The 57,671-nt window shown below is 72.3% G+C and carries 49 protein-coding genes and 2 tRNA genes (2 of these 51 running past the window's edge); 17 read left to right on the forward strand and 34 right to left on the reverse strand.

Annotated features, from left to right (window positions below):
* Positions 1-838, forward strand: the 3' portion of a protein-coding gene (locus C7S10_RS10950; protein ID WP_243395315.1) for an alpha/beta hydrolase family protein. Its footprint begins 239 nt before the window's first position; the window shows 838 of its 1,077 coding nt (coding positions 240-1,077); its start codon lies off the left edge, out of view; it ends in the stop codon at positions 836-838.
* Between the two features lie 116 nt (positions 839-954).
* On the opposite strand, the gene C7S10_RS10955 is transcribed toward C7S10_RS10950, so the two are convergent.
* Both C7S10_RS10955 and C7S10_RS10960 read right to left on the reverse strand, forming a co-directional pair.
* Positions 955-1,749, reverse strand: a complete 795-nt coding sequence (locus C7S10_RS10955; protein WP_108344481.1) for an aminoglycoside phosphotransferase family protein — start codon at positions 1,747-1,749, stop codon at positions 955-957.
* Positions 1,750-1,828: 79 nt separating this feature from the next.
* A complete protein-coding gene (locus tag C7S10_RS10960) occupies positions 1,829-3,790 on the reverse strand; it encodes a TIGR03960 family B12-binding radical SAM protein (RefSeq protein WP_108344482.1) in 1,962 nt (653 codons plus the stop codon).
* Positions 3,791-3,919: 129 nt separating this feature from the next.
* Between C7S10_RS10960 and C7S10_RS10965 the strand changes: the two genes are divergently transcribed.
* From C7S10_RS10965 to C7S10_RS10985, 5 genes are all read left to right on the forward strand, one after another.
* Entirely contained in the window at positions 3,920-4,573 is a 654-nt protein-coding gene (locus C7S10_RS10965) for a DUF2975 domain-containing protein (protein ID WP_165807117.1), read from the forward strand.
* Positions 4,573-4,794, forward strand: a complete 222-nt coding sequence (locus C7S10_RS10970) for a helix-turn-helix domain-containing protein (protein ID WP_108344484.1) — start codon at positions 4,573-4,575, stop codon at positions 4,792-4,794. Before C7S10_RS10965 ends, C7S10_RS10970 begins: the two co-directional genes overlap by 1 nt.
* A 75-nt stretch (positions 4,795-4,869) precedes the next feature.
* A complete protein-coding gene (locus tag C7S10_RS10975; protein WP_108344485.1) occupies positions 4,870-5,877 on the forward strand; it encodes an endonuclease/exonuclease/phosphatase family protein in 1,008 nt (335 codons plus the stop codon).
* A gap of 40 nt (positions 5,878-5,917) precedes the next feature.
* Positions 5,918-7,870, forward strand: coding sequence for a sensor histidine kinase (locus C7S10_RS10980; protein WP_108344486.1), 1,953 nt, complete (start codon positions 5,918-5,920; stop codon positions 7,868-7,870).
* Positions 7,871-7,980: 110 nt separating this feature from the next.
* Complete coding sequence (locus tag C7S10_RS10985) at positions 7,981-8,994, forward strand: IS481 family transposase (protein WP_108344487.1); 1,014 nt, start codon at positions 7,981-7,983, stop codon at positions 8,992-8,994.
* Positions 8,995-9,309: 315 nt separating this feature from the next.
* On the opposite strand, the gene rodA is transcribed toward C7S10_RS10985, so the two are convergent.
* The 12 genes from rodA to C7S10_RS11045 form a co-directional block, all read right to left on the reverse strand.
* Positions 9,310-10,497 carry a rod shape-determining protein RodA gene (rodA, locus tag C7S10_RS10990; RefSeq protein WP_243395316.1) on the reverse strand — a complete coding sequence of 396 codons (1,188 nt, stop codon included), beginning with the start codon at positions 10,495-10,497 and terminating at the stop codon, positions 9,310-9,312.
* Positions 10,494-12,617: a penicillin-binding protein 2 gene (mrdA, locus tag C7S10_RS10995; protein ID WP_108344488.1), complete on the reverse strand. Its 2,124-nt coding sequence runs from the start codon at positions 12,615-12,617 to the stop codon at positions 10,494-10,496. Before mrdA ends, rodA begins: the two co-directional genes overlap by 4 nt.
* Positions 12,617-13,126 (reverse strand): rod shape-determining protein MreD, encoded by a 510-nt coding sequence (gene mreD / locus C7S10_RS11000; RefSeq protein WP_108344489.1) that lies wholly within the window; start codon positions 13,124-13,126, stop codon positions 12,617-12,619. The genes mrdA and mreD overlap by 1 nt, the downstream gene beginning before the upstream one ends.
* 49 nt (positions 13,127-13,175) lie before the next feature.
* Positions 13,176-14,123, reverse strand: a complete 948-nt coding sequence (gene mreC / locus C7S10_RS11005; RefSeq protein ID WP_108344490.1) for a rod shape-determining protein MreC — start codon at positions 14,121-14,123, stop codon at positions 13,176-13,178.
* On the reverse strand, positions 14,123-15,166 hold the full coding sequence (locus C7S10_RS11010; protein WP_108344491.1) for a rod shape-determining protein: 1,044 nt from the start codon (positions 15,164-15,166) through the stop codon (positions 14,123-14,125). Before C7S10_RS11010 ends, mreC begins: the two co-directional genes overlap by 1 nt.
* Before the next feature lie 121 nt (positions 15,167-15,287).
* Positions 15,288-15,851 (reverse strand): NUDIX domain-containing protein, encoded by a 564-nt coding sequence (locus tag C7S10_RS11015; protein ID WP_108344492.1) that lies wholly within the window; start codon positions 15,849-15,851, stop codon positions 15,288-15,290.
* Positions 15,852-15,877: 26 nt separating this feature from the next.
* Complete coding sequence (locus C7S10_RS11020; RefSeq protein WP_108344493.1) at positions 15,878-16,852, reverse strand: hypothetical protein; 975 nt, start codon at positions 16,850-16,852, stop codon at positions 15,878-15,880.
* Positions 16,849-17,271: a nucleoside-diphosphate kinase gene (gene ndk / locus C7S10_RS11025; protein ID WP_108344494.1), complete on the reverse strand. Its 423-nt coding sequence runs from the start codon at positions 17,269-17,271 to the stop codon at positions 16,849-16,851. The genes C7S10_RS11020 and ndk overlap by 4 nt, the downstream gene beginning before the upstream one ends.
* 42 nt (positions 17,272-17,313) lie before the next feature.
* Positions 17,314-17,718 carry a DUF4233 domain-containing protein gene (locus C7S10_RS11030; RefSeq protein ID WP_243395317.1) on the reverse strand — a complete coding sequence of 135 codons (405 nt, stop codon included), beginning with the start codon at positions 17,716-17,718 and terminating at the stop codon, positions 17,314-17,316.
* A complete protein-coding gene (gene folC, locus C7S10_RS11035) occupies positions 17,715-19,079 on the reverse strand; it encodes a bifunctional tetrahydrofolate synthase/dihydrofolate synthase (protein WP_108344495.1) in 1,365 nt (454 codons plus the stop codon). Before folC ends, C7S10_RS11030 begins: the two co-directional genes overlap by 4 nt.
* Positions 19,080-19,101: 22 nt before the next feature.
* A complete protein-coding gene (locus tag C7S10_RS11040; RefSeq protein WP_133176491.1) occupies positions 19,102-20,130 on the reverse strand; it encodes a hypothetical protein in 1,029 nt (342 codons plus the stop codon).
* Between the two features lie 40 nt (positions 20,131-20,170).
* The gene (locus C7S10_RS11045; RefSeq protein WP_108344497.1) at positions 20,171-21,073 is read right to left on the reverse strand and encodes a GNAT family N-acetyltransferase; all 903 of its coding nucleotides are present in this window, start codon (positions 21,071-21,073) and stop codon (positions 20,171-20,173) included.
* Positions 21,074-21,149: 76 nt separating this feature from the next.
* Between C7S10_RS11045 and valS the strand changes: the two genes are divergently transcribed.
* Positions 21,150-23,771, forward strand: a complete 2,622-nt coding sequence (gene valS, locus C7S10_RS11050) for a valine--tRNA ligase (RefSeq protein ID WP_108344498.1) — start codon at positions 21,150-21,152, stop codon at positions 23,769-23,771.
* A gap of 56 nt (positions 23,772-23,827) precedes the next feature.
* On the opposite strand, the gene C7S10_RS22205 is transcribed toward valS, so the two are convergent.
* The 5 genes from C7S10_RS22205 to C7S10_RS11075 all read right to left on the reverse strand — a co-directional run bounded on the left by C7S10_RS22205 (position 23,828) and on the right by C7S10_RS11075 (position 28,778).
* Positions 23,828-24,706 carry a hypothetical protein gene (locus tag C7S10_RS22205; RefSeq protein ID WP_165807118.1) on the reverse strand — a complete coding sequence of 293 codons (879 nt, stop codon included), beginning with the start codon at positions 24,704-24,706 and terminating at the stop codon, positions 23,828-23,830.
* Positions 24,707-24,851: 145 nt separating this feature from the next.
* Complete coding sequence (clpX, locus tag C7S10_RS11060) at positions 24,852-26,135, reverse strand: ATP-dependent Clp protease ATP-binding subunit ClpX (RefSeq protein ID WP_108344499.1); 1,284 nt, start codon at positions 26,133-26,135, stop codon at positions 24,852-24,854.
* Positions 26,136-26,266: 131 nt separating this feature from the next.
* The gene (locus C7S10_RS11065) at positions 26,267-26,878 is read right to left on the reverse strand and encodes an ATP-dependent Clp protease proteolytic subunit (RefSeq protein ID WP_108344500.1); all 612 of its coding nucleotides are present in this window, start codon (positions 26,876-26,878) and stop codon (positions 26,267-26,269) included.
* A gap of 3 nt (positions 26,879-26,881) precedes the next feature.
* Positions 26,882-27,487 carry an ATP-dependent Clp protease proteolytic subunit gene (locus tag C7S10_RS11070; RefSeq protein ID WP_108344501.1) on the reverse strand — a complete coding sequence of 202 codons (606 nt, stop codon included), beginning with the start codon at positions 27,485-27,487 and terminating at the stop codon, positions 26,882-26,884.
* Positions 27,488-27,623: 136 nt separating this feature from the next.
* A complete protein-coding gene (locus C7S10_RS11075; protein WP_108344502.1) occupies positions 27,624-28,778 on the reverse strand; it encodes an esterase/lipase family protein in 1,155 nt (384 codons plus the stop codon).
* 75 nt (positions 28,779-28,853) lie between these two features.
* On the opposite strand from C7S10_RS11075, the gene C7S10_RS11080 reads away from it, so the two are divergent.
* Complete coding sequence (locus C7S10_RS11080) at positions 28,854-29,636, forward strand: alpha/beta hydrolase (protein ID WP_108344503.1); 783 nt, start codon at positions 28,854-28,856, stop codon at positions 29,634-29,636.
* A gap of 33 nt (positions 29,637-29,669) precedes the next feature.
* On the opposite strand, the gene C7S10_RS11085 is transcribed toward C7S10_RS11080, so the two are convergent.
* From C7S10_RS11085 to C7S10_RS11100, 4 genes are read right to left on the reverse strand one after another with little or no spacing between them, the layout of a single operon-like run.
* Entirely contained in the window at positions 29,670-30,500 is an 831-nt protein-coding gene (locus C7S10_RS11085; RefSeq protein ID WP_108344679.1) for a carbon-nitrogen hydrolase family protein, read from the reverse strand.
* A 44-nt stretch (positions 30,501-30,544) separates the two neighbouring features.
* Positions 30,545-31,327 (reverse strand): VOC family protein, encoded by a 783-nt coding sequence (locus C7S10_RS11090; protein ID WP_108344504.1) that lies wholly within the window; start codon positions 31,325-31,327, stop codon positions 30,545-30,547.
* Positions 31,327-31,845, reverse strand: coding sequence for an SRPBCC domain-containing protein (locus C7S10_RS11095; protein WP_108344505.1), 519 nt, complete (start codon positions 31,843-31,845; stop codon positions 31,327-31,329). Before C7S10_RS11095 ends, C7S10_RS11090 begins: the two co-directional genes overlap by 1 nt.
* A complete protein-coding gene (locus tag C7S10_RS11100; protein ID WP_108344506.1) occupies positions 31,842-32,159 on the reverse strand; it encodes an ArsR/SmtB family transcription factor in 318 nt (105 codons plus the stop codon). Before C7S10_RS11100 ends, C7S10_RS11095 begins: the two co-directional genes overlap by 4 nt.
* 90 nt (positions 32,160-32,249) lie before the next feature.
* Here C7S10_RS11100 and C7S10_RS11105 point away from each other — a divergent pair, with 90 nt between their 5' ends.
* The 9 genes from C7S10_RS11105 to C7S10_RS11145 all read left to right on the forward strand — a co-directional run bounded on the left by C7S10_RS11105 (position 32,250) and on the right by C7S10_RS11145 (position 47,362).
* On the forward strand, positions 32,250-33,095 hold the full coding sequence (locus tag C7S10_RS11105) for a hypothetical protein (protein ID WP_108344507.1): 846 nt from the start codon (positions 32,250-32,252) through the stop codon (positions 33,093-33,095).
* Between the two features lie 69 nt (positions 33,096-33,164).
* Entirely contained in the window at positions 33,165-33,440 is a 276-nt protein-coding gene (locus tag C7S10_RS11110) for a hypothetical protein (protein WP_108344508.1), read from the forward strand.
* Between the two features lie 200 nt (positions 33,441-33,640).
* The gene (locus C7S10_RS11115) at positions 33,641-35,410 is read left to right on the forward strand and encodes a peptidoglycan-binding domain-containing protein (protein WP_133176492.1); all 1,770 of its coding nucleotides are present in this window, start codon (positions 33,641-33,643) and stop codon (positions 35,408-35,410) included.
* Positions 35,411-35,463: 53 nt separating this feature from the next.
* Positions 35,464-35,727 carry a hypothetical protein gene (locus C7S10_RS11120; protein ID WP_133176493.1) on the forward strand — a complete coding sequence of 88 codons (264 nt, stop codon included), beginning with the start codon at positions 35,464-35,466 and terminating at the stop codon, positions 35,725-35,727.
* Positions 35,728-35,796: 69 nt separating this feature from the next.
* Entirely contained in the window at positions 35,797-40,098 is a 4,302-nt protein-coding gene (locus tag C7S10_RS11125) for an FtsK/SpoIIIE domain-containing protein (protein WP_108344511.1), read from the forward strand.
* Entirely contained in the window at positions 40,095-42,695 is a 2,601-nt protein-coding gene (locus C7S10_RS22550; RefSeq protein WP_114327799.1) for a hypothetical protein, read from the forward strand. The genes C7S10_RS11125 and C7S10_RS22550 overlap by 4 nt, the downstream gene beginning before the upstream one ends.
* Before the next feature lie 44 nt (positions 42,696-42,739).
* Positions 42,740-43,729 (forward strand): AAA family ATPase, encoded by a 990-nt coding sequence (locus tag C7S10_RS11135; RefSeq protein ID WP_108344512.1) that lies wholly within the window; start codon positions 42,740-42,742, stop codon positions 43,727-43,729.
* A 322-nt stretch (positions 43,730-44,051) separates the two neighbouring features.
* Positions 44,052-45,209 (forward strand): DUF58 domain-containing protein, encoded by a 1,158-nt coding sequence (locus C7S10_RS11140; RefSeq protein WP_108344513.1) that lies wholly within the window; start codon positions 44,052-44,054, stop codon positions 45,207-45,209.
* Complete coding sequence (locus C7S10_RS11145; protein WP_133176494.1) at positions 45,206-47,362, forward strand: transglutaminase TgpA family protein; 2,157 nt, start codon at positions 45,206-45,208, stop codon at positions 47,360-47,362. The genes C7S10_RS11140 and C7S10_RS11145 overlap by 4 nt, the downstream gene beginning before the upstream one ends.
* A 16-nt stretch (positions 47,363-47,378) precedes the next feature.
* Here the strand turns inward: C7S10_RS11145 and C7S10_RS11150 are convergent, their stop codons facing one another.
* The 11 genes from C7S10_RS11150 to C7S10_RS11200 form a co-directional block, all read right to left on the reverse strand.
* Positions 47,379-49,082, reverse strand: coding sequence for a serine/threonine-protein kinase (locus tag C7S10_RS11150; protein WP_165807119.1), 1,704 nt, complete (start codon positions 49,080-49,082; stop codon positions 47,379-47,381).
* A 92-nt stretch (positions 49,083-49,174) separates the two neighbouring features.
* Positions 49,175-50,560, reverse strand: a complete 1,386-nt coding sequence (gene tig, locus C7S10_RS11155) for a trigger factor (RefSeq protein WP_108344516.1) — start codon at positions 50,558-50,560, stop codon at positions 49,175-49,177.
* A gap of 71 nt (positions 50,561-50,631) precedes the next feature.
* Positions 50,632-50,704, reverse strand: a tRNA-Pro gene (locus C7S10_RS11160).
* Between the two features lie 45 nt (positions 50,705-50,749).
* Positions 50,750-50,823: transfer RNA gene (locus tag C7S10_RS11165), tRNA-Gly, on the reverse strand.
* Positions 50,824-50,964: 141 nt separating this feature from the next.
* Positions 50,965-52,065: a PP2C family protein-serine/threonine phosphatase gene (locus C7S10_RS11170; RefSeq protein ID WP_108344517.1), complete on the reverse strand. Its 1,101-nt coding sequence runs from the start codon at positions 52,063-52,065 to the stop codon at positions 50,965-50,967.
* A complete protein-coding gene (locus C7S10_RS11175) occupies positions 52,062-52,937 on the reverse strand; it encodes an Fpg/Nei family DNA glycosylase (protein WP_108344518.1) in 876 nt (291 codons plus the stop codon). The genes C7S10_RS11170 and C7S10_RS11175 overlap by 4 nt, the downstream gene beginning before the upstream one ends.
* Positions 52,930-53,487 (reverse strand): ribose-5-phosphate isomerase, encoded by a 558-nt coding sequence (locus C7S10_RS11180; RefSeq protein ID WP_108344519.1) that lies wholly within the window; start codon positions 53,485-53,487, stop codon positions 52,930-52,932. Before C7S10_RS11180 ends, C7S10_RS11175 begins: the two co-directional genes overlap by 8 nt.
* Positions 53,488-53,554: 67 nt before the next feature.
* On the reverse strand, positions 53,555-54,463 hold the full coding sequence (locus C7S10_RS11185) for an alpha/beta hydrolase (RefSeq protein WP_243395318.1): 909 nt from the start codon (positions 54,461-54,463) through the stop codon (positions 53,555-53,557).
* Positions 54,460-54,936 carry a GNAT family N-acetyltransferase gene (locus C7S10_RS11190; RefSeq protein ID WP_165807120.1) on the reverse strand — a complete coding sequence of 159 codons (477 nt, stop codon included), beginning with the start codon at positions 54,934-54,936 and terminating at the stop codon, positions 54,460-54,462. The genes C7S10_RS11185 and C7S10_RS11190 overlap by 4 nt, the downstream gene beginning before the upstream one ends.
* Complete coding sequence (gene metG / locus C7S10_RS11195; RefSeq protein WP_108344522.1) at positions 54,929-56,728, reverse strand: methionine--tRNA ligase; 1,800 nt, start codon at positions 56,726-56,728, stop codon at positions 54,929-54,931. Before metG ends, C7S10_RS11190 begins: the two co-directional genes overlap by 8 nt.
* 57 nt (positions 56,729-56,785) lie before the next feature.
* Positions 56,786-57,671: the final stretch of a M3 family metallopeptidase gene (locus tag C7S10_RS11200; RefSeq protein ID WP_108344523.1), read on the reverse strand. 1,037 nt of this gene lie beyond the right edge of the window; the window shows 886 of its 1,923 coding nt (coding positions 1,038-1,923); the start codon falls outside the window, past its right edge; it ends in the stop codon at positions 56,786-56,788.

Raw genomic sequence — 57,671 nt, forward strand, 5'->3', positions numbered from 1 at the left:
CGCGGGCTCGAGGCTGCGGCTCGGAGCGGTGCGCGAGCAGACAGCGGCGTACACCTCCTACGACGTCACCTACCGCTCGACCACCGGCCGTCGCTCATTCACGATCAGCGGCGTCCTCAACGTGCCGACCGGCAAGGGCCCGTTCCCGGCTGTGGTGCTGGCCCACGGCTACATCGACCCGGCGATCTACGTGCGCGGGCAGGGCATGACGCGCGAGCGGGGGGTGTTCGCGAGCCGGGGGTACGTCGCCCTGCACGTCGACTACCGCGGGCACGCCGAGTCGACCGACGACCCGCGCTCCGACCGCGACCTGCGCCTCGGCTACTCCGCCGACGTGATCGCAGCGGTGAAGGCCCTGCGCGCCTCCGACGACGTGCCGGTCGACGACGACCGGATCGCCCTGATGGGCCGCTCGATGGGCGGCGGCGTGGTGATGAAGGCGCTCATCGCCGAGCCCGGGCTCGTGCAGGCGGCCTCGCTGTGGGCGTCGGTGTCGTCGCTGGAGGGCGAGAACTTCGACCAGTTCATCCGGGCCGACGGCGACGCGCGACGGACGGCGATCGTGCAGGCTCACGGCCTGCCGGAGGACCGGCCCGCGTTCTGGCGGGCGGCGTCGGCGCGTCCCTACCTCTCGGAGATCACCGAGCCGGTGCTGATCGTCCATGGCCGGGTCGACGACACCTGTCCCCCGCGCTGGGCGCGCGCCACGCAGGCGGCCATGCAGCGCGCGGGGGTGGACTCGACGCTCGAGTGGTACGACGACGGGCACGCGTTCGGTCCGGCCTTCACCGCCGCGATGGACCGCACGATCCGCTACTTCGACACCCGGCTGGCCTGAGGCTCGCCGGACGTCATGAGAAGTGGTTGTCCGAACCGCCACTTCTCATGACGTCCGCTCAGGGTCGGTACGTCGCCACGACGACGCTTGCAGCCGAGCGTGTCGACACCGACGACTCAGTCGAGGAGCTCCAGCAGGTGGCGTGCCTGGTCCTCGGTCGAGCCCGGCGGGTTGCGGCTGAAGCCGCCGTGGCCGGGGAGCAGCTTCATCAGCCAGAAGCAGGCGAGCAGGCGGCGGTGGTCCAGTAGGCGCGCCTGCTGCGCGTCGTCGAGGTCGAACGCGGCCACCAGTGCCGGCACGTCGAGGGCGCGGGTCAGCCGCGACGACGCGTGCTCGACCACGTCCGCGAGCTCGTAGGTGAGCTCGGACGCGCCGTACTCCTCCCAGTCGATCAGCCGGCACACCTGGCCGTCCCACAGCACGTTGTCGAGGTTGCCGTCCCCGATCGCCACGACCCGGTGGGTCGGCGGGTCGAAGCTCGCCCCCGCCAGCCATGCGACCGCGCTCGCGCGGGCCCGCTCGACGAGGGCGGGGTCGAGGCAGGCGGTGAGGTCGTGGTCCGCCGCCAGCAGCCCGGCCAGGTCGGTGCGCATCGACCACGGCGGGTCGGCGCGGTCGGGCAGGTCGTCCGGCACGGGTACGGCGAACAGTCGCCGCAGCGCGGTCACCATCGCGTCCTGCTGCGCGGTGTCCAGGTCGGCACCCAGGGGCGTCCCCGGGACCCGGGACATGACCACGACGGGGCGACCGTCCTGCGTCCTCCGCTCGATCGGGGTCGGCGCCAGTCCCGGTGCGTGGCGCGCGAGCAGCTCGAGCCCCGCCCACTCCCGCTCCGCCTCGCCCTTGCCCCACGAGACGTAGCGCTTCGACACGATGTCGCCCTCGATCGTCACGTCGTGGGTGTGCACCATGCGCGCCACGCTAGCGGCGGCCCTCGCCGTCACGGTTTCCCCGCGTCTGCGGGGAGACTCGAGGCTGCGGACCGACCGATCAGACGACGGCGAGCGGCAGCAGCTGGCGGCCGGTGGGACCGATCTGGATCTCGGTGTTCATCTCGGGGCAGACGCCGCAGTCGTAGCAGGGGGTCCAGCGGCAGTCCTCGATCTCGACGTCGGAGGAGCCGTCAGCGACCGCGAGGGCGTCCTCCCAGTCACCCCACAGCCAGTCCTTGTCGAGGCCCGAGTCGAGGTGGTCCCACGGGAGCACCTCGTCGTAGTCGCGCTCGCGGGTGGTGTACCACCCGACGTCGATGCCGGTGCCGGCCAGCGCCGTCTCGGCGGATGTCATCCAGCGGTCGTAGGAGAAGTGCTCGCTCCAGCCGTCGAAGCGTCCGCCGTCGCGCCACACCTGCTCGATGATCGCGCCGACGCGGCGGTCACCGCGCGAGAGCAGTCCCTCGACGATGCCGGGCTTGCCGTCGTGGTAGCGGAAGCCGATGGCGCGGCCGTAGCGCTTGTCCTCGCGGACCACGTCGCGCAGCTTCTTCAGGCGGTCGTCGGTGGTCTCGTGGTCGAGCTGCGCGGCCCACTGGAAGGGCGTGTGCGGCTTGGGCACGAAGCCGCCGATGGAGACGGTGCAGCGGATGTCGTTGTGGCCCGTGACCTCGCGCCCCTTGGCGATCACGCGCTTGGCGAGGTCGGCGACCTGGAGCACGTCCTCGTCGGTCTCGGTGGGCAGCCCGACCATGAAGTAGAGCTTCACTTGCCGCCAGCCATGGCTGTACGCCGCGGCGACGGTGTTGATGAGGTCGTCCTCGGTCACCATCTTGTTGATGACCTTGCGCATGCGCTCGCTGCCGCCCTCGGGAGCGAAGGTGAGGCCCGAGCGGCGACCGTTGCGGGAGAACTCGTTGGCCAGGCTGATGTTGAAGGCGTCGACGCGGGTCGAGGGCAGCGACAGCGAGACGTTGGAGCCCTCGTAGCGGTCGGCCAGGCCCTTGGCGACCTCGCCGATCTCGGTGTGGTCGGCGCTGGAGAGCGACAGCAGGCCGACCTCCTCGAAGCCGGACTTGCGGATGCCGTTCTCGACCATGTTGCCGATGGTCTCGATCGAGCGTTCGCGCACGGGACGGGTGATCATCCCGGCCTGGCAGAAGCGGCAGCCCCGCGTGCAGCCGCGGAAGATCTCGACGGAGAACCGCTCGTGCACGGTCTCGGCGAGGGGCACGAGCGGCTTGGCGGGGTAGGGCCAGGCGTCGAGGTCCATCAGGGTGTGCTTGGAGACGCGGAACGGGATGCCCGGACGGTTGGGCACGACGGCCTCGATGGTGCCGTCGGCGGCGTACGTCACGTCGTAGAACTTCGGGACGTAGACCCCGCCGCTCACGGCGAGGCGGCGGAGCAGCTCGTCGCGTCCGCTCGGCTCCCCCTCGGCCTTCCACTCCCGGATCACCTCGGAGATCGCCAGCACGACCTCCTCACCATCGCCGAGCACGGCGGCGTCGATGAAGTCGGCGATCGGCTCCGGGTTGAACGCGGCGTGGCCGCCGGCGAGCACGATCGGGTCCTCGTCGGTGCGGTCGGCGGCGTGCAGCGGGATGCCGGCGAGGTCGAGCGCGTTGAGCATGTTGGTGTAGCCGAGCTCGGTGGAGAAGCTCAGGCCGAAGACGTCGAAGACGCGGACCGGGCGGTGCTGGTCGACGGTGAACTGCGGGATCCCGTCGGCGCGCATGACGGCCTCCATGTCGGGCCACACGGCGTAGGTGCGCTCGGCGACGATCCAGTCGCGCTCGTTGAGGACCTCGTAGAGGATCTGGACGCCCTGGTTGGGCAGGCCGACCTCGTAGGCGTCGGGATACATCAGGGCCCAGCGCACGGTCGTCTCGCCGCCGCAGTCCCACTCCTTGAGGGTGGAGTTGAGCTCGCCACCGACGTACTGGATCGGCTTCTGCACGGACGGGAGCCGGGACTCCAGCAGCGGGAAGACCGATGCCGGGGAGACAGCGACGGACACGCGAAACACCTCGAGGACTCAGCGGGGAAGGAGCAACCGCCAAGGGTACGCCGGATGTGGTCGACGTGCGCAGTCGCCGACCTCTTGACTTATCGTTTTTCGTTGTTATCGTTCATCGTGATGTTATCGATGAACGACAAACCAGAGGAGCACGAGATGGCCGGGAAGTCGCTGTTCACGTTCGACCGGTGGGACTACCTCGGCACGCGCGTCGTGCTCGGTGCCGTCGCCCTCGCGTCCGTCTCGTTCGGGGTGGTGGTGCCGCTCGTCCAGATGCTGCAGGGCGACGCGCTGACCTGGCAGCTCCAGACCGGCAAGACCGACGCCCTCGCCACCGACCAGCTGGGCGTCAAACCCGGAGCGGAGCTGACCTGGCCGGGCACCGCCGACGTGCGGATCGAGGACGCCGGGGTCGGCACCTGGCTGGCGAGCATCGCCCCGGGCGCACTCCTGGCGACCGCCACGGTGGTCGTGGTGGTCGCGCTCCTGCGGCTACTGTCCAGCATCCAGTCCAGGGAACCGTTCGCGCCCGCGGCCGTGCGTTCGCTGCGGGTCGTCGGCGCCACCCTGCTGCTCGGTGCGGTGGCCGTCACCGTCGCTGCCTCGCTGGCCAACCAGGCCGTGCTCCGGGCGGCGGTCGAGCTCCGCGGCGAGCCGTCCACCTTCACCCTCGCGCTCGGACCGGTCGTGGTCATCGCAGGGGCGGGCCTGGTGTGTGCGGCGCTGGCTGAGGCGTTCAACCACGGCATCGCCCTGGCCGACGACGTCGAGGGCCTCGTCTGATGCCGGTCGACGAGCCGCACCGCATCGTGTGCCGCCTCGACGAGCTCCTCGCCGAGCGCGGGATGACGCTGACGGCCCTGGCCGAGCAGATCGGCGTGACCATCGTGAACCTCAGCGTGCTGAAGAACCAACGCGCCAAGGCGGTGCGGTTCTCCACCCTGACCGCGATCTGCGACGCGCTGGGATGCCAGCCCGGCGACCTCTTCACGCTGGCGCCCTAGGGCCTGCGGCACACTTCTCCTGCAGCGACACGACCAGCGACGCGACGTACGACCGAAGTCCTCGGGGGGAAGCCAGTGAGCAAGCGGGAGAACCTCGTCCGCGCCGCCCTGCTCCTGCTCGTGCTCGGGGTCATCGCGACCCTCGTCGTCCTCGACCGTTCGCGGGGCGACGACAGGCCCGACGCGACGCCGACCTCGACGCCGACCCCGACCACCACCTCGCCGACGGAGTCGCCCACCAACGTCCCGAAGCCGACCGGCAAGCCGAGCCCGGGCGAGGAGGACGTGATCCCGACGCCGCCGCCCGGCATCGAGGCGATCGCGTGCCAGAAGCTCCAGACGTCGGTGGACATCCGCGTGCTCGACTTCAACACCCACCGCTCCTACGGCGGGATCGCGACCCTCGCCGCGGAGATCCGCGCCGTCGACCCCGACATCGTGCTGCTCCAGGAGATCGACCGCTTCAAGGCGAGCACCGGCAACATCGACCAGGCTGCCTACTTCGCCGACGCGCTGGGGATGAACCACGCGTTCGGGGCCAACGTCCGCTCCGGCAACGGGGAGTACGGCGTCGCGATCCTGTCCCGGTTCCCGATCATCGGCTCCGACAACTACCTGCTGCCCAACGGCCCCGGCGGCGAGCAGCGCGGGCTGCTGCGCGTCGGCGTCGAGATCGGCGGCCAGGAGGTGCGGATCTACAACACCCACCTCCAGAACAAGCTGCCCGGCCTGCGGGAGGCGCAGGCGAGGTACGTCGCGGGCATCCTCGCCAACGAGGACAACCCGATCATCCTGGGCGGCGACATGAACGCGACGATCAGCACGCCGACCCTGGCGCCGCTGACCGCGCAGCTCGTCGACGCGTGGTCCGTGGGCTCGGGTCCGGAGGGCACCGGTCCGAACGGCTCGCGCATCGACTTCCTCCTCGCCAGCCCGACCATCAAGGCCCAGCGCGCGGCCGTGCTCCCGTCCGCCATCTCGGACCACTCGCGGCTCTACGCCGACTTCGTCGTCCCCGCCTCGACGGACTGCCCGACCCAGCCCCGCGGCCGCAACCAGCGAGGGAACGGGAATCGCGGATGAGCCGGGCGCCCCGCCCGTAGGGTGGGCGGCTGGAGGTGTGATGAGGAAGGCTCTCGGGAGCGACCGCCGGGTCTGGTTCGTGATGGCCTGCTGGGTGGTCGGCTGCGTCCTCGCACTCGGGCAGGCCCACGACCCCGGGGTGCCGACCGAGCTGTGGCCGCCGATCGGGATCGGCTTCGTCGGCCTGACGCTGCTCTGGGACGGTGACGGTCGCCCCGGCAGGGGGGCTCTCGTGGCGACCGCGGCGATGGCCGCCGTCTTCGTCGTCGTCGGGCTCGCCTTCTCCAACCCGCCCGACCAGGTCCTCCTCATGGCCCTGCTCAACCTCGCGGCCGTCTGGGCGACGACGGTGATCTACCTCCGCGTCAAGGGCTCCCCGGGCTGGGCGCCCCGCGGGGCACGTTCCTTGGCGAGCATCGCGGGCGCAGCCGTCCTCGCGGCGACCCCGGTGTCCCTCCTCGGCGGCTTCTCCGGCCAGCCGGCCCTGGAGCTCACCCCGCTCACCCTCTGGTGGATCATCCGCAGCTCGATGTTCGCCTTCATCGGGGCCGCCACGTTCCTCACGTTCTTCCACGGCGACCTCTCCCGGTGGCGACGCCTGCCGAGACCGTCGCGGACCGGGCTCGGCCTGCTGGTCCCGGTCTCGCTGGCCTGCATGTACGTCGTCTACCTCGACCCCGACCTGCCGCTGAGCTGGTTCCTGCTGATCCCCGCGGTGTGGGCCGGGGTCATGCTGTCGCCCTTCGCCGCCGGCATCCATGCGCTCATGCAGTCGCTGGCCGCGGGCGTGCTGGCGTTCACCGAGGCCGACCGGTTCAGCTACGTCGGCTTCCTCCCCTCGTCGCTGATCATCGACCTGCTGCTCGTGGCCAGCACCTTCATCACGATGCAGATCGCCCTGCTCCGCGACGAACGGGAGCGGGCGCTCGCCGCCGAGCGCGCGCAGCGCCGACAGGCCGACGCCCAGTCCACGCTGCTCGGGCAGGTCTTCGACTCGATGACCGACGGCATGATGCTCTTCAACGACGGCGCGCTGGTGCGCCACAACCCGTCGGCACGCCACCTCCTCGGGCGCCCACTGCCCGCCCGGCCGGCCGAGGGCTGGGCGTCCTACCTCGGCCTCAGCTCGGTGGAGGGCCGGCCGCTGGACGAACCGGACCTCCCCGGGACCGCGGGGCTCAGGCGGCACCGTTCGACCGTGACCATCGACCACGACCGGAGCAAGCGGCTGCTCGAGATCAGCTCGTGGCCCATCTCGGGGGACGACATCCTGGTCCTGCTCACCGACGTCACCAACCAGCGGCACCGGCTCGACGAGCTCTCGCGCTTCGCGGGCATCGTCTCCCACGACCTGCGCACGCCCCTGACCAGCCTGCACGGCTGGCTCGAGATGGCCCACGAAGCGGCCGAGAACGGTGAGGACGTCGCTCCGCTGCTGAAGCGCGCCGAGGCGTCCAGCCGGCGGATGGAGCGCGTCATCGGGGGCTGGATCAACTACACCGTCGTCCGCGAGGGCGGGCTGACACCCGAACCGGTGCCGATCTCCGAGCTGGTCGGCGAGGCCGGCGAGAGCTCCTCGGAGGACTCCCCCGGCACGCTCCGGATCACGAACCACGCACCGCACCTCGTCCGCGCCGACCGGGTGCTCGGTCGCCAGCTCTTCGGCAACCTGATCGGCAACGCGGTCAAGTTCGCCCGCCCGGGTGAGCCCGCCCACGTCGAGATCACCTCGCGCGAGGACGATGAACCGGGCTGGATCCGGATCGAGGTGGCCGACCGCGGGGTCGGGCTGACGCCGGGCGAGGAGGAGCTGATCTTCGAGGAGTTCCACCGCGACCCCCAACAGGCGCAGGGCGTCGAGGGGACCGGGCTCGGCCTGTCGCTGTGCCGCACGATCGTCACGCGCCACGGCGGCAGCATCGTCGCCTTCACCAACGACCACGGCGGCGCGACCTTCTCGATGACCCTGCCGGCAGCCACGCCGCCCGGCTAGCTGTACTGACCACAGAGGTTGGTGACAGCCGACTGGGTCTAGACGAGATGGAGACCTCCGGGTGAGGTGTGAAGCAACCACGCATTCGCACCCAGATCCCGGAGGTCTCCATGTCCCACGCTAATGCCACGCTGACCCCGCGAGGGCGGCTGTACCTGGCCCGCTGCGTCGTCGAGGACGGTTGGCCGCTACGACGTGCTGCCGAGCGGTTCCAGGTCTCACCCACGACCGCGAAGCGGTGGGCCGATCGCTACCGCGAGCACGGTCCCTCAGCTATGGGCGACCGATCCAGCCGGCCACACCACTCGCCACGACGCACCAGCCGCCGGCTCGAGGCCAAGATCAAGCACCTGCGCACCACCAAACAACTCGGCCCGGTGCAGATCGCCGGCCGGCTCGACATGAACTCTTCCACGGTGGGACGGGTGATCGCGCGGCTTGGACTGCCCAAGCTGGTCGGGATCGATCGCGCCACCGGCCTGCCGGTCCGCCGTGACCCCGTGGTGCGCTACGAGCACCCGCACCCGGGCGATCTGGTCCACGTCGACATCAAGAAGCTCGGCAACATCCCCGACGGCGGCGGCTGGCGCATCCACGGCCGCAGCCAGGGCGGGGTGAACAGCCAGGCGCACCGCGACCCGGACCGGCCCCGCAAGGTCCACGGCCGACCGAACCTGGGCTACGCCTACATCCACACCGCGATCGACGACCACACCCGACTGGCCTACTGCGAGATCCACGCCGACGAGCAGGGCGCCACCGCGGCCGGGTTCTGGCGTCGAGCCGTGGCGTGGTTCAACGCCATCGGCATCCACATCCGTCGAGTGCTGACCGACAACGGCTCCTGCTACCGCTCACGCACGTGGGCCGTGGCCATTGACGAGACCGGATGCCGACACAGCCGCACCCGTCCGTACCGACCTCAAACCAACGGCAAGGCAGAACGCTTCAACCGCACCCTGCTCACCGAGTGGGCCTACGCCAAGCCGTACTCCAGCGAGACCGCCCGACGACGGGCCTTGCCAGCCTGGCTGCACATCTACAACCATCACCGTGCACACAGCTCACTCGCAGGCCACCCGCCCATCAGCCGCGTGACCAACCTGCCGGGTCAGTACAGCTAGCCCCCCCGGACGCCGTGTCCCCTCCCTCGGGTGGCGGCACATCGCACGCCCGGCACCCATTCAGGCGCGATCTGCCGCCACCCAGCGCCGTACGACCACGACGGTGGCGGCACATCGCACGCCCAGCACCGCCTCACCCGCGATCTGCCGCCACCCAGCGCCGTACGACCATGACGGCGGAGCGGCCGGTCGTCCTAGCGGCGCACGAGCACCCGCGGCGTCGTGAGCAGGCGCGTCGGGAGCGCCGCCGACGATCGCAGGTGGATGTTCTGCAGCAGCCCGAGCGCGAGCATGACGGCGGAGCGGCCGGTCGTCCTAGCGGCGCACGAGCACCCGCGGCGTCGCGAGCAGGCGCGTCGGGAGCGCCGCCGACGAGCGCAGGTGGATGTTCTGCAGCAGCCCGAGCGCGAGCATGACGGCGAACATCGACGTCCCGCCGTACGACACGAAGGGCAGCGGGACGCCGGTCACCGGCATGATCCCCAGGCACATGCCGATGTTCTGGAAGGCCTGGAAGCCGAACCAGCAGGCGATGCCCGCGGCGGCGATGCGCCCGAACATGTCGTCGGTGTCGGCCGAGATCGCCAGCGCACGCCAGATGACGATCGCCAGCAAGGCGATCACCAGCCCGGCGCCGACCAGCCCGAGCTCCTCACCGGCGACGGTGAAGATGAAGTCGGTGTGCTGCTCGGGCACGAAGCCGGAGCGGGTCTGGGAGCCGTCGAAGAGCCCCTGCCCGAAGAGGCCACCGTTGCCGACCGCGATCCGCGCCTGCTCCGTGTTGTAGCCCGCGCCCCGCGGGTCGAGGCCCGGGTTGGTGAACGCCATGAAGCGGTCGACCTGGTAGGACTTCAGCACCCCGAGGCTGACCGCCAGCGCCGCGCCGGCGATGCCGGTCACGGTGAGGCCGATCAGCCAGCGCCGGTCGGCGCCGGAGACGGCGAGCACGCCGAAGACGATCGCCGAGAGCACCAGCATCGTGCCGAGGTCGGGCTGCAGCATGATCAGGGCCGCGGGCACGCCGGCGATGGCGAGCATCCCCACGACCTCGGTGGTGCGTACGCCGCGGCGCCAGCGTCCCTCGGTCCGCTCCGCCACCAGCAGGGCCATGCCGACCACCACCGACAGCTTCGCGAACTCCGACGGCTGGATCGACATCCCGCCGAGCTGGAGCCAGGAGCGGGAGCCGTTGATGGTCGAGCCGGCGACCAGCACGAGGGCGAGCCCCACGATCGAACCGAGGTAGAAGACCGGCGCCATGATCCGCACCCAGCGGTGGTCGGTGGCCATCACGATGACCATCAGCACGATCCCGATGGCCACGTTGACGAGCTGCTTGGTGAGGTAGGCCGTGGTCTCGCCGCCGGTCAGGTCCTCGCGGGTGGAGGTGGCCGACCACACGAGGAGCGTGCCGAGGAAGATCAGCGCGAGGGCCGCGACCATCAGCAGCCAGTCGAGGCCGGGCGCCTTCAGCGGCGTACGGCGCGAGGCGGGTGCGGTCACGGCTTCTCCTTCACCGGCGGGAGGATCGAGCCGTCGTCGAGGAACGTCGGCAGGGTCTTCGGTGCGACCAGGCCGGGGATCGCCTCGTCGGCGGGCTTCACCGCCTCGCCGTCGATGCCGTAGAGCGCCTCCCAGACCTTGCGGACGCCCTCACCGACCGAGCCGGACCCGGTGCCGGCCTGGCTGAGCATCATCACGACGACGTAGTCGTCGGTGTAGGAGGCGACCCAGCCGGTCGACTGCTTGCCGTAGACCTCGGCCGAGCCCGTCTTGGACCGCACGACGACGTCGTCGAGCGGGAAGCCGCCCATCTTCCAGGCCATGGTCCCGACCCGGGTCACGCCCTTGAGGGACTCGTCGATGTACTCCATGTCCTTCTTCGGCACCTTGACGTTGCCGACCTTGGCCGGGGTGAACCGGCGCAGCACCTCGCCGCTCGGGCTGACCAGCGCCTTCGCGACGGTCGGGGCGAAGAGGGTGCCGCCGTTGGAGATCGCGGCGTAGCCGCGGGCGAGCTGGAGCGGGGTGACGATGGTGTCGCCCTGGCCGATGGCGAAGTTGGCGGCGTCGCCGGCGCGGTAGGCGTAGCCCTCGACGCAGAACTCACGCGCGAACTTGTAGACGAAGTCGCTGGTCTCGGCGTCCTGCGGCTTGTCGGCGATGCCGCAGTAGAAGTCCTTCATCGAGTCGTAGTAGGCCCGCTTCCAGCTCCGGTCCGCGATCCGGCCGGGCGCCTCGCCGGGCACGTCGATGCCGGTGCGGCTGCCGAAGCCGAAGTTCTTGGCCTCCGCGACGAGCGGGTCCTTGGCGTCGACGTTGCCCTCGTCGCTGCCGTACTGCTGCCAGTACTTGTAGCCGATCTGGAAGAAGAAGGTGTTGCAGGAGACCTCGAGCGCCTTCGCGAACGTCACGGGCCCGCCGATCGCGGACGACTCGTGGTTGTGGAAGACGCGGTTGCCGATCTGCACGCCCGAGGGGCAGGTCAGCGTGCTGTCGGTGCGGTAGCCGTTCTTGAGCGCACCGGCGGTCATGAACGGCTTCCACGTCGAGCCGGGGGCGAACTGGCCCTGCGTGGCCCGCGAGAGCAGCGGCGTGCCGGCCTTCTCGGAGTAGAGCCGCTCGAGCTCGCTGCTGCTGATCCCGCCGACCCAGACGCCGGGGTCGTACGTCGGCTGGCTGGCCATCGCCACCACCCGGCCGGTCTTCGCCTCGAGCACGACGGCCGCACCGGAGTCGGCGACGTAGTTGCGCCCGGTGACCTTGTCGAACTGGGTGCGCTGGAAGAGCATCCGCTCCTTGAGCGCGCGCTCGACCGCTGACTGCACCTTGGCGTCGATGGAGGTGACCAGGGTGTCGCCGGGCGTCGACTCGACCGTGCTGTCGTCGCCGAGGACGCGCCCCATCGAGTCGACCGCGACCCGGCGGTAGCCCGGGAGCCCGCGCAGCCACGCGTCGTACTGCTTCTCGATGCCGGCCCGCCCGACGCTCGAGGCGCCGTTGAGGGACTCGTCGTCGGCGTCCTGCGCGGCGTCGAGCTCGTCCTCGGTGATGGGGCTGAGGTAGCCCAGGACGTGGGCGAGGTTGACGCCGAAGGGCTCGGGGTAGGCGCGGACGCTCTGCTGCTCGGCGACGACGCCGGGGTAGTCCTCGGGCTGCTCGAGGATGCGCAGCGCGACGTCCTTGTGCACGTCGCTGGCGACCGGCACGGGCTGGTACGGCGAGCCGTTCCAGCAGCTGCCACGGACGCTGCCCTCGTTGCCGCAGGTGATCAGACGCTTCTCGACGGCCTCGGGCTTCTCGCCCACCACCACGGACACGCGGCGCACCAGCTCGGTGCGCTGCCGCTCCCCCAGCTTGGCCAGGATGTTGCGGTCGATGGAGATCACCCAGGACGTGCGGTTGGCGACCAGCGGCCGGCCCTGGTCGTCGACGATCAGGCCGCGCTGCGGCTGCACGACGATGTCTCGCACCGACTGGTTGGCGGCCTGTGCCTGATAGCCCTCGCCGCCGACGACCTGGAGGTAGTAGAGGCGGACGAACAGGGTCGCGAAGAGCGAGAAGACGAGCGCCTGCACGACGACGAGGCGCAGTCGGCTGCGCTGCGAACCGGTGACGGCCATCAGGTGGTCGCCAGTCTCGGGTCGAGTGACGAGAAGACCTTGAGGAGGGGCGGCAGCACGAACGGGGTGAGGAGGACGTCCCACAGCACGGCCACGGCGATCACCTCGAGCAGGTGCGGCACCGAGCCGCCGTCGCCGAGGAAGAGCCCGCTCAACGCGAAGATGGAGGTGCCGACGAAGGAGGCCGCCGCGACCGTGGCCACGACGGCCGCGGCCGTGGGCTTCACGTCCTGGCGCACGCGGGCGGCGAGGAACGCCACGACGGTGAGCGCGAGCGCCCAGCGTCCGGCGACGTGGTCGGCGGGCGGGACGAGGTCGAGCAGCACGCCGGCAGTGAAGCCGAGCAGCATGGCGGACGGTGCGTCGAGGGTGAGCGCGGCACCGACGACGACCAGCAGGCACAGGTTCGGCACGATGCCGTGCCAGGCGACGTGCGGGAACAGTGACACCTGGAGGACCAGGGCGATGGCGACCGCGACGATCGCGACGAGCAGCCGGGCGCGGGTCATCGGGGCCCCCGCGGAAGCGCGAGTGCAGCGAGCGATCTCGTGGGGTGGTTCATCGCAGCGCCCCGTCCGCCTCGATCACGGCGCGGTCGCTGGTCGTCCCGGTGGGGACCATCACCCCGACGACGTCGAGGGCCGAGAAGTCCACGAACGGCTCGATCACGGCGCGCTGCGACGTCTCGCGCAGGCTTGAGTAGACGTCGGTGACGCGCCCGACGGGCACGCCCGCCTCGTACGGTCCTCCCGAGCTGCCCCAGGTGACGACCGTGTCGTGCTTGGCCGGGACGACGGCGTCGTCGACGAGTCGCAGCTCGAGCTCGTCACCCGCGGGCGAGTCGTCGGTGCCGTGCACGAAGCCGATCTCCATGCTGGAGCCGACGCGGCCGCCGACGATCGACTCGGGGTCGGTGATCAGGAGCACCGTGGCGGTGGTGCGGGTGACGCGCAGGACCCGCCCGACGAGGCCGTCGTTGTTGACGACCGTCATGTCGGGCCCGATGCCCGACGACGACCCGGCGTCGATCGTGACCGTCTTGCTGAAGGTCTGTGAGGACGCGTAGGCCACCACGCGGGCCGGCACCAGCGCCTGGCCGAGGTTCTCGGCCGACTGGGTCAGGCCGTCGTACTCCTCGAGCCGGTTCTTCTCGAACCCGGCCGAGGCGACCTGGCTGCGCAGGTCGGAGTTCTCGGCCTCGAGGTCGCGGATCTCGTCGCTGAGCGAGCCCTTCGTGCGGAACCACGTCGGCACCGCGGTGAAGGGTCGCACGGCGGCGGCGGTCGCGGCCTCCACCGGCCCGAAGGCCTCGCCGAGCGCGCGGCGGGCGGGCTCGACGGGTGAGTCGGTGCCGCCGTGGAAGTCGAGGGTGATCAGGGTGACGCTGGCCAGCACCAGCGCGACGAGGAGCGAGCGCGGCGGACGGTTGCGCGACTCGAGCCGGTCGAGCCCGCGCCACCGACGCTCGCGGCCGCTGCTCGTGCCGCCTCCCCCCAGGCCGGCCATCAGAACCGCCGTACGTCGGAGACGAGGACCTGCTGGAGCGCCTCGAACTCCTCGACGCACTTGCCGGCACCGAAGGCCACGCTGGAGAGCGGGTCCTCGGCGACGTGGACCGGCATGCCCGTCTCGTGGCGCAGGCGCTCGTCGAGGCCGCGGAGCAGGGCGCCTCCGCCGGTGAGGACGATGCCGCGGTCCATGATGTCGCCGGCCAGCTCGGGCGGGGTCTGGTCGAGGGTGGTGCGGACGGCGTCGATGATGTTGTGGATCGGCTCCTCGATGGCCTGGCGCAGCTCGGCGCTGGAGACGACGACGGTGCGGGGCAGGCCCGAGACCATGTCGCGGCCGCGGATCTCGGCCTCCGGCTCGCTGGGCAGCGGGAAGGCCGAGCCCAGGGTCAGCTTCATCTCCTCGGCGGTGCGCTCCCCGAGCATCAGGGAGTACTCCTTCTTCATCCACGCGATGATCGACTGGTCGATGTCGTCGCCCGCGGTGCGCACGCTCATGCTGGTGACGATGCCGCCGAGGCTGATCACTGCCACCTCGGTGGTGCCCCCGCCGACGTCGACGATCATGTTGCCGGTGGCCTCGTGCACGGGCAGGCCGGCGCCGATCGCCGCCGCCATCGGCTCCTCGACGATGTAGACGCGCCGGGCCCCGGCCTGGTAGCCGGCCTCCTTCACCGCGCGCTGCTCGACGGCGGTGATGCCGCTCGGGACGCAGATGACCATGCGCGGCTTGGCCATGTAGCGGCGGCGGTGCACCTGCTGGATGAAGAAGCGCAGCATCTGCTCGGTCGCCTCGAAGTCGGCGATCACACCGTCCTTGAGCGGACGGATGGCGGTGATGTTGTCGGGGGTGCGACCGATCATCCGCTTGGCCTCGTGGCCGACCGCGAGCACCTCGCCGGTCGTCGTGTTCATCGCCACGACGGACGGCTCGTCGAGCACCACGCCCTTGCCGCGGACGTAGACCAGCGTGTTGGCGGTGCCGAGGTCCACGGCCATGTCGCGGCCGATGAAGCCCGCCGTCGTGCTGCTCAGTGCCATGCGCGATGCCTCGCAGGAGTTGCGTGGGGTGAACGGGGAAGGTGGGTAGGAAACCCTCGGCCCCCGACCCACGGCTCAGGGTAGGTAGCGCGCGCACCCGTTCCCGGGAGGACACGCGGGGTCAGCGGACGCGACCGAGGTGCAGCGCCGCGAGCATCAGGGGCGTGATCGACTGCGCGTCGCGGATCTCGCCGTCGCGGATCATCGCCATCACGGCCGACCAGGGCTCGCGGCGTACGGCCCGGATGCCCTCCTCCCGCCGGTGGCTCGCCCCGTCGTCCTCGGCACGGCTCAAGCCACGGGCGAGGAAGGCGAACTCCGGGGCGGCGGCCATGCCGTTGAGCGAGTCGTAGGACCCCAGCGGCGTCCACGACGACGCGACGAGCCCCGTCTCCTCGGCCAGCTCACGGCGCGCCGCGACGAGCGGGTCCTCGCCGTCGGTGTTGCCCGCCGGGATCTCGATCGACCACCGCTGCGTGGTGTAGCGGAACGTCTCGATGAGCACGACCTCGTCGTCGTCGCCGAGCGCGACGACGAAGGAGGCGGGGTGGCGCGGGTGCAGCACCCCGAACAGGCCGGGCTCGCCGTCGGGCCGGATGATCCGGCTCTCGCGCACCTCGATCCAGGGGTTCTCGTAGGCCACCCGGCTCTCGAGTGTCCGGTAGCCGCCGTCCTCCTCGCTCACCGCGTCAGCGTCGCACAGACACCCGCTCAGAAGACGCAGGTGGCCGGGCCGGCGTCGAGCACGCGGTCCCGGTCGAGGCGCAGCAGCCGTGGCACCAGCGCACCGCCGGGGTCGCGGTACGGCGCTGCGCTGGCCTCGCTGACCGTCCAGATCGAGTCCCGGGTCACCACGGTCCCCTCGGCGCCAGGCACGAAGTCGCGGATGCGGGACCCGGCGTGGATCCGGCCGCACGAGATGCGCGAGGAGACGTGCCACGCCCGGCCCGCGGGCGAGAACGCGAGGCCCTGGAGCCGCGGGGGGACCCTGCTGGCGCCGGTCATCGCCACCTGCCCGCGACCGGTCGCGGTCTCGACGAGCTCGGTCGCCCCGCTTGCGAGCACCGACGCCTCGGCGTACGACCTGGCTTGACCGGGCCCGTTCGGGCGGTAGCCGGCGATCACGATCTCGCCGTCGTGGGCCGCGATCGTCGAGCCGCGCACCTCGTCGGCGAGGTCCCAGACGCGGCGGACCTGGTCCGGGCGGCCGATGCGGTCGGGGTCGAGCAGCCACAGCCGACTGGTCTGGACGACCCACAGGCCGGCGTCGGTGAGGGCGGCTCCCCCGCCGTGGCGGCAGGTCGGGGACCCGTCGCGGGCGTCCAGCGTGCCGGTGAAGGCGTTGGTGCGGCCGGAGGGCAGGTCGATGACCGCTACCTGGCAGAGCTTGCTCCCCACCGCGCCGGCGCGATGGCCGACGACGAAGGCACGCCGACCCTCGATGGCGAGGCCCTGCGGGACGAAGCCGTCGGCGAGGTCGAGCCACCAGGCCTGGCAGACGGCGTCGGCGACGGGGTGGTCGCGCAGGCTGCCGTTCGGCTCACCGGGTTCCGGGCCGCGGACGTCGGTGTAGGAGACGCCGTCGCAGGTCGGCGCCGCCGAGCGGTCGTCAGCGGTGGTCTGCAGCGTGCAGGCACTCGGCGCCAGCAGGAGAGCCAGCGTGGCGAACGCCCGCCGCGGCGTCACGCGAGCTCGGAGAACCAGATCCCGATCTCGCGGGCCGCGGACTCGGGGGCGTCGGAGCCGTGGACAATGTTCTGCTGGACCTTCAGGCCCCAGTCGCGACCGAGGTCGCCGCGGATCGTGCCGGGCGCGGCGACGGTCGGGTCGGTGGCGCCGGCCAGCGAGCGGAAGCCCTCGATGCAGCGCTCGCCCTCGATCACCATGGCGGCCACCGGGCCGGAGAGCATGAACTCGACGAGCGGCTCGTAGAACGGCTTGCCCTGGTGCTCCTCGTAGTGCTCGGCGAGCAGCTCCGGCGTCGCCGTACGCAGCTCGAGGGCGACGAGGGTGTAGCCCTTCGCCTCGATGCGCCGGACCACCTCACCGGTGAGGCCGCGGCGGACGCCGTCCGGCTTGACAAGGACAAGGGAGCGCTCGGTCATGGCCGCAGCCTAGCGACCGTCGCCGCTGACGAGATGAGCGCGTCAGGGGTTCTCGGCGCGGTACGCCGCCCAGGCGGCCGCCTTCTCGCGCTCGATCTTGCGCCCGAGGTGGTCGGCGGTCGCCCACAGCGCCGCGAAGATGCCGCCGAGGAGGAACATCAGCGGGATGACGAACCCGAGCGCGAGGGCGGCGACCTGCACGGCGTAGCCCGCGGCGTACGCCCACGACGCCCGCAGCATGCCCGCCAGCAGCAGGCAGACCACCGCCAGGCCGAGCCCGACGAACAGTGCGGTGCCGACGGACACGTCGGCGATGGTGATCATCACCGGCGTCGTCAGGCCGATCGTGATCGCCTCGAGGCACAGCACCGCGGCGCACATGCCGCGGCGCGGCGAGCGTTCGGTGTTCTGCGGCGCCGGCGCCTCCGACTCGCCTGCCTCGCTCACGCCCGCCGACCCGTCAGCATCGTCCGCGCCTCGCCGACGGTGACGACCGACCCGGTGACGAGCACCGCCCCCGCACCCAGCGCGTCGCCGAACGCCTGGCCGGCCTCCGCGAGGGCGGCGGCGCGATCGATCGCCTCGGCCAGCCCGGCCACGACCGTGACCCGGTCCTCGCCGAAGACCTCGACGGCAGCACGGCCCAGCTCGGCGGCGGTCATCGAGCGGTCGCTGGAGTTCTGGGTGCAGATCAGGTGCTCGACGTGGGGCTCGAAGGCCGCGAGCACGCCGTCGGCGTCCTTGTCCCCCATCACGCCCATGACGCCGATCAGCGGCGAGAAGTTGAAGGAGTCCTCCAGCGCCCGGGCCGTGGCCTCCGCGCCGTGCGGGTTGTGGGCGGCGTCGAGCAGGATGGTCGGGCTGCGCCGGATGACCTCGAGCCGGCCGGGACTGGTGACCTCGGCGAAGGCGGCCCGCACGAGGTCCTCGTCCAGGGGCGCGCCGCTGCCGAAGGCCTCCACCGCGGCGAGGGCCACGGCGGCGTTCTGGGCCTGGTGGGCGCCGTACAACGGCAGGAAGATCTCGTCGTAGCGCGCGTGCAGCCCCTGCAGGCTGACGACCTGCCCACCGATGGCCGGCACGCGCGAGACGACACCGAACTCCATGCCCTCGCGGGCCACCGTGGCGCCGACCTCGACCGCCCGCTCCAGCAGCACGGCGGCCACGTCGGGCGTCTGCTCGGCGAGGATCGCGAAGCTGCCGGGCTTGATGATGCCGGCCTTCTCGTGGGCGATGACGGCGGGCGTGTCGCCGAGGTACTTCGCGTGGTCGACGGCGATCGGCAGCACCACGGCGACGTCGGCGTCGGCGACGTTGGTGGCGTCCCAGCTTCCCCCCATGCCGACCTCGACGACCGCCACGTCGACCGGCGCGTCGGCGAAGGCGGCGTAGGCCATCCCGACGATGGTCTCGAAGAAGGAGAGCGGGTGCTCCTGGTCGGCGTCGACGAGGTGGGTGAAGGCCGCGACGTCGTTGAAGGCCCGCACGAACCCCTCGTCGTCCAGCGGCTCGCCGTCGATGCTGATCCGCTCGCTCATCCGCTCGAGGTGGGGGCTGGTGAAGCGGCCCGTGCGCAGGTCGAGCGAGCGCAGCAGCGTCTCGATCATCCGGCTGGTGGACGTCTTGCCGTTGGTCCCTGTCAGGTGGACCACCCGGAACGAGCGCTGTGGCTCGCCGAGGAGCTCGGTGAACGCGCGGATCCGGTCGAGGCTCGGCTCGAGCTTGGTCTCGGGCCAGCGGGACAGCAGGGCGTCCTCGACCTCGTCGAAGGTCTCGGCCGGGCGGGCGTCAGGCGTGTGCTCACTCATCTCGCGCCGAGTCTAGGGGCCCTCAGCAGCGGACCACCTTTCGCCACGGCCTGACCACCTCCAGCGCCGAGCCGTCGAGCGGGCGCACGCGGAACTGGTCGAGCGCGGCCTCCCACCGCGGGTCGGCGGTGCCGGTCACGTACATCGCCGAGCCCTGGTCGGCGTACACCAGGCCGTAGCGCTTCATGGCGACGACGATCGCCCGCGCGGCTCCGGTGTAGCGCGAGGTCGGGAAGGACTTCTTCAGGCGGAAGCGCAGGCCGTAGGCCGGCAGGTCGCGACCGGTGTTGCCGGACGGGCCGCAGTGGCGGGCGGGCCAGGTGTAGGCGGACCGGGCGTCCGGCAGCGTGAAGCGCAGCGCGTGCGTGATGTGCCCGGTGGCCGCCTCGTCGTAGCTCAGCAGGCCGGGGAGGATCGGCAGCCCCGCGGCGTCGGCCGACGTCCAGCGAGCGGGGCGCAGCCGGTTGGAGGACAGGTCCCAGCGCGCGGCGGCCGCGGCTCGCCACCCGACCACGGCCCCGGACCCGTCGCGCACCCGCTCGGCGGCGTACAGCTCGACCAGGTCGCAGGTCCCGCGGCGTACGGCGATGACGTGCCGGTCCCCCTCGTCGGGATCGGGGTCCGTGGCACTGCCGCCCTCGATCGCCGCGTCGGCCGGGATGAACACCGGACCCCGGTCGCTCTCGTCGCCGTAGTCCTCGCCGTCGACGCCGAACGACAGCGGCAGCAGGGGCTGGTCCTCGTCGACGACGTTGACCGGGATGCCGTAGTAGTCCTCGGTGGTGCCGAGGTCGAGGTGAAGCTCGGCGCCGGCGGCCTGCCGGGCGACGATCGCCTTCGACTGCTTCCAGAGGGGACGCCCGTCGATGCGCCGGTTCCACGGGTTGTCGGCCGGGAACACCGCGCACCCGCCGACCGTGTGGACGCCAGCCCGCTCAGCGGGCCTGGGAACGGGCCCGGAAACGGGCCTGGCAACAGGCGCCGCCGTGGCGGCCGACAGGCCCGCGGCGAGGAGGGACAGCGTGGTCAGGAGCAGGGTCGGACGCCGCACGGGCGGAGCCTAGACCCGCTCGGGCACCACCGGCCGAGCCTCAGACGACCCGCAGGTGGGCCATGTCGACGACGGGCCCATAGCCGAGCGCCTCGTAGATCTTGTTGGAGGTGGGGTTGGCCTGGTCGGTGAACAGGCACATCCGGCTGCCGTCCTCGAGCCCGCCGCGGGTCAGCTCGCCCACGACGTGGGAGGCGATGCCGCGACCGCGGTGCTCCCGCGGGGTGAACACCGGTCCGACGCGGGCGACGCCGTAGGACGGCAGGCTGCGACCGGTGAGGTGCGCGACCTCGCCGGAGGGCAGCTCCCAGAGCCACTGCGAGCCCTCGCGGATCCGCAGCAGCACGCTCTCGAGCGTGTTGTGCTCGCCGCTGTCCGGGTCGGGCTCGCGACCCGCCTGCTCGTCGGCCTCGACATGGAAGCGGGTGAACCAGTCGAGCACCAGCGCCGCGTCCTCCTCCGTGGCCTGCCGCAGGCGACCGGGCGGCGCGGCCGGGACCGTGACCTCGCGCGCCTCCCAGAGCCGGATGTGGTGGTCGACCTCCACCTCACCGCCCGCCAGCCGCGCGGTCTCGTCGGCCAGCACCTGCACGGCCGGCAGCGCGCCGTTGGCCCCGCCGAGGTGCTCGCCGCGCTGGTGCAACGCGACGGCCAGCGCCCGGGCCACCTCGTCGTCCATGGGCAGGCAGAAGGTCGGGTAGGGCTTGAACGGCGCGGTCCGCATGGCCGCACTCACCACGTCTCCCGCGTCGTCGCGGACCACGACCCACCACCGCTCGAACGGCGCGCCCACCTCGGCCCACGAGTCGATGCCGTCGGCGACCTCGCGGGCCGTGCGCTCACTCACCCCGGCGATCACGGTGCCCAGCACCGGGTCGGCGGCGAGCAGGTCACCGGCCGCGTCGAGGAACGCGGTGGGGTCGGCGAAGAACTCGAGCTGCATGCCGGCACGCTATGCGCGAGACGCAGGAGGTGGAACTCGTTTTCGCAGGTCGGAGCGCCGCTCCTAGACTGCCCGCATGACTGACACGACCCTCGAGCCCGAGTCCACGACGACGCCCGCACCGCGCGCCGTCGTCGTACCCGACAAGGCCGTGCTCGAAGGACTCGAGGCCACGTGGGCGGAGCGCTGGAAGGCCGACGGCACCTACCGCTTCGACCGGTCGGCCGCGCGCGCCGACGTCTACTCCATCGACACACCGCCCCCCACGGTGAGCGGCAGCCTGCACGTCGGGCACGTCTTCTCCTACACCCACACCGACCTGATCGCGCGCTACCAGCGGATGAACGGCAAGCACGTCTTCTACCCGATGGGCTGGGACGACAACGGCCTGCCGACCGAGCGCCGCGTGCAGAACTACTACGGCGTCCGGTGCGACCCGACGCTGCCGTACGACGCCGACTTCACGCCGCCGGAGAAGCCTGACCCCAAGAAGCAGGTCCCGATCAGCCGGCCGAACTTCATCGAGCTGTGCGAGGCGCTGGTCGAGGAGGACGAAAAGGTCTTCGAGTCGCTGTGGCGCACGCTCGGCCTCAGCGTCGACTGGGACGAGAACTACACGACGATCGGCGCCAAGTCGCAGAAGGTCAGCCAGACCGCGTTCCTGCGCAACTTCGCCCGCGGGGAGGCCTACCTCCAGGAGGCGCCGACCCTGTGGGACGTCACCTTCCAGACGGCCGTCGCGCAGGCCGAGCTGGAGGCGCGCGACTACCCCGGCGCCTACCACCGGGTCGCCTTCCACCGGCCCGACGGCACGCCGGTCCACATCGAGACCACCCGTCCCGAGCTGATCCCGTCCGTCGTGGCGCTGATCGCCCACCCCGACGACGAGCGCTACCAGGAGCTCTTCGGCACCACCGTGACCAGCCCGGTCTTCGGGGTCGAGGTCCCGGTCCTCGCCCACCCGGCCGCCGAGCCCGACAAGGGCGCCGGCATCGCGATGTGCTGCACCTTCGGTGACCTCACCGACGTCATGTGGTGGCGCGAGCTCAACCTGCCGGTCCGCACCCTGATCGGCCGCGACGGCCGGATGCTGCGCGAGACGCCCGAGTGGCTCTCGAGCGAGGCCGGCGTTGCGGCGTACGAGGAGCTCAAGGGCAAGACGACCTTCAGCGCCCGCGAGGCCGTCGTCGCCGCGCTGCGCGAGTCGGGCGACCTCGACGGCGAGCCGAAGGCGACCCAGCGGATGGCGAACTTCTACGAGAAGGGCGACAAGCCGCTCGAGATCGTCGCCACCCGTCAGTGGTACATCCGCAACGGCGGTCGCGAGGCCGAGGTCCGCGCCGAGATGCTCGAGCGTGCCGGCGAGGTCACCTGGATCCCGGCTCACATGAAGCACCGCTACGACAACTGGGTCGGTGGCCTCAACGGCGACTGGCTGATCTCGCGGCAGCGGTTCTTCGGGATCCCGTTCCCCGTCTGGTATCCCCTCGACGAGGCCGGCGACCCCGACTACGACCACCCGCTGCTGCCCCGCGAGGACGCACTGCCGATCGACCCGTCGACGCAGGCGCCCGAGGGCTACGACGAGGAGCAGCGCGGCAAGCCCGGCGGCTTCATGGGCGACCCCGACGTGATGGACACCTGGGCGACGTCCTCGCTCAGCCCGCAGATCGCCGGCGGCTGGCTGACCGACGAGGACCTCTTCGAGCGGGTCTTCCCCTACGACCTGTGCACCCACGCCCACGACATCATCCGCACCTGGCTGTTCAGCCGGGTGGTGCGCGCGCACTTCGAGCAGCACACCGCGCCGTGGCACACCGCCATGATCTCCGGCTTCATCGTCGACCCCGACCGCAAGAAGATGTCGAAGTCGAAGGGCAACGTGGTCGTCCCGACCGAGATCCTCGACAAGTACGGCGCCGACGCGGTCCGCTGGCGGGCCGCGCTGGGTCGCCCCGGCCTCGACTCCCCCTTCGACGAGTCGCAGATGAAGGTCGGGCGCCGACTGGCGATGAAGGTCCTCAACGCCTCGAAGTTCGTCCTGGGCAACGTCGGGGCCACCTCCCTCGACCACTTCGCCGTCAGCGCGCCGATCGACTGCGCCCTGCTCGGTCGTCTCGAGGTCGTGGTCCGTCGCGCCAGCGAGGCGTTCGAGGCCTACGACTACACCACCGCGCTCGAGGTCACCGAGAAGTTCTTCTGGGAGTTCTGCGACGACTACCTCGAGCTGGTCAAGGAGCGTGCGTACGACGAGGACGGCGGCTCGGCGACGGATTCGGCCAAGGCCGCCCTGGCCATCGCGCTGCACGTCCAGCTCCGGCTGCTCGCGCCGTTCCTGCCCTACGTGACCGAGGAGGTGTGGTCGTGGTGGCAGGACGGCTCGATCCACCACGCCGCCTGGCCGACGTCCGCCGACCTCGGCTCGGCCGCCGCGGCCGACCCGTCCGCCGTCTCGGCCGTCGCCGCCGCCCTGATCGGCGTCCGCGGCGCCAAGTCCAAGGCCAAGGTGTCGATGAAGGCCGAGCTCTCACGCGTGGAGATCACCGGTCCGGCGGCCCTCGTGGCCGGTGTCGAGTCCGCCGCCGACGACCTGCGGCGCGCGGGCAAGATCACCGGCGACCTGGTCTTCACCACCGACGAGTCGGCGCAGGAGATCTCGGTCGCGGCCGAGCTGGCCGAGGTGCCCGCCGCGGAGTGACCTCAGGCTGACCGGGTGCCGTCCCGCGCGGGCGGCAGACCGGTGGGCGGCCTGCGTCAGTCGTGGTCGGGGTCGCCGGCGTCACCGGTGTCGCCGACCGGCTCGCTGCTGACGGTCGGGCTGCTGGTGGGCGTGCCTGTCGGGTTGCCCGTGCCGTTGGGCGACTCGTCCGGGGAGCCCGTGGGCGACGCGGTCGGCAGCACGGTCGGGAGGCCGGTCGGCTCCGTCGTGGGCGTCTCGGTCGGCGTCGGGGTCGGGGTCGGGGTGGGCGTCGGGGTGGGCGTGGGGGTCGGCGCCGGCGTCGGGGTGGGCGACGAGGTCGGCGTCGGGGTCGGCGTCTGCGTGACGACCGTGCCGGGGTCCTGCTCGTTCTTGACGGCCTCGTCGACGGCCTTCTGCGCCGCCTTCGCCGCCGCGACGGCCTTGTCGGCGTTCTTCGCGGCTTTCACAGCCGCCTCCTGCGCCGCCGCCGCGTCCTCGGGCGGCGCGGACGCCGCGATCTGGGCGGCCTTGGCGGCGGCCTTGACCGCCTTCTGGGCGGCCTTGGCGGCGGCACGGGCCTTGTCGCGGAGCTCGTCGGTCGTGGGCTGCGCGCCCTCGCTGCCGGTGGTCTGCCCCGCGGTGGGCACGGTGGTCACCGGGGTGGTCGGCGTCGGCTGGCCGGTCGACGTCGTGGGCGTGCCGGGCGCGGTCGAGGGGTCCTCGGTGGCCGGCTGGCCGCTCGCATCGGTGGTCGGAGCCTCGGTCGTCGTGGGTGCGACACCGGGACCGGGGTCGGTCAGGGTGCCGGTCGGCTCGTCGCCGGCGGAGACGTCGGCCCCACCGCTGCCAAACCAGGGCATGGCGTCGCTGCGGATCCCATGGCCCAGCAGGACGGCGCACAGGATCGAGACCAGGACGAACGCCACCAGCGGACGCCTGTGCTCTGTGCTCACCCGAGACCCCTCTCCATCTGTGCGGTCCCACCCAGTCTGACGCGCTTTGTCGCCAACATCGTCCGATCGGGTCACAAATGGCTAGAAAGGACTACGTCCCGCATCCCCCGATCGGGTGGCGGGACGTGTCGCAGGCCACGACGCCTCAGGCGGACTTCTTCTTCTTCGACTCCGACTCGCGGGGCACGAGGGTCGGCGCCACGTCGTCCTCGACGACCTCGCGCGTCACGATCACCTTGGAGACGTCGTCGCGGGAGGGGACGTCGTACATCACGTGGAGGAGCACCTCCTCGATGATGGCGCGCAGGCCACGGGCGCCGGTGCCGCGCTCGAGCGCCTTGTCGGCGATCGACGCAATGGCCCCGTCGGTGAACTCCAGCTCGACGCCGTCGAGGTCGAAGAGCTTCTGGTACTGCTTGACCAGCGCATTGCGGGGCTCGGTGAGGATCTGCACGAGCGCCTCGTTGTCGAGCTTGCTGACGCTGGCGATGAGCGGGAGCCGGCCGATGAACTCGGGGATCAGGCCGAACTTGGTGAGGTCCTCGGGGCGCACCTGCGCCATCAGGTCGTCGGCCTCGCGCTCGGCCTCGCCGCGGACGTCCGCGGTGAAGCCGAGGGTCTTCTTGCCGACCCGCTGCTCGACGATGTTCTCGAGACCGGCGAAGGCGCCGCCCACGATGAACAGGATGTTGGTCGTGTCGATCTGGATGAACTCCTGGTGCGGGTGCTTGCGACCACCCTGCGGCGGCACCGAGGCGGTCGTGCCCTCGAGCATCTTCAGCAGGGCCTGCTGCACGCCCTCGCCCGACACGTCACGGGTGATCGAGGGGTTCTCCGCCTTGCGGGCCACCTTGTCGATCTCGTCGATGTAGATGATGCCCGTCTCGGCCTTCTTGACGTCGTAGTCGGCGGCCTGGATGAGCTTGAGGAGGATGTTCTCGACGTCCTCGCCGACGTAGCCGGCCTCGGTGAGGGCGGTGGCGTCGGCGATGGCGAACGGCACGTTGAGCATGCGCGCCAGCGTCTGGGCGAGGTAGGTCTTGCCGCACCCGGTCGGGCCGATGACCAGGATGTTGGACTTGGCGACCTCGACCACCTCGTCCTTGGTGTGCTTGCCCGCGACGGGCTGGAGGCCGGCCTGGACGCGCTTGTAGTGGTTGTAGACCGCGACGGCGAGCGCCTTCTTGGCGTGCTCCTGGCCGATGACGTAGGAGTTGAGGAACTCGAAGATCTCGCGCGGCTTGGGCAGCTCGTCGAGGCTGACCTCACCACCGTCGGCGAGCTCCTCCTCGATGATCTCGTTGCAGAGCTCGATGCACTCGTCGCAGATGTAGACGTTGGGTCCTGCGATGAGCTTCTTGACCTGCTTCTGGCTCTTGCCGCAGAAGTTGCACTTCAGCAGGTCGCCGCCGTCACCGATTCGAGCCACGGGTTGATCCTCCGGTCCTGCCGGGTCGGGGCCCCGGCCTTACGAGCTGCCTTGCAAACTCCCTGACGGTACCCCGTGCCGACCCCCGCCGGGGGCCGGACACGAGGCATGTTGACTCCATGATGCGCGAGCTACCTCGTGAGGGCGGGCGCGGCCTTGCGGGACTCGAGGACCGCGTCGATCAGGCCGTACTCGACCGCCTGCTCGGAGGTGAGGATCTTGTCGCGCTCGATGTCGCGGCTGACCTCCTCGACGTCCTTGCCGCTGTGGTCGGAGAGCATCTTCTCCAGCAGCTCGCGCATCCGGATGATCTCGTTGGCCTGGATCTCGAGGTCGGAGATCTGGCCGCCCGTGCCCTCGGTGTAGGGCTGGTGGATCAGGATCCGGCTGTTGGGCAGCGCGAGACGCTTGCCCGGCGCGCCGGCCGCGAGCAGGACGGCGGCGGCGGAGGCGGCCTGGCCCAGGCACACGGTCTGCACGTCCGGCTTGATGAAGCGCATCGTGTCGTAGATCGCGGTCAGGGCCGTGAACGAGCCGCCGGGGCTGTTGATGTAGATGCTGATGTCCTGGTCGGGGTTCATGGACTCCAGGGACAGCAGCTGGGCCATCACCGCGTTGGCGATGTCGTCGCTGATCGGGGTGCCGAGGAAGATGATGCGGTCCTCGAACAGCTTGGTGTAGGGGTCGATGCGGCGGACGCCGTAGGACGTGCGCTCTTCCCACTGCGGGATGTAGTAGTTCATCGCTCAGTCCTTCGTGTGGGCGGGGCGGCCCTCGTCGGCGGCCTCACGCGAGTTGGTGATGACCTTGTCGATCAGGCCGTACTCCAGCGCCTGGGACGGGGTGAACCACCGGTCCCGGTCGGAGTCGCGCTCGATCTCCTCGATCGTGCGGCCGGTGTGGTGGGCGATGAGCTCGCCGAGCTGCTTCTTCAGCAGGAGGCTCTGCTGGGCCTGGATCTTGATGTCGGAGGCCGAGCCGCCGATCCCGCCCGAGGGCTGGTGCATCATGATCCGCGCGTGCGGGAGGGCGTAGCGCTTGCCCGTGGTGCCGGCGCACAGCAGGAACTGGCCCATCGAGGCGGCCAGGCCCATGCCGACCGTCGCCACGTCGTTGGGGATGTAGTTCATGGTGTCGTAGATCGCCATGCCGGCGTCGACGGAGCCACCGGGGCTGTTGATGTGCAGGAAGATGTCGGCATCGGGATCCTCGGCCGAGAGCAGCAGCAGCTGGGCGCAGATCGCGTTGGCGTTCTGGTCGCGGACCTCGGAGCCGAGGAACACGATCCGCTCGCGGAGCAAGCGCTGGTAGATGTGGTCGTCGAGGCCGTAGGCCGCCATGCCACCGTTCATCTCGGGCGAGAGTGCTGGGCTGGAGTTCTGGTTCACGCGAGCGACACTAGCCCGAAGCAGGGACAGTTCCACGCGTAATCCACCCCTGTTCGCCCACAGCGCACAGCGCGTCGGCCGGGCCCGTCCGGCACCGGTCTCAGGCCAGCCACCTCGTCAGGGCGGCACCGACCCGGGCGTCGTTGAGGAGGTCGAAGTGGTGGCCGCGCAGGTGCAGCACCTCGGCCCCCGGGAACAGGTCGCGACCGCGCCGGTCCCGCCCCAGCGCCGAGTCGCGGCGCACCAGAAGGTCGCCGAGGAACGCGCCCGCCGGGTGCCGGGCCGAGGTGGTCACGGTCGCCGAGACGAGTGCGTAGCGGGCGTGCGGCAACGCCGCGACGTCCTCGTCGAGCCCCTCGATCAGGTCGTCGACTCCCGCCGAGCGCTGGTCGAGGACCCGCCCGAAGCCAGCCACCTCGGGGACGCGGGCGAGCAGGCCGCTGCCGTGCCTGACCGCTCGGGCGAGCGGCGCGCCCAGGTGCGGCGTGCCGAGCGTGACGACCACGCCGACGCGGTCGCGCCAGGTCCACTCCCCCTGCACGGCCGAGGCCGCCCGGATCACGAGGCCGCCCATCGAGTGGCCGACCAGAGCCACCTCGTCGACCTCGGTGGGCCAGAGCGCGACGAGCCGTTCGAGGAGCGCCGCGAGGGCGGCGCCGTTGGCGCGCACCGGCAGGCCCGTGTTGAGCCGGAGCAGCACCGGCGTCCACCCCCGCTCGGCCAGCTCCTCGGCGTACGTCGTCCCGCGGCGTGCCCTGCCCCGCTGCCAGGACACCTCGTCCTCGCACAGCCCGTGCACGAGCACCACGACCCGTCCGGTCGCGGTGGGGTACGCCGCCGCGAGCCCCTCGGAGGTCAGCGGCACGTCGCGTCCGACCACCCGGGCGGCCATCCGGGTCGCCAGGCGGGGTCGTTCGCGCTCGAGCCGGTCGCCGACGAGCCCGTTGGCGGCCGAGGTCAGGAACCGGCTCCGCGGGCCGGACCCCAGCGCCGGGCCGAGGTCGCTGCCGGCCGCCAGCCCGACACCGGCTCCCCGGACCGAGAGCCCGATCCCGGCGTACACCGAGCGCGCGATCGTCCGGTGGCCGCGTCCGGCGACCACCGCGGTCGGCCCCAGGGGTCCGTCGAGCAGGCCGTGCACGCGGTCGACCCAGGCGAGGTGGGTGTCGCGAGCCGTGTCGACGACGACCTCGTCCACCACCTGGGCGAGCAGGGAGAGGGCGTCGAGGAGCGTCGGCTCCGTGCGCGTGGTCATGGCGCGAGCCTAGCCAGTTCGGTGAACACCCGTGCACTGTGCGGTCCGAGAGGAGCGGGACAGTACGGTCTCGCCATGGCGACCCGTCTCCCGCTCTCGCCGGCCGCGGCGCTCGCCGCCGCCGGTCTCCGCTCCCGCGCGCGGGAGCGGCCGGACGTCACGACGCTGGCCCCACCCACCGGTCCGCCGACGGCGTGGACGTCGCTGGGCGAGCTCGGCTCGGCCCTGGGCGCGGTGCGTCTCGTGGGCGCCTCTCGCCGGCTCCGGTCGGCGCCACGCGGCGACGGACACGTCGTGGTGGACGTCCCGGGCTGGCGGGCGCCCGAGGTCACCGGGGCGCCGTTGCGCGCCTACCTCCGCCACCTCGGCCACGACGCCCGCGGGTGGGGCTTCGGCACCAACCTGGGCGACCCGCGCCGCGACGTCGAGCGCCTGTCCGAGCGCATCCTCGCGCTGGCCGACGGCACCGGCTCGCCCGTCGCCCTGGTGGGGTGGAGCCTCGGCGGGGTGATCGCACGCGAGGTCGCCCGTCAGCACCCGTCGGCCGTGCGCCGCGTGATCACCTACGGCACGCCGGTCGTCGGCGGACCGGCCTTCACCGCGGTCGCCCGGGCGTACGGCGACGACGGCGCCGCCGGACGCATCGCCGAGCGCCTCGACGTGGAGGCGCCGATCCGGGTGCCGCTGACCGCCGTGTTCTCCAGGCGTGACGGCATCGTCGCCTGGCAGGCGTGCATCGATCGCACGTCCCCGGACGTCGAGCACGTCGAGGTCGCCTCGACGCACCTCGCCATGGGCACCGACCCGGACGTGTGGACGATCGTCGCCGACCGGCTGGCGCGCACGGAGCGTTCCTGACTCGGCTGGGCCCGGTGCGGGCATGAGGTCGACCTACGGCACGGTGCGCTCCCGGCTCCGCACGTCGTCCACGCGCCTCTCTGCGTAGATGTCGCCGACCCGGGCCCGGGCGCGCCAGGGACGGGCGAGGTCGAGCGCGACGTGGAAGTCCGGGTCGTCGGTGTCGATGTCACCCACGACGAGGTCGCTCCCGGATGACACCTCGGCCAGGCAGCGTCCGTCCGGACCGATCAGGGCGGAGGCGAACAGCTCCCTCGTCTCCGCGGGGGCCGACAGCCCGACCCAGTAGCAGTTGATCGCGGCGTGCGCGCGGGCCTTGGTCGCGAAGACCGAGTCGACGGGATAGGCGGACAGCAGCACGCAGTCCACGCCCGCGCGCTCGTAGTCCGCGAACAGCTCGGGGAAGTTCACCTCGATGCACACCGCGACGCCGAACCTGAGGCCGTCGACCTCGAACACGACGGACTCGAAGCCCGGGGTGTAGAAGTCGCTGACCTCCGTGTGCGAGCACATCCGCTTGTCGTAGCGGTCGACGAGCTCCCCCCGGTCGGAGATGACGTACACGCTGTTGTGCGGGCGGTGGGGCGCACCCAGCCGGTGCGCCGACCCGAGCACGACCCAGACTCCGGCCTCGCGGGCAGCCGCACGGACCCGGTCGAGCTCGTCGTCGACCACCGCCCAGTCGACGTCGTCCCACGACCGGACCTGTGCCTTGGCGTACCCCGAGAGTGCGCCCTCCGGGAGCTGGACGAGCCGGGCCCCCTGCGCGGCCGCCGCGCGCACGACCGAACGGATGGTCGCGCCGTTGACCCGGGGGTCGGGGCTGATCGAGGACTGGGCGACGGCGACCCGCACGGACGGCATCGACGAACCCTCGCACACCGCGGCCGGCGCCTCCGGCACGCGACTCAGGAGGCCCGGGAGCGCACCCGGTCGATCACCTCCGTGGTCGAGAGTCCCCCGACCCGCGGCACCAGGCGCAACCTCCCGGTGTCCGCTGCCGCGGCGTAGACGTCGGGGACGTCCTCCGCATCGAGGTCGTCGCCGTGCACGACGAGCGCGAAGTCGTGCTCGTCCAGGAACTCGACCGTGAGGCGGTCGGGCGCGTCGACGACGACCTCGTCGACGTGGCGGCACGCCCCGATCACCGCCGCCCGCTCGGCCAGGGTCATCACCGGTCGTCGCTTGTACGCCGCCACGGTCTCGTCGGACAGGACACCCACGGTCAGGTGGTCACCCAGCGCTCGCGCCGCACGCAGGAGCTCGACGTGCCCGGCGTGGAAGAGGTCGCCCACCATGTCGACGTACACCCGGGTGGCGGCGACGCCGCTCGCCCAGGTCGAGAGGCAGAACGGGTGGCCGACCGGGTCGGCGAACACCAGGCAGTGCTCGGCGTTGGGCTGGGGACCGAAGCGCGTGGCGCCGGCCGCCAGCACCCGCGCCTCAGTGGCCTCGAGGTCGTCGACGAGGAGGTCGAGGTGCATCTGCATCGGCACGTCGCCGTCGGGCCAGGTCGGCGCACGGAAGTCGGCGACCTGCTGGAAGCCGATCTCCCCTCCCGGCGCGTCGGCGACGGCCCAGTGCGCGGTCCCGCGGGCCGTCCCGCCCGTGATCTCGGCGTAGAACCCGGCCAGCGCGAGGGCGTCGGGTGCGTTCACCGTGACCCCGCTGAAGCGGATGTCGTCCGCCATCAGCGCGCCTCGTAGGCCGGGGTCAGCTCGCGCCAGCGCGCGAGCCAGCCGGCGGCCGGCTCCGCGTCGGACCAGCCGTCGTGGACCGGACCGTCGACGGCGAGCGAGCGGCCCAGGTCCTCGAGGTGGGCGTGCCAGCCGGCGCCGTGGAAGTGCAGCTTGTCGGGCTGCAGCCCGCGCTCCTCGACCACGAGCCGGGTGCCCCCAGCCTCCTCGGTCAGCCACGCCTCGATCTCGCCCTCGTCCTCGGTGCCGGGCTCGGTCACCAGCAGCAGGTGGTGGGGCGCGTCGCAGACCTCGATCCGCGACGGGCCGCTCCAGGTGCTGGTGAAGACGGCGTCGACCGTCCCGCCCACGCGGAGGTCGCCGGAGACCTCGGCGATCCAGCGGGCGAGCCGTTCGGGAGACGTGCAGGCTTCCCACAGGTCGTCGATGCCGGTGTCGTAGAGGTCCTCGACCCGCACCGCCCCTCGTCCGTCGTCGAGCGCTCGCATGGTCGCGGTCGTGGTCGTGGTCATCGTCGTGCCTTCTTTCCCCTGGCGATCTCGGTGTGCAGTGCGTCCAGCCGGTGCTGCCACAGCGCGCGGTAGTCCTCGAGCCACTCGTCCACCTCGACGAGCGCGTCCGCGCGCAGGCTGTAGATGCGTCGTTGTCCCTCGCTGCGGACCTCGACCAGTCCCGCCTCGCGCAGCACCCTGAGGTGGCGGGAGACGCCCGGTCGAGCGATCGGCAGCGCCTCCGCGAGCTCCCCGGCGCTGGCCTGGTGGTCGCGGAGGATCTCCAGGACGGTGCGCCGGCTCGGGTCGGCGAGGGCTTGCAGGACCGCATCCATGAGCAGAAGAGTAACTACTAGGGTACGTAACTGCAAGGGTACATATCGGATCGACCGGTCCCCCTCCCACCCGTGTGGTCTACTCAGCGCATGCTGCGGGTGACACTGCGGGGGCATGGCCTTCCGACAGCAACACTGGGGACCGGGGAGACGCTGCTGTTCGGGCGATCACCGCACCACGCCGTCCCCGAGGACGACCCCGACGACGCGCTGCGCGTGACCGCCCTCGCGCTCCCCCGCTGCGCGCCCCACGTCTCGCGGCTGCTCGGCGAGCTCGAGATCGGCGAGGAGATCGCCCGGCTGCGCTGGCACGGCGCCGGCGAGACCCAGGTGTCGAGCCTGTTCGACGCACCGGGCGGCGCTCGCCGCGTCACCCTGGTCGAGGGCATGTCGCTGCTCCTCGACGAGGGCGAGAACGCGCTGGTGGTCATGCGTGGACGCCAGACCGCGCGCGACGCCTTCGAGGACCTCTCGATCATCGTCGACGTCGCGACCTCCTCCCCCGCGCCGGCCGAGCGCGCCCGGCCGGAGGTCGACGAGGACCTCGACGCCACGGCGACCGCGCCCTCGCCGGGACTCGTCCCGCTGACGCGGGAGTGGTACGTCGCCCTCGCGCTCGCCGAGCCGTGGCTCACCGGCACCGACGACTACCCGCGCCCCCCGTCCAACCGGGAGATCTACGAGCGGGTGCTCGGCTGGCACGGCTACGCCTGGAACCTCGAGCGCGCCCAGCGGGTCGACGACGCCATCCGCGCGATCTCCTCGCTCGCCTTCAGCGCCAAGGACGACCCGTTCCGGGCCGGCGCCGGGCGCGCCCAGAACGTCCGCTTCGCCGTCGGCCGACGCACCGCGGAGGTCCGACTGGTGACCGCGGACGACCTCGACACGGTCGAGAGGGCCGCCGCGAAGCGGAACCTTCCACCCGTCACGCCCTAGCCCGACCGGCCCTGCCTGCCTAGCGTCCGCGAGGGACGTACCCACCACACGACAGGCACGGAGGACACCATGGGAAACCAGCAGGTGCTCGGGATGGACACCGACGAGGGGCGCCGCGTCGCCCGCGACATGAACGAGGGATCCGCCCGGATCGGCGACGTGATCGGCAGCGCCAGCGCCATCGCGGGGCGCATCAGCGAGATCTGGCCGGGTGCGGACGGCACGCGCTTCGGCGAGGACGTGGCCGACTTCGTCGCCAACGCCCAGAACGCCGCCCAGTCGCTCTCCGACCAGGCGCAGCAGCTGGTCGTGCACGCCGACCGCCAGGACCAGGCCAGCGCCTGACCCCACCCCGCACTACCCGATTCGAGGCCGCCGGAGATCCGGCGGCCTCGACGCATCTCCAGGGGTCGGCGAGCCCGATCCGGGCGGAAGGTTCCACCCCCGCCGCCCTCGACGCGGAGCACATCCGGATGGCTGACTTCCGTCGCAGACCGACCACGCCACGACCGACACGAACCGAAGGGGGACCCGCGATGGCCTTCATGGGAGCAGACACCGACGCACTCCGCGACGCCGGCCAGGAGTGCCAGGAGGGCAAGGAGAAGACCGACCAGGTCATCGCCTACCTCCGGATGCTGATCATGGCGCTGCGTGCCGCCTCGTTCTTCACCGGTGGGGCCAGCGCCGCCTACGCGGAGTACCTCGAGACCACGGTCGTCCCGTGGCTCCAGCGGATCTCGCAGGCGCTCGGCCTGATGGCCCAGGTGCTGATGTCCAACGCCGACGACCAGGACGGCGTCAGCGACAGCGGCAGCCAGATCACCGGCGGCGGTACGGCGCTGTCCTACTCCACCCCGGGCGGCTCGATGCCGAGCACGCCGATCGGGGTGTGGGAGGGCAGCCTCGTCCCCGCCGCCACACCTCCGGGCGCCACCTCGGACACCGGTTCCTCCTTCTCCTCGCTCGGCAGCCTCCCGGCCGCCGGGGGGACCCCGGGAGCCGTGATCACCGTCGACGCCGGCTCCCCCACCGCGACCGCGACGCCGCTGCGCGAGGGCGGGGCGCCGACGATCGGCACCGGCAGCGCCCTCGGCACGCCCGGCAGCACCGGCTCGTGGGCGACCAGTGACCACGTCGGCTCCGCCACGCAGGGAGCGCTCGGCCAGACCGGCTCCTGGGACGGCGGCGCGGCCACGATCGGCGGCGGCTCCCTCGACCACGGCGCAACCGGGGCGACGGGCAGCGGTGCCGGCGCCTCGGGTGGCGCGTCGGGTGGTGCCTCCTCCGGTGGCGGCAGCGGCTCGAGCCCACTGGGCTCGTCCTCGATCGGCAGCCCGCTCGGGTCCACCGGGTCCACCGGGGACGACACCTCCGGCGCCGGCCTGTCGTCGTACGCCAACGGCAACCTCGCCGGCCTCGGTGGGGGCACCCCCGACAGCGGCACCGGCAGCTCCTCCCTGGGCGCTCCGAGCAGCACCGGGACGACCGAGAGCGGCAGCGGTTCGTACGGCGCGGTCGCCGGCGTCGCCGGCGGCGCGGCCGCCCTCGGCCTCGGCGGTGCGGCGCTGGCGGGACGCAACGGCTCGGCCACCGACAAGCGCATCGACGAGCTCGGCACCCAGAACGGCCGTGGCAGCCGCGGCACCGGGGTCAGCGAGCTCCAGCAGAAGCTCACCGAGGCCGGCTACGACACCAAGGGCTCCGACGGGGTCTGGGGTCGCAACACCCAGGCGGCGTACGACGCCTACCGCAAGGACCACCCGCTGCCGATCCAGCACGGCAGCGGCTACACCTCGCCGTCCGGCTTCGACTACAGCTCGATCACCGGCGTGCGCGGCAACGCCAACGTGACCCCGCAGTTCCTCCGCGAGGTCGAGGGCGTGGCGCAGCGGATCGGGGCCAGGCCGGAGCACCTGATGGCGGTGATGAGCTTCGAGACGGGCGGCCAGTTCGGCGCCGACACCCCGACCAAGGCCAAGGGCGGGACGGCCGTCGGGCTGATCCAGTTCACCCCGGTCGCCCGCGACCAGGTCGGCGCGACCCGCGACCAGCTGATGGCGATGACGCCGACCCAGCAGCTCGCCTACGTCGAGAAGTACTTCGAGCCCCGCCGCGGCCCGCAGCTCGGGTCGATCGCCGGCCTCTACTCCGCCGTCCTCGGCGGCACGGCGAGCAACGACCTCGACCGCGTCCAGATCGCCGGTCCGGGCCGGGCCTACGACATGAACAGCGGCCTCGACACCAACAACGACAACAAGATCACCGTCCGCGAGGGCGCGGCCCGCATCGAGCGGGCCCTGCAGGGTCGCTGACCCCCACGTTTTCCACGCACCACCCCACCACCACACACACAAGGAGAAATCTGATGGCTATCAAGGGAATGGACGTCCAGGGCGGCACCACGGCGGCGCAGGCCTTCGCGCGCGGGGCCCAGGAGATCGAGCAGTTCGGCACGCAGTACACCCAGGTGATGACGAGCTTCGAGTGGCTCGGCCCGGACGCCGACCGCACCCGCGAGGTGTGGAGCAACGAGTACATGAACATGCTCCGCCAGGTCTCCCAGGCGCTCGAGACGTTCTCGACGCTGATCAACAACCAGGCGCAGGAGCAGGAGCAGGTCTCGGCCTGACGGCCCACCTGATCACCCGCCTGATCACCCGCCTGATCACCCGACCGTCGACGCGAGGAGGAGGCCACGATGCCCACCTGGACCCTGTCCGTGCGGACCGCCCCGGAGAGCGGCCTCCCCTCCGTCGACGTCGAGGTGCACGCCCGGCCCGAGGCGACGGTCGCCGACCTCGCCCAGGCCCTGGGGCGACACCTCGCCCCCGACCAGCGCCGGCTCGACGTCGTGCCCCTCGAGGGCCGGCAGCCGTGGCCGGCCTCGCGGCCGCTCGCCGAGTGCGGGCTCCGCACCGGTGACCTGATCGACGTCGTCACCGCCCCCCACGCGTGGCGCGACCGCCCCGCCCAGACCACCCGGCCCCGCGCGGTGCTCCGCGTCGTCGAGGGCCCGGACCGCGGCCAGCGGCTGCACGTGCGCGGCTCCTCGCTGACCCTCGGACGCGGGCCCCACTGCACGCTGCGCTTCACCGACTCGCTCGTCTCGCAGCAGCACGCCCGGATCGAGCTCGGCGCCCGACCCACGGTGTACGACGAGGGGTCGGCCAACGGCACGACCGTCGGCGACCTCCCGGTGACCTCGCCGCGCGAGATCGACTGGGGCACCGCGATCAAGCTCGGCCGCAGCACCGTCGTCATCGACCCGGGCGAGGTCGGCACCAGCGACCCCGTCGTGTCGGTGTTCCGCCCGCCGCGGTTCGGCGACCCGCTCGCCGAGGAGACCCTCGACGTCCCGGCTCCGCCCGAGAAGCGCCGGCCCTCGCCGCTGCCGTGGGCGATGTTCGCCCTCCCCGTCGTCATGGGCTTCGCGATGTTCATGCGCAGCCAGACGCCGTACTCCCTCGTCTACATGCTGGCGTGGCCGCTCGTCGGCTACTTCGGCTGGCGCCAGCAGAAGAGGCAGGCCGAGCGGGAGTTCGCCGAGGAGCTCGCCGAGTGGCGCGAGGACGTCGACGCGCTGCTCACCACCATCGACGACCAGGCCGTGCTCCAGCGCCGCCGCTTCCACGACGACTACGCCGACGCCGAGACGCTGCGCACCCGCGCCGCCGCGCGCGATCGCTACCTGTGGGCCCGTCGCGAGGACCGTGACGCCTTCCTCGTCACCCGCCTCGGGATCGGCACCGTGCCCGCCCTCCTGCGCGGTGAGGCCAAGGACGGGGGCGACCGGCAGGCCCGCCGCGAGCTCGTCGCCGAGCTCGACGAGCGGAGCCGGCTGGGCGACATGCCCGTCCTGGCCGACCTCGCCCAGCACGCGCTGGTCGCGATCACCGGCGAGCCCGACGACGTCGACGCGCTGGTGCGCGCGATGCTCCTGCGGCTGGCCTTCGACCACTCCCCGACCGACCTCTCGGTGGCGGGCGCGCTGGGCCGCACCCGCAGCGGCCACGAGACCTGGCTGCGCTGGCTGCCCCACGCCTCGACCCGCGAGGGCGGCGAGCCGCCGGTCGCCGTCGGTGTGCAGGCCGGCAGCGCGCTGCTCGACCACATCCTCAGCGAGGACGGCCAGCGCGGCCACACGATCTGCCTGGTCGACGAGGAGGCTGGCCTCTCGCGCCGCAACGTCGAGGCCGTCGCGTCCTCGGCGGCCGACCGCCACCTGCACCTGGTCTGGCTCGGCCGCTCTCCCGACGAGGTGCCGGCCGCCACCACGCTGCTCATCGACCTCACGGCCGCACCGGGCGGGACGGTCAACCTCAGCGACCGCCGCGGCGTCGCGACCATCGACACTGCCGACGGCGTCTCGCTCGACCACGCCTGGCGCACCGCCCGGCTGATGACGGGCTACGTCGACGAGGCGGCCGTGCTCCCCGCCAGCACCGCCATCCCGGCGCTGGTGCGCCTGTCCGACGTCAGCCCCGACTTCACCGACCTCGACGACGCCGACGCGGTGATCCGCCGTTGGTCGCAGTCGTCGGGCCTGCGCGCCCAGATCGGCGCCGGGGTCGACGGCGTCGTCACCCTCGACCTGCGCGAGGACGGCCCGCACGGACTGGTCGCCGGCACCACCGGATCCGGCAAGAGCGAGCTGCTCCAGTCACTGATCTGCTCGCTGGCGCTCAACAACCCGACGTCGCGGATCAACTTCCTGCTCGTCGACTACAAGGGGGGCGCGGCCTTCCGCGAGTGCGGCGACCTCCCCCACACGGTCGGCTACATCACCGACCTGACGCCCGCCCTGGTCAGCCGCGCGCTCACCTCGCTCAGTGCCGAGATCGCCGCGCGCGAGCACCTGCTCGGGGAGTACGGCGTCAAGGACCTCGTCCAGCTGGAGCGCGAGCGTCCCGACGTCGCTCCGCCCAGCCTGCTGATCTGCGTCGACGAGTTCGCGGCGCTGACCGCGGAGGTGCCGGAGTTCGTCGACGGGATGGTCAACATCGCCCAGCGGGGGCGTTCGCTCGGGATGCACGTGCTGCTCGCCACCCAGCGGCCGGCCGGCGTGGTGACCGGCAACATCCGCGCCAACTCCGACCTGCGGATCTCGCTGCGGGTCGGCTCGAAGGACGACTCGCAGGACGTGATCGAGGGGCCCGACGCGGCGTACATCTCGCGGCGCACCCCCGGTCGGGCCTGGATCCGCCGCACCGGCCACGGCACCGCGGAGCTCGTGCAGTCGGCGTGGACCGGTGCCCGGCAGCCGATCGCCGGCGGCGAGTCGCCGGTCGAGGTCGCGCCGTTCACCGCCGCAGCCCGCGAGGCCGACCGCGACACCGTCGCCGCGCGCCTCGACCCCCGCACCGACCTCGAGCGCTGCGTCACCACCATCACCACCGCCTTCGACCGCAGCGGGCTGTCGGCGCCACCCCAGCCGTGGCTGCCGCCGCTGCCCGCCGAGCTCCTGCTCGACGAGACGACACTCGCCGCCGACGCCGCGCACCACCCGTCCGGTCGCGTGACCATCGGACGCATCGACGAGCCCGCCGCCCAGCGGCAGCCCGCCCTGGCCGTCGACTTCGCCACCGCCGGCCACCTCCTCGTGTACGGCGCCTCCGGCTCCGGCAAGACCGAGCTGCTGCGCACGACGCTGCTCGCGGCGTCGGTGTCCGACCGGTTCAGTGCCGACGCCGCGGCGCCGTACGTCTACGGCATCGACTTCGCCGGAGGTGGCCTCACCGCCCTGGCCGGGCTGCCGACCGTCGAGGCGATCGTCCCCGAGGCCCACGCGGGCCGGGTCATGCGCCTGATCCGGCTCCTCCAGCGCACGATGCGCGACCGCACCCAGACCCTCGCGTCCCGCGGCTGCTCCGACCTCGCCGACCTCGCCCGCACCGGGATCGTGCTGCCGCGTGTGTACGTCGCCATCGACAACCTGCCCGCCCTCGTGGAGTCGCTCGAGAGCGCCGGCGGCGTCGCCCGTGAGCACGTCGAGCACCTGCAGGCCGTCCTCCAGAACGGCCGACGCGTCGGCGTGCACGTCATCGCCACGGTCCCCGGGCGCGGCGGCGTGCCGAGCTCGCTGTCCGCTGCCTTCGGCCAGCGGATCGTGCTGCGGATGACGACTGCCGACGACTACCTCATGCTCGGCGTGCCGAACGACGTGCTCGACTCCGACAGCCCGGCCGGCGCCGGCCTGCTCGGCAAGCGCAGCGTCCAGGTCGCGACGACCGGTGGCGCCGGAACCCCCGCCCAGGCCGACCGGGTCGCCGCGATCGGCGCCCTGCTCGGTGCCGAGGTGGTCGACCGGGCCCACGCCCCGGTCCCGCCGATGCCGACGCGGCTCGACCAGGCCGCCCTCCCCGTGCCCGCCGGCGCCCGGGTCGGGATCGGCGTCGACGCCGACGCGGTGGCGTTGCTCGAGGTCGACCTGCTGGCCGGCCCCGTGCTGGTCGCCGGTCGGGCACGGTCGGGCCGCACCACCGCCCTGGACGCCGTCGAGGCGATGCTGGCGAAGGCCGACGCAGCGCCGTACGTCGTCCGCGAGGGCTCGCCGCGAGCCGCCCTCGACCGCCTCGAGGGTTGGCTGGCGGGTGATCCGGAAGGTTCCGGATCGTGGTCGCTGGTCATGGTGGACGACGCGCACCTCTGGGACACTGAAGCCGGAGTCGACGCGGACTCCCGCACCGCCAGGGACGACCTCCTGCGGGTGGTGGCACGGCATCCGACCCGGATCGCGCTCCTCGCCACCGCCGACACCACGCAGGCCAGGCAACGTGGCAGTGCGGGTGCCCTCGTCGACGCCGTGCGCCAGGGGCGCCGAGGTTTCCTGCTCCAGCCGGAGTGGAATGACGGGGAGGTCCTCGGTGTCACGGTGCCGACCAAGACCGCCGAACCACTCAGCGGGCCGGGTCGGGGGCTGTGGTGCGAGGGTGGCAACGCCGTCGTGGCCCAGCTGGTCACGACGGACGGGCAGACACCAGACGAACGGGGCGTTCGATGACGCAGGACAGCAGCACCGGGAGCGGCGGCCTGCGCGGTCGGCTGTCGCGCCGCCGGTTCTCGCGCCGCCAGGCCACCGGCATGGCCGAGCTGTCCGTCGTGGTCGTCGCCGCGTCCCTCATCACCGGCCTCTTCGTCGGTGACGGGCTGAGCCGCACCGCGGTCGACATCGCCGACGGCGTCACCTGGCTGGCCGACGACCCGAGCGGCGAGGTCATCCAGGTCAACCCGGCCACCGGCCAGCCCGAGGTGCGCCTGCGGATCCCCGGTGCCGCGGGTCACGACCTCGGCCTCGGTCAGTACGACGACGAGCTCTACGTCATCGACCACACGACCGGGACGATGTCGGCGATCGACGTCAGCATGCTGGTCCGCTCGAGCCAGCGCCGCGTCTCCACGGGCGGTGCCGCCGAGACGATGAGCGACGGGGAGACGGTGTTCCTGGTCGACCGGGGCGTCGGGACGGTCTCGGCGATCGACCCGCTCACCGGTGACGAGGTGGGCCAGGTGTGGCTCGAGGGCGAGGGGCTCGCCGACGCCGCGATCGACGGCACCGGCCTGGTCTGGTCGCTCGACACCACCGGCCGCCTCACCAGCATCCGCTGGTCGGAGACGTCACAGGCCTTCGAGGAGGAGGACACCCAGCGGATCGAGGACAGCGGCCCGGGCTCGGTGCTGGTCGGGCACGAGGAGGGCGTGACGGTCTTCGGTCCCGACGCCGGGCTGGTCTACCAGGTCGGCACCGGTCACGACGTGATCGCCACCAGCGCCGACCTGCTCGGCGACGTCACGGCCCCGCGCCAGACCCGCTCCGACCTCACCGCGGCCGCGGCCCCGGAGTCGTCGACGGTGGTCATCGTCGCCGACGACCAGGTGCGCGAGGTGAGCGTCGAGGGCATCGGGTGCAGCGACCCCGGCCGCCCCGAGGTGTTCCGCGACCGCGTCTACGTCCCGTGCCTGGGCGAGGGAAAGGTGATCGTCCTCGACAAGGAGGGCAACGCCGCCGGCCCCGCCATCACCACTCCCGGATCGAAGGACCCCGAGCTGGTCATCGACGACGACAACCTGTTGATCAACGCCCAGGGCGCCGAGACCGGCCTCGTGGTCAAGGACGACGGTTCCGTGAAGACCATCGTCCGCAAGGACGACGCGCTCCCGGCGATCACGCCGCAGGTCTCCACCCCGATCACGCCCCAGCAGCCGACGATCACCCCGGTCAACCAGGTCCAGAACACGCCGCCGGCCAACCCCGAGAAGCCCCAGAAGGACCCGGTCGTCACCTCCGACCCCGCGGCCGACGACGGTGCTCGCGACCCGCAGAACGACAGCGGCAAGGACAAGGGCAAGAAGGACAAGGACAAGGGCACCAACCCGGTCGTCTCGCCGACCCCCGGTCCCACCGGCCCCACGAGTCCGGTCCCGACGAGCCTGCCCACCACGCTGCCGACCAGCCTGCCGACACCGACCCCCACCCCGACGCCCACGCCGACGCCCACGCCCACGCCGACGCCGACGCCGACGCCGACGCCGACGCCCACTCCCACGCCGACGCCCACGCCGACGCCGACACCGACGCCGACGCCCACCCCGACGCCCACGCCCACGGCCGGCACGCCCACCAGCGTCACGGCGTCGACCGTCAGCTCCACCCAGGTCCGCGTCGACTGGGCCTACACCGGCGACACCCCCGACGACTTCGTCATCACCCGGGTCGGCGGCGGTCGCGTGGCCACCGTCGGCGGCGGCCAGCGCCAGGCCGTGGTCACGGTGACCCCGGGCCAGTCCTCGACCTTCACGGTCACCGCCAACGTCGGCGCGAGCAACGCCACGTCGGCGGCGTCCAATGCGATCACCACGGCGGGTGCGCCGGGGTCGGCCACGGCCGTGACCGCGACCGGCACGTTCACCGGCAACTGGAAGATCGACCGGTTCAAGGTCGACGTGAGCTGGGGCGCGGCTCCCGACAACGGGTCCCCGATCACCGGCTACCGCGTCACGATCACCACCGACTACGTCGGCGGCGGTGCCGGCGGCGGAGGCACCTGGACCGTCCCCGCCAACCAGTTCAGCTACAGCCACACGGAGGCCTGCTACACCGGCGGTGATCCGTCCGCGGAGTGCGCGTCCGCGGGCAGCTACACCGCCACGGTGACCGCGATCAACGCGATCGGCGACGGTCCCGACACGAGCGCCAACGGGTCCGAGCCCGCTCCCCCGCCGACCCTGCCCGCGGGCGGCGCCCAGCACGTCACCGGTGACGACATGACGTGGCAGGGCCCCGGCTACGAAGGCTTCGGCGACCTGCACATCACGATGGCGCCGCCCAGCGCCTGGGCCTCGTTCGGTGGCACCTGCAGCTACACCGCGAGCGGTGGCGGCTTCAACGGCGGCACCCAGACCGGAGCCATCGCCTGCGGCGCGACGTCCCTCGACCTCAACGTCAACCACGGGATCGTGCGCTCGCAGAACGGCGGCCAGGTGACGCACAACTTCTCCATCACCTTCACCGCCTCCAACGGCGTGGGCTCGGTCGACAGCGCCCGTTACAACGGCAGCTACACCGGCTCGTCGTTGTGCCAGAACTGCCCGATCCCCTGACGTACCCCTGACCCGCCTCCACCACGATCGAAGGATCTCCGACCTTGACCACCCTCACCAGCGCGACGACACCCACCGAGCGCGACATCGTCGAGTTCCGCCGCCTCCACCAGGCCCTCGGCGACTCGATCGAGTCGGCGGTGCACGGCAAGCGGGCGATCATCGACCTCGTGCTCGTCGCGACGTTCGCGGGTGGCCACGTGCTCCTCGAGGACGTCCCCGGCACCGGCAAGACCACGCTCGCGCGGTCGGTCGCGCGGGCGCTGGGCGGCGAGCACCGGCGGGTGCAGTTCACCCCCGACCTGCTGCCCTCCGACGTCACGGGCACCAGCGTCTTCGACCCGCGTGACGGCGAGGTGCGGTTCCGGCCCGGGCCGGTGTTCGCCAACGTCGTGCTCGCCGACGAGATCAACCGTGCGGCCGCCAAGACCCAGTCGGCGCTGCTCGAGGTCATGGAGGAGCACACCGTCACCGTCGGCGGCGAGACCCACGAGGTCCCGGCGCCGTTCCTGGTCATCGCCACGCAGAACCCCGTCGACCTCGACGGCACCTACCGCCTCCCCGAGGCGCAGCTCGACCGGTTCCTGGTGAAGACCTCCCTGGGCTACCCCGACGCCGAGCACGAGATCGAGGTCCTGCGCCCCGGCAGCACCGCCGGCCGGATCGACGACGTGCACCAGGTCGCCACGCCCCACCAGGTCGCCGCCGTGTCCGCCTCGCTGGCCACCCTCCACGTCGCCGACCCGATCCTGCGCTACGTCCGCGAGATCGGCGTCGCCGTACGCAACGACGAGCGCGTGCGCCTCGGCGCCAGCACCCGCGGGCTGCGCGCGCTGGTCCGCTGCCTCCAGGTGTACGCCGCCGCGCGCGGGCGCCACTACGTCATCCCCGCCGACGTCCACCGCCTCGCCGAGCCCGTCCTCGCCCACCGCACCGTGCTCACCCGCGACGCGGTGCTGACCGGCCACACGCAGTCCTCCGTCGTGGCCGAGGTGCTGGAGACCGTCGCGCCGCCCCAGCCCGACCAGGCCTGAGCGTGGTCCGCTCGCAACCGCCCGCTTCCTGCCCGAGGTGGCGGCACATCGCACCCGCTTGGGTGCGTGACCTGCGATCTGCCGCCACCCCATGCGGAGCGAGGCGCGCAGGCGGTCCCGGGCCCGGCCCGCGGTCGATCCGCCTGAGGGTGGCGGCACATCGCGCCGTACGTCGCCCGCCGGCTGCGATCTGCCGCCACCGCCGCGCCACGCCGACCCGGGGGTGGCGGCACATCGCCGAACAGGCAACCGCGACTCTTCGATCTGCCGCCACCCCGCCGGAGCCGAGCCGCGCCCCGCGTCCACGAGTCGGTGGTCACCCGTGATCCTCTGGCAGGCGCTGACCGTCCGGGGCCGGTGGGTCGGCGCGCTCGCGCTGGTCCTCGGCGTGGCCGGCACCAGCTGGAGCTACCCCCTCGTCGGCGCGCTGGGGCTGGTCCTCGGCGCCCTGGTCGTCGTCGAGCTGATCGCCGTGCTGACCAGCCGCGACCTCGCCGTGCACCGCACCGTCTCGCCGCTGGTCGTCGTGCGCCAGGGGCCGTGCGAGGGGCACCTCACGCTCTCGGGCCGTCGCCGCCAAGGGCTGATGCGGGCCGACGTCGCCGAGCAGGTCGACGGCGAGCTGGTGCCCATCGACCTCCCGGCCCGGCGCACGGGCGACGCGACCGTCAGCTATCCCATCCCGACGCGGCGCCGGGGCGTGCTCGACGTCGGACCGGTGCACGTGCGCCGCTCGTCGCTCGCCGGGATGGCCGCGCGGGCCAGCGAGGTCGGTGAGGTGGTCGAGGTCCGTGTCCTGCCGCGGATCGTGCCGCTCACCTCGATGGCGATGGGCCACCGCCGGGCCCTCACCGGCGGCGACGACAGCGCCGAGCTCGGCGGCACCGACCTCGTCGGCCTGCACGAGTACACGATGGGCGACGACCTGCGCCGCCTTCACTGGGCCACCTCGGCCCGCACCGGCACGCTGATGGTGCGCGAGGACGCCGACCCGGCCGAGCCCCACGTCTGCGTCGTGCTCGACGACCGGGCCGCCAGCTACGCCGACCGCGCCGACGACTTCGAGGACGCCGTGGAGGTCGCCGCCGCCCTGTGCCGGGTGTCGGTCGAGCGCGGCCACCCGGTGCGCTTCCGGTCGCTCAGCGGTCGCGACGAGATCGTGGTGCCGGGCTCGGCCAGCCGTCTCCCCCGGCGCGAGGCCCGCGACATCGACTGGCTGCTCACCGAGATCGACACCGTCGACGACGACCGGATCGGCCACCTGGGACGCCGCGACCTCGACGTGCTCGTCGCCGTGACCGGGCACGCTGGCGACGTACGCGACCTGTCCCGTCACCTCGAGGGCGCCGAGGACACCGTCGTGTGCGTCGTCGACCCGCAGCCCACCGTTGCCGCGGGTCGCGAGGCCGGGCTGCTCGTGCTGCGCGGCCGCACCTCGCTGGACCTCGCCCGGCTGTGGGACACGGCGGTCGCGCGATGAGCACGACCACCGCCCCTCGTCCGGTCGAGGAGACCGTCACCCCGACGCCGGCCCCGGGCCGCCCGTCGGTGACCACGCCGATCTGGTCCGCCGCCCTGCTCGTCATCGGCTCGCTCTCGCTGGCCACCGCGTGGTCCGGCCTCTGGCCCGCGCTCGCACTGTGCGCCGCCGCGGTGGTGCCGCTCGTCCTCGTCCGCCTCGTGGTCCGGGCCGGGATCTCGCCGTGGGCCGGCGCCACCGCCGTGGTGCTGCTGCTCCTGCTGGTGGCCTACGTCCTGGCCGCACGGGCGGAGACCTCGTTCGTCGACACGGTGCGCGACGCCGTACCCCGCCTCCTCACCACGCCCCGCCCCTATCCCGTCCGCGCCGACCTGCTCGTGGCGCCCATGGTGCTGACGGGGCTGGTCTCGGTGCTGGTCGCGCTGCGCCTGCCGTCGCCGCACCGGGTGGCGCCGGTGCTGGGGGCGAGCGTGCTGTACGTCGCGGGCGCGCTGCTCACCGTCGGCGAGGGTGACCGCTGGGGACTGGTGGCGGCGCTGCTGCTCGTCGCCTCGGTGCTCGGCTGGATCCTGCTCGACCAGCACCGCGAGCCGACGTCGCACCGCATCGCCGTCGCCGCTCCGCTGGCCGTCGCGGGCGTCGGCATCGTGGCCGCCGCGTCGCTGCTGCCCTCGACCAGCCCCTTCCAACCGCGCGACGTCGTCGACCCGCCGGTGGTCACGGTCGTGGCGAGCAGCCCGATGCCGCAGCTCGGCGCCTGGCAGGCGCGCCCCGACGACGCGCTGCTCGAGGTGAGCGGGCCGGCCGTGCCGCTGCGGCTCGTGACGCTCGACGGCTACGACGGGACGCACTGGACCGCGCCGACGAGCTACGCCCCGCTCGGTTCGCGCGACGCCGACGTCTCCCTGCCGCCCGGACGACGCACCCGCACGTCGACCCTCCGCGTCCACCTGACGTCACTGGGCGGCAGCTGGCTGCCCACGCCCGGCTGGCCGACCGCGATCTCGGAGGAGCGCGCCGTCGTGGACGACGAGACCGGCACCGCCTTCCTCGCCACCGCCGACGCGCTCGACCCCGCTTCGGGCCTCGACCCCGGCGGCGCCGGGCCCACCGCCGACCTGACCTACGACGTGACCGGCCGCGTCGACGAGCCGTCGCCCGACGACCTCCGCACCGCCGCCGTCCCCGCCCCGGACGAGGTCTCGCGCTACCTCGCCCTGCCCAACCTCCCGGTCGAGCTCGCCCGGTTCGCCGACCAGGCCGCCGCCGGCGCCGTCACGCCGTTCGAGCGGGCGCGGTCGATCGAGCAGCTCGTCCGCGAGCGCGCCAAGCTGTCCGCGAAGGCCATCTCCGGGTCGCAGCTGTGGCGCATCACCTCCTTCCTGCTGGGCGAGAAGGGCGACCCCGGGGCCCGCATCGGCACCTCCGAGCAGTTCGCCACCTCCTTCGCCCTCCTCGCGCGCTACAACGGGCTCCCGACGCGAGTCGTGGTCGGGTTCCGGGCCGGCGAGCAGCAGGCCGACGGCAGCCGGGTGGTGCACGGGAGCGACGCCTTCGCCTGGCCCGAGGTCTACTTCGAGGAGCTCGGGTGGGTGCCGTTCTCCCCCGCGCCCGACGACGACACGTTCCGCCGCGACCTCCCGCAGGAGACACGGGCGCCCGACGACGACGCCGACGAGGAGCTCACCCCCACCGAGCCGACCCCGTCGGCCGACGCCTCGACCGAGGAGGCCGCCCCACCGGAGGCGCCGGGATCGGTGTGGCCGCTGGTCGCCGCAGGCGTGGCCGGCGTCGTCGCCCTGCTTGCCCTCGTGCTGGCCGCCGCCCGAGCCCTGCGGCGTCACGGCCACCGTCGACGCGGCGCGCCCGGCGCGTGGGCCGAGGTGCTCGACGCGCTCCACCTCGCCGGCGACCGCCCGCCCCGGCACTGGTCGGCCAGCCAGGTCGCCGCCGCCCTCGACGAACGCCTCGCGATCACGTCCGCCGCGCCGATCGCCGACCACGCCGAACGGGCCGCCTTCTCCCCCGACCCCGTGGACGGTGCCGCCGCCTGGGACGACGAGCGCTCGGTGCGCACGGCCGTGCGCCGCAGCGTGCCGGTGTGGCGCCGGTGGTGGTGGTCCCTCGACCCGCGGGTGTTCGCGCGGCGCTGAGCGCGACCTGGCGGGATCAGCCCCTGTTGGTCAGGCAGCGCACGCCCCGCGACAGGCCGAGCGCGCCGTCGGGCATCCGCAGCACCATCACGAAGCAGCTGCGACCCGGCTCGAGCTGGAACGGGATCTCCGCCTCCGTCTGGCCGAAGTCGAAGGCCTGCACCGGGCTCTTCTCCGGGGTCGTCTGCGACAGGATGAACGACGCCTCGCCGTCGCTCGGGTCCTGCCACGCGGCCACGATCTTGCCGTCCTCGTAGCGGAAGTCGGTGATCTTGAAGGCCAGCGCGGGGTCGGCGATGTCCGGCTTCTCGTCGGTGTCGACCGGCTTGTCGCCCAGCTCGGGGATCGGCTGGCCGGCACTGCCCTCTTCGGCCGCCGGCGCATCGGCCGGGTCCTCGTCGCGCAGGACGGAGCCGGCGATGCCCAGCGCCGTACCGACCACCAGCGCCAGCGCGCCGAGACCCAGGACCAGGCGTCGCCGGCGGCGCGAGGCGGGAGCGGGCGGCGCGGCCTCCGGCGGCTCGTCCGGTGTGACGGGCTCGGCGTCCGGGACCGGCAGTCCTATCCCGGTGGGCTCGGCATCGACGGGTACGTCGATGGGCGCGTGCGCCGCGGCCGACAGCGCCACCGGGGCCGGCGAGCGCGCGTGGTCCGGTTCCGGCTCGGGGCGGGCTCGCGGGTGGGTGCGGTCGTCGCTGTCGGGCAACGGGACCGCCGGTGTCGCCGATGCCGCCGGAGCCCAGGCGCGGCCGGTGTGGTCGGCACCGTCGACCGACTCGCTCGGGGCGACGGGAGCAGCGGGAGCAGCGACGGGCCTGGTGGGGGCGGGTGCGGCACCCGGCTCCCACGCCCGGTGGCGGAGGCCGAGCAGGGCGTCGTGCAGCTCGCCGGCCGAGGACCAACGGCCCTCGACCTCCTTGACGAGGCAGCGGTCGATGATCGCGGCGAGGTCGGTCGTGCCCGGCACGGCCAGCGGGCGGTGCGGCTCGATCCGTGCGCGGCGCAGGTAGGCCAGCGCTGAGTCGTCGTCGGGGTCGTCACTGGCGAACGGTGGGCGGCCGTCGACCAGCGTGTAGAGCGTCGAGCCGAGGGACCAGATGTCGTCGGCGGCGGTGGGCGGGTGGCCGTCCAGGACCTGCGGCGAGGCGTGGCGGTAGGTGAAGGTCTCGACCGAGCTGGTGTGCTCGGAGTCGACGAGCCGGGCGATCCCGAAGTCGGCCAGCACCCACGAGGTGGGCAGCACGAGCACGTTCTGCGGCTTCACGTCGCGGTGCAGGACGCCGCGGTCGTGGGCGAAGGACAGGGCGTCGGCGAGCACGAGGCCGATGCGCACGACCTCGTCGACCGGCAACGGTCCGAACTCGCGGAGCCGGTCGTGGAGCGTGCCGCCGGGATAGAACTCCATCACGATCGCGGGGCGGCCCGAGCCGGTGATCCCGGTGGCGAGCACGGTCACGATGTTGGGGTGCTGCCGGCCGAGGTCGAGGGTGATCTCGACCTCGCGGGCGAAGCGGGCGGCGCGGGCCTCGTCGTCGACGTCGAGCACCTTGATCGCGACGTCGCGCCCGAGGGTGTCCTCGACGGCGCGGTAGACGACGGAGTCGCCCCCGACGCCGATCTGGTGCAGGTCGGAGTAGCCGGTGAGCGACTCGGTGGTGGGGGCGGTCGTGGCGGGGGCAGGGGGTTTCCACGCTGCGTGGCCCGAGCCGTCCCCCGTCATGCGGCCCATCCCTTCACTCCCCCAGAGCCGACGCGGCGCCCGGCGCGAGGTCCTCGGACCGGTGCACCGGGCGCTGCGTCGGACAGCGTGTGTCAGTCCTGCTCAGCGCTCTCAGTATCCCCGTCGGTCGCCTCGGCGTCCGCAGGATCACCGATGGTGCCGTCGGGACGCAGGTTGGCGAGCTCGACCACGTTGCCCGAGGCGTCCTTGACCACGGCCGACTCGACCAGGGTCGCGAGGGCCTTGCCCCGCAGGATCTCCTGGACCATGTCGGGGATGTGGTTGTGCTCGAACATGTGGTTGGCGAACTCCTGCGGGTCCTGGCCCGACTGCTGGGCGCGGCGCACGAGGTGGCTCGACAGGTCCTGCTGGTCGACGCCGATCTCCTCCTTCTTGGCGATCGCGTCGAGGATGAACTGCGCGGCGACGGCGTCCCGGACCCGGCGGTCGAGGTCGGCCTCGAACTCCTCCGTGGTCTGGCCCTCGTCCTCGAGGTACTTCTCCATCGTCAGGCCGGCGTAGACGAGCTGCTGCTCGACGTTCTCGCGACGCGCGTTGAGCTCGTCGGTGACCATGGTCTCCGGCAGCGGGATCGAGACCTTCTCGAGCAGGGCCTCGAGGACGGCGTCGCGCGCGGCGGCGGCCTGCTCGAGGCGCTTGCCACGACCGAGGCGCTCCTTGACGTCGGCGGTGAGCTCCTCGACGGTGTCGAACTCGGAGGCCAGCTGGGCGAACTCGTCGTCGAGCTCGGGCAGCTCCTGCTCCTGGACCGCGGTGACCTTGACGGTGACGTCCACGGCCTCGCCGACCAGGTCGCCGCCCACGAGCTCGGAGGCGAAGGTCTTCTCCTCGCCCGCGGACATGCCGACGAGCGACTCGTCGAGGCCCTCGAGCATGCCGCCGCGGCCGACCTTGTAGGACATGCCGCTGACCTCGCCGCCCTCGACGGTGTCGCCGTCCTTGGCCGCGGTCAGGTCGATGGTGACGAAGTCGCCGTCGGCGGCGGCGCGCTCGACGTCGGCGAGGGTGCCGAAGCGCTCACGCAGCGCCTGCACCTGCTCCTCGACCTCGGCGTCGCTGAGCTCGATGTCCTCGACCTGCGCCTCGATGGCGTCGTAGGCCGGCAGCTCGAAGTCGGGCTTGACGTCGACCTCGGCGGTGAACTCGAGGGTCTCGTTGTCCTCGAACCTGGTGACCTCGATCTCGGGCTGCGCGAGCGGCTCGAGCTGGTTCTCCTGCATCGCCTCGGCGTACTTCTGCGGGACGACCTCGTTGATCGCCTCGTCGAGCACGACGCCGCGACCGACCTGACGGTCGATCACCGCGGGCGGGACCTTGCCGCGGCGGAAGCCGGGGACGTTGATCTGCTGGGCAACCTTCTTGTACGCCTTGTCGAGGCTCGGCTTGAGCTCCTCGAAGGGCACCTCGATGGTCAGCTTGGCCCGGGTCGGGCTCAAGTTCTCGACGGCGCTCTTCACAGGTGGTCTCCTTCGTTGTCAGGGGTGACCCGGGTTCAGGGGTGGTGACGGGTCCGTGTTGCTGGGTGCAGTCGGGGCGACAGGACTCGAACCTGCGGTCTCCTGCTCCCAAAGCAGGCGCGCTAGCCACTACGCTACGCCCCGCCAAGCGGGCCGAAATCGCCCGGTTCCGAGCGGTTCTGACTCCCTTGGAGCGGATGACGGGAATCGAACCCGCGTAATCAGTTTGGAAGACTGGAGCTCTACCATTGAGCTACATCCGCGACGCGCTCCCCGGCATCGGCCTGCAGGCAGGCAGAAGCACCAAATTGCGCGCTGTCATGGTGCCACATCGCGCCTGACGACCCACAACCGCCGCCGCCGCCCGGTGGGACGAGCCGGGTCAGCGCCGGGTCGGCGCAGGGTCAGCGCCGGTGCAGGAGCAGCAGCGCGCGGTCGTCGTTGCGCGAGCCGATCGCCTCGATCAGCCGCGCGGCACCGCCGTCGAACTCCCCGCGCAGCAGCAGCTCGGCCCGGCCCAGCATCTTGTCGACGCCGAGCATGATGTCGCGGTGCGGGGTCTCGACCATGCCGTCGGTGTAGAGCAGCAGGGCATCGCCCGGCCGCATCGTCCCCTCGACCGCGTCGTACGTCGCCTTCGCGATCAGCCCGAGGGCCGGACCCTCCGCCTCCAGCACCGACCATCGGCCGGTGCCCGCCACCCGCAGCGCGGCCGGCGGGTGGCCCGCCGACCGGATCGCGTAGCGGCCGGTCGAGAGGTCCACCGAGAGGTGCACGGCGGTCGCGAAGCCCTCCTCCCAATCCTGGCGCATCAGGAAGTCGTTGGCGGCCGCGAGGAACTCCGCCTGCGGCAGCGCGCCGATCAGGCCGCCCAGCGCCCCCGAGAGCAGCAGCGCGCGAGTGCCGGCCCCCTCCCCCTTGCCGGACACGTCGACCACGGCCACGTTGAGCCGGTCGCCGTCGCGGGCGGTGACCACGAAGTCGCCCGCGAAGGCGGTGCCGCCGGCCGAGCGCAGCTCGCTGGCGGCGTACCACTCGGACGGCAGCTCGGGCATGCCGCCCTGGCGCAGGATCCGGTCGCGCAGGTCGACGAGCATCGACTCCCCGCGCACCCCGGCGACGCCGAGGCTGGAGCGCCGGAAGCTGGCGAGCATGATGATGAAGCCGAAGGCGAACAGGATGACGACAGCGGAGATCGTGCGCTGGTCGAGCTTGACGTCGCGCACCGGCACGAGGACCGAGAGGATCAGCAGGCTCAGGACCACGAACCACGGCAGCTGACGAGGCCCCAGGAGCAGGCTGGCCAACACCATGGGCAGCACCATGGCGGTGAGCGGCACGTAGAGCGGCACCTGCCAGATCAGGACGCCCGTGACGGCCGCGAGGCCCAGCAGCAGGCCGAAGATGCGCGACTCGCGCGGCAGCAGGGACTGCAGGGATGACTCGAATCGTTGGCCGAGTGACGGCTCCAGCCGGGCCGCTCGACCCTCACGCTGTGCCGTCATGTCCTCGGTTCTCGTGCAGGGGGTTGGGAGGAGGATACGGCGCGGGAGCGGAACCTGGGCTGACATCGGGGACACCAGAAGCTGTTGCGCGTCGCGAGGACCTCGGTGCGGATGGGCGTGCCACACACCAGGCACGGCTGGCCGGTGCGGCGGTAGGCGTAGACCTCGCCGCCGTGGTCGTCCGTGCGTGCGTCGCGACCCATCGCCTCGGGCGTGTGCTCGGGTCGCACCGTGTCGATCCGGTTGAGCCGGACGCCCTCGTGCATCAGCTCCACGAGGTCGGCCCAGAGGGCGCGCCACTGGCCGACCCGCAGGGTGCGGCCGGGGCGGAGCGGGTGGATGCGCTGCCGGAACAGCACCTCGGCGCGATAGACGTTGCCCACCCCGGCGAGCACCGCCTGGTCCATCAGCAGGTCGCCGATCGGGCGGTGGCTGGCCTTGATCCGGCGCCACGCGCGGTCCGGGTCGGCGTCCGCGCGCAGGGGGTCGGGGCCGAGGCGGGCCATGACCTCGTCCCGGGCGGCCGGTCCGATCAGCTCGCACTGCGTGGCGCCCCGCAGGTCGGCGTACGCACCTGCGTCGGCACGCACGATCCGCAGCCGCACCTGCCCGACCGGCGGTGGTACGGCGCCGACCTCCGTGTGGACCTCGAATCCGCCGATCAGGCCGAGGTGGACGTGGATGAGGTGGTCGTGCTCGAGCTCGACGAACAGGTGCTTGCCGGCCGAGTCGGCGCCGAGCAGACGCGTGCCGTCGACGACCGCCGCATCGGCGGCGAACCGGCCCTGCGGGCTGCCGACGTGGACGAGACTGCCGGCGAAGGCTGCCGTCAGGTCGTCGGCGAGCCGCCGGAGGGTGTGACCCTCAGGCACCTGCCGAGTCCCCCGAGCCGTCCGGGTGACCCGCGTCGGCCGGGCTGCCCACGACGCCCTGCAGGGCGGAGGCGGGCAGCGGCGGCAGCTCGGCGGTCTGGTCGTACGTCGTGACCTGGTCGATGCGACGCACGTGCCGCTCCTCGCCGCTGAAGGGCGTGGTGAGGAAGACCTCGACGAAGCGGGTCATGTCCTCGACGGGATGCATGCGGCCGCCGACCGAGACGACGTTGGCGTCGTTGTGCTCGCGCCCGAGGGACGCGGTCTCCTCGGACCACGCGAGGGCGCAGCGGATGCCCTCGACCTTGTTGGCCGCGATCTGCTCGCCGTTGCCGGAGCCGCCGATGACGACTCCGAGGCTGTCCTGGCCCTCGGCCCGCTCGCTCGCGACGGCCTCGGCCGCGCGCAGGCAGAAGACGGGGTAGTCGTCGACCGCGTCGTAGACGAACGGGCCGTGGTCGATCGGCTCGTAGCCGTGGTCGACCAGCCAGGTCATCAGGTGGTCCTTGAGCTCGAGGCCGGCGTGGTCGGAACCGAGGTGTACGCGCATACCTTGATTGTCTCAAGCCCCCTCGCCGCAAGCGGCTTCGGGGCATCGCACGCGGACTCCGCCCCGACTACGTCGGGTCCGAACCCACGCGCTCGACGTGCTGCTCGATGAACGCGGCGCCCTGCCGCAGCAACGGCTCGGAGGCGGCGAACTGCGGGTGCCGCCAGAAGCCGTGGTTCTGGCCCAGGCAGCGGATCGCCACCGTCTCGACGCCGGTCTCGACGATCCGGCGCGCGAGCTCCTCCCCCTCGTCGCGGAGCGGGTCGAACTCCGCCGTCGCCACGAACGTCGGCGGCAGCGTGCCGAGCGCGGTCGAGTTGAGCGGCGCCAGGTCGGGATCCGTCCACGCCGCACCCCCGGCGTACTGCTCCCAGTACCACCGCGCCTCCGCCCGGCCGAAGCCGCTCGCGCCGCCGAGGTCGTAGGACTCGAAGCTCGCCGTCGGGTCGAGGAAGGGGTAGATCAGCACGACCGCCGAGAACCGGCCCGGGTTGCGCAGGGCCGCGACCAGCGCGAGGTTGGCCCCCGCGGAGTCGCCGTGCACCGCCCAACGACCCGGGAGCTCCTGCGCCGCGAGCCATCCGAGCGCCGTGTCGACGTCCTGGTTGGCGGCCGGGAAGGGATGCTCGGGCGGCTTGCGGTAGCCGACACTGAGCACGCGCCGACGCGAGCGGTTGGCCAGCCGGCGGCACACCGCGTCGTGGACGTCGATGTCGTTGAGCACGAAGCCGCCGCCGTGCAGGTGGACGATCACCCCGTCGAGGGCGTCGGCCGGGGTGAACAGCCGGCACGGCACGCCCTCGGCCTCCACGTCCTCGGCGGCCGCGACCTCCTCGCGGGGCTGGGCGAGGTTGAAGGCGCGCACCTTCTCCCTGTACGCCGCCAGGTCGAAGCCCTCGGCACGGAAGTCGGGCGCGGTGTCGGCCGCGACGGCGGCGCGGACCTCGGGATACATGCCACCAGTCTCCTTCGTCATCGCTGCCTGTCCCCGAGCTGCTTCTCGAACCACCAGCCGGCGTCGGGGTTGTGGTTGTAGTCCTCGATCTCGACGTAGCCGGAGGAGCGGTAGAGCGCGACGGCCGGCGCCATGTCGCGGCCGGTGTCGAGCCGCGCGACGGTGGCGCCGAGCCCGGCGCCGGCCTGCTCGAGCGCGGTGAGGAGACGCCGCGCCAGCCCGGCCCCGCGCGCCGACGGGTCGACGTACATCCGCTTGACCTCGCAGACCCCGGGCGACAGCAGCCGCACGCCGCCACAGGCCACGGCCTGCTCGCCGCGGCGTCCGACCAGCCACGCGCCGTACGGCGCAGCGAGCTGCTCGGGCGTCACTCCACCTGCCCAGCCGTGGTTGAGGGTGACGCCGAGCGAGACCAGCTCGGCCTCGTACGCCGCCAGCAGCCGCACCGACTCGGGCGAGTCCGCGGCGGCGGGGACCAGCGAGACCTCAGCCAACCCGGGCCAGCTCCTCCTCGACCACCGACGGATCGAGCTTGGTGAAGACGGGCGTCGGCTTCTCGACCGTCGCGCCGACGGTGACGGGCCGTGTGCCCCAGGTCGGGGTGGCGGAGTAGTCGCCGGTGATGACGGGGTAGGACACCAGGCCGGCGCCGTTGTCGGGGTCGAGCTCGTCGACCTGCTCGATGCGCGGCATCGGCATGAACTCGCCCTCGCCGCCGAGGACGAGGTGGACCTTGTTGGCGGCGTGCGGCAGGAACGGCGCCAGCAGGGTGTTGCAGTCGGACACGCACTGGGCGGCGACGTGCAGCACCGTGGCCAGCCGCTCGCGCTGCGACTCGTCCTTCATCTTGTAGGGCTCGGTGACGGTGACGTACTTGTTGACCTCACCGACGACGCGCATCGCCTCGGCGATCGCGGCGCGCTGGCGGTGGCGGCCGAGCAGGTCGCCCACGGTGTCGAAACCGGCGCGGACGGCCTCGAGGACGGCCTCGTCGACCGGCTCGAGGGCACCGGCCGCCGGGATCTCGCCGAAGCTCTTGGCGATCATCGTGGCGGTGCGGTTGACCAGGTTGCCCCAGCCGGCGACCAGCTCGGAGTTGTTGCGCTGCACGAACTCCGCCCAGGTGAAGGCGGCGTCGGCCGTCTCGGGGCCGGCGGCGCAGATGAAGTAGCGCAGCGGGTCCGGGCCGTAGCGGGCGAGCACGTCCTGGACGTAGAGCACGTGGCCGCGGCTGGAGGAGAACTGCTGGTCGCCCATCGTGAGGAACTCGCTGGAGACGACCTCGGTGGGCAGGTTGAGGACGCCGTAGGTCCCCGGCTCGCCGCCGCGGTCGCCGCGGCCGTCGTAGGCGAGCAGCTCGGCGGGCCAGATCTGCGAGTGGAAGACGATGTTGTCCTTGCCCATGAAGTAGTAGGACAGCGCCTCCGGGTCGTTCCACCAGTCACGCCAGCGCTCCGGGTCACCGGTCCGCCGCGCCCACTCGATCGAGGCCGAGAGGTAGCCGATCACCGCGTCGAACCAGACGTAGAGGCGCTTGCTGGGCTGGTCCTCCCAGCCGGGCACCGGGATCCCCCAGTCGATGTCGCGCGTCATCGCGCGCGGACGGATCTCCTTGAGGATGTTCTGGCTGAACTTGATGACGTTGGGGCGCCAGGTGCCGCTCGCCTCGCGCTCGTCGAGCCACGCGGACAGCGAGCCGGCCAGCGCGGGCAGGTCGAGGAAGAAGTGCTGCGTCTCCACGAAGCTGGGCGTCTCGCCGTTGATCTTCGAGCGCGGGTTGATCAGGTCGGTCGGGTCCAGCTGGTTGCCGCAGTTGTCGCACTGGTCGCCGCGGGCGTCGGGGTACTGGCAGATGGGGCAGGTGCCCTCGATGTAGCGGTCCGGCAGCGTCCGGCCGGTCGAGGGACTGATCGCGGCCAGCGCCGTCTGCTCGACCATGTAGCCGTTGGCGTGAACCGTGCGGAACAGCTCCTGCACGACGGCGTAGTGGTTGCCGGTCGTGGTGCGCGTGAACAGGTCGTAGGACAGTCCGAGGTCGACGAGGTCGGTGACGATGACGGTGTTGTTCTTGTCCGCCAGCTCCTTGGCGCTCACGCCCTCCTTGTCCGCGGCGACCAGGATCGGCGTTCCGTGCTCGTCGGTGCCCGAGACCATCAGCACGTCGTGGCCGGCCATCCGCATGTACCGACTGAAGACGTCGGAGGGCACGCCGAAACCGGCCACGTGGCCGATGTGGCGCGGGCCGTTGGCGTACGGCCAGGCAACTGCGGAGAGGACGTGGGTCATGGGGGGAATCCTAGTGAGCCGCCGCCATCCGGTTTCACGGCTGCCCCCGCTCCGGACTCAGCGCGCGAGCCAGGCGGCGTACGCGTCGAAGGTGTAGGGCCGACCGAGGAAGTCCGCGACCAGCTGGGCGGCGTCGTCGGCCCCACCGCGCGCGAGCACGCGGTCGCGATAGCGCCCGGCGACCTCGGTGTCGAGGAGGTCGTCGGGGTCGAAGGCGGAGAACAGGTCCTTGGCGATCACCAGCGACCACATGTAGGTGTAGTAGGCGCTCGAGTAGCCGCCGAGATGACCGAAGCTGGCGTAGAAATGGGTGCCCTCCAGGACGGGGTACGCCGAGTAGCGCGCCTGCAGCTCCTGCGCCCGAGCCGCGAGGTCCCCGGGCCGCTCGGCGTGGAAGTAGTAGGAGATGGCGGCGTAGTACATCTGGGTGCGCGCAGCGATGCCCTTGCCGTAGTCGTGGGCCGCGACCATCCGCGCGACCAGGTCGGCCGGGATGGGGGTGCCCGCCTCGTCGACGGCGAACTCCGCCAGCACGGCCGCGTCCCACGCCCACTGCTCGAGCATCTGGCTCGGTGCCTCGACGAAGTCCCACTCCGTGGCCACTCCCGAGAACCGCGACCAGTGGCCCTGCCCGCCGAGCACGTGGTGCAGCAGGTGCCCGAACTCGTGGAACAGCGTGACCACGTCGGAGTGCTCCATCAGGCCGCGCGGGAAGTTGCAGACGAGCACCCCCTCGGGCAGCTGCCGGCCGGCGACGCCCTGAGCGAGGGTGAACTGGGCGGCGTGGTTGTACTTCCCGGCGCGCGGGTGCAGGTCCAGGTGGATCCGGCCGAGCAGCGCGCCGTCGTCGGTGCGGTGCACGTCGTAGGAGGTCACGTCCTCGTGCCAGGTGCCGACCTCCTCGACCGGGGTGTAGGTCAGCCCGAACAGCCGGCCGGTGACC

This window comes from Nocardioides currus (assembly GCF_003057875.1).
In the GTDB taxonomy this organism is placed as follows: domain Bacteria; phylum Actinomycetota; class Actinomycetes; order Propionibacteriales; family Nocardioidaceae; genus Nocardioides; species Nocardioides currus.

What these genes read in the sequence shown, in the direction of transcription:
- valS (WP_108344498.1), top strand. Translation starts at nt 21,150, where the DNA reads ATGACTGACACGACCCTCGAGCCCGAGTCCACGACGACGCCCGCACCG.
- C7S10_RS10985 (WP_108344487.1), top strand. Translation starts at nt 7,981, where the DNA reads ATGTCCCACGCTAATGCCACGCTGACCCCGCGAGGGCGGCTGTACCTG.
- C7S10_RS22550 (WP_114327799.1), top strand. Translation starts at nt 40,095, where the DNA reads ATGACGCAGGACAGCAGCACCGGGAGCGGCGGCCTGCGCGGTCGGCTG.
- C7S10_RS11170 (WP_108344517.1), bottom strand. Translation starts at nt 52,065, where the DNA reads ATGACGGCACAGCGTGAGGGTCGAGCGGCCCGGCTGGAGCCGTCACTC.
- C7S10_RS11095 (WP_108344505.1), bottom strand. Translation starts at nt 31,845, where the DNA reads ATGACCACGACCACGACCGCGACCATGCGAGCGCTCGACGACGGACGA.
- C7S10_RS10965 (WP_165807117.1), top strand. Translation starts at nt 3,920, where the DNA reads ATGAACGACAAACCAGAGGAGCACGAGATGGCCGGGAAGTCGCTGTTC.
- C7S10_RS11180 (WP_108344519.1), bottom strand. Translation starts at nt 53,487, where the DNA reads ATGCGCGTACACCTCGGTTCCGACCACGCCGGCCTCGAGCTCAAGGAC.
- folC (WP_108344495.1), bottom strand. Translation starts at nt 19,079, where the DNA reads ATGAGTGAGCACACGCCTGACGCCCGCCCGGCCGAGACCTTCGACGAG.
- C7S10_RS11075 (WP_108344502.1), bottom strand. Translation starts at nt 28,778, where the DNA reads ATGACCACGCGCACGGAGCCGACGCTCCTCGACGCCCTCTCCCTGCTC.
- C7S10_RS11185 (WP_243395318.1), bottom strand. Translation starts at nt 54,463, where the DNA reads ATGACGAAGGAGACTGGTGGCATGTATCCCGAGGTCCGCGCCGCCGTC.
- mreD (WP_108344489.1), bottom strand. Translation starts at nt 13,126, where the DNA reads ATGACCCGCGCCCGGCTGCTCGTCGCGATCGTCGCGGTCGCCATCGCC.
- C7S10_RS11080 (WP_108344503.1), top strand. Translation starts at nt 28,854, where the DNA reads ATGGCGACCCGTCTCCCGCTCTCGCCGGCCGCGGCGCTCGCCGCCGCC.
- C7S10_RS10980 (WP_108344486.1), top strand. Translation starts at nt 5,918, where the DNA reads ATGAGGAAGGCTCTCGGGAGCGACCGCCGGGTCTGGTTCGTGATGGCC.
- C7S10_RS11085 (WP_108344679.1), bottom strand. Translation starts at nt 30,500, where the DNA reads ATGCCGTCCGTGCGGGTCGCCGTCGCCCAGTCCTCGATCAGCCCCGAC.
- C7S10_RS11090 (WP_108344504.1), bottom strand. Translation starts at nt 31,327, where the DNA reads ATGGCGGACGACATCCGCTTCAGCGGGGTCACGGTGAACGCACCCGAC.
- C7S10_RS11120 (WP_133176493.1), top strand. Translation starts at nt 35,464, where the DNA reads ATGGCTATCAAGGGAATGGACGTCCAGGGCGGCACCACGGCGGCGCAG.
- mrdA (WP_108344488.1), bottom strand. Translation starts at nt 12,617, where the DNA reads ATGGCCGTCACCGGTTCGCAGCGCAGCCGACTGCGCCTCGTCGTCGTG.
- C7S10_RS10955 (WP_108344481.1), bottom strand. Translation starts at nt 1,749, where the DNA reads ATGGTGCACACCCACGACGTGACGATCGAGGGCGACATCGTGTCGAAG.
- C7S10_RS11115 (WP_133176492.1), top strand. Translation starts at nt 33,641, where the DNA reads ATGGGAGCAGACACCGACGCACTCCGCGACGCCGGCCAGGAGTGCCAG.
- C7S10_RS11150 (WP_165807119.1), bottom strand. Translation starts at nt 49,082, where the DNA reads ATGACGGGGGACGGCTCGGGCCACGCAGCGTGGAAACCCCCTGCCCCC.
- ndk (WP_108344494.1), bottom strand. Translation starts at nt 17,271, where the DNA reads ATGACCGAGCGCTCCCTTGTCCTTGTCAAGCCGGACGGCGTCCGCCGC.
- C7S10_RS10970 (WP_108344484.1), top strand. Translation starts at nt 4,573, where the DNA reads ATGCCGGTCGACGAGCCGCACCGCATCGTGTGCCGCCTCGACGAGCTC.
- C7S10_RS11125 (WP_108344511.1), top strand. Translation starts at nt 35,797, where the DNA reads ATGCCCACCTGGACCCTGTCCGTGCGGACCGCCCCGGAGAGCGGCCTC.
- C7S10_RS11100 (WP_108344506.1), bottom strand. Translation starts at nt 32,159, where the DNA reads ATGGATGCGGTCCTGCAAGCCCTCGCCGACCCGAGCCGGCGCACCGTC.
- C7S10_RS11145 (WP_133176494.1), top strand. Translation starts at nt 45,206, where the DNA reads ATGAGCACGACCACCGCCCCTCGTCCGGTCGAGGAGACCGTCACCCCG.
- C7S10_RS11065 (WP_108344500.1), bottom strand. Translation starts at nt 26,878, where the DNA reads ATGAACTACTACATCCCGCAGTGGGAAGAGCGCACGTCCTACGGCGTC.
- C7S10_RS11110 (WP_108344508.1), top strand. Translation starts at nt 33,165, where the DNA reads ATGGGAAACCAGCAGGTGCTCGGGATGGACACCGACGAGGGGCGCCGC.
- C7S10_RS11045 (WP_108344497.1), bottom strand. Translation starts at nt 21,073, where the DNA reads ATGCAGCTCGAGTTCTTCGCCGACCCCACCGCGTTCCTCGACGCGGCC.
- C7S10_RS11010 (WP_108344491.1), bottom strand. Translation starts at nt 15,166, where the DNA reads ATGGCACTGAGCAGCACGACGGCGGGCTTCATCGGCCGCGACATGGCC.
- metG (WP_108344522.1), bottom strand. Translation starts at nt 56,728, where the DNA reads ATGACCCACGTCCTCTCCGCAGTTGCCTGGCCGTACGCCAACGGCCCG.
- mreC (WP_108344490.1), bottom strand. Translation starts at nt 14,123, where the DNA reads ATGGCCGGCCTGGGGGGAGGCGGCACGAGCAGCGGCCGCGAGCGTCGG.
- C7S10_RS11070 (WP_108344501.1), bottom strand. Translation starts at nt 27,487, where the DNA reads ATGAACGGTGGCATGGCGGCCTACGGCCTCGACGACCACATCTACCAG.
- C7S10_RS11105 (WP_108344507.1), top strand. Translation starts at nt 32,250, where the DNA reads ATGCTGCGGGTGACACTGCGGGGGCATGGCCTTCCGACAGCAACACTG.